The organism is Gammaproteobacteria bacterium (assembly GCA_029882975.1).
GTDB lineage: Bacteria > Pseudomonadota > Gammaproteobacteria > SZUA-152 > SZUA-152 > JAJDNG01.
The window spans coordinates 1-55,551 of the sequence record JAOUJW010000031.1 but is presented as its reverse complement, the minus strand read 5'-3'; the positions used below and the strand labels follow the sequence as shown (position 1 = coordinate 55,551).

At 49.0% G+C, this 55,551-nt stretch carries 52 protein-coding genes and 2 tRNA genes; 26 read left to right on the top strand and 28 right to left on the bottom strand.

Annotation, left to right across the window (positions count from 1 at the left end; all coding sequences use genetic code 11):
• Positions 1-451 precede the first annotated feature (451 nt).
• Positions 452-970, top strand: coding sequence for a methyl-accepting chemotaxis protein (locus tag OEY58_18590; GenBank protein MDH5327464.1), 519 nt, complete (start codon positions 452-454; stop codon positions 968-970).
• A 272-nt stretch (positions 971-1,242) separates the two neighbouring features.
• Positions 1,243-1,572 (top strand): hypothetical protein, encoded by a 330-nt coding sequence (locus tag OEY58_18585; GenBank protein ID MDH5327463.1) that lies wholly within the window; start codon positions 1,243-1,245, stop codon positions 1,570-1,572.
• Position 1,573: 1 nt separating this feature from the next.
• Here the strand turns inward: OEY58_18585 and OEY58_18580 are convergent, their stop codons facing one another.
• Entirely contained in the window at positions 1,574-2,227 is a 654-nt protein-coding gene (locus OEY58_18580) for a hypothetical protein (protein MDH5327462.1), read from the bottom strand.
• A gap of 400 nt (positions 2,228-2,627) precedes the next feature.
• Between OEY58_18580 and OEY58_18575 the strand changes: the two genes are divergently transcribed.
• On the top strand, positions 2,628-4,307 hold the full coding sequence (locus OEY58_18575; protein ID MDH5327461.1) for an AMP-binding protein: 1,680 nt from the start codon (positions 2,628-2,630) through the stop codon (positions 4,305-4,307).
• 33 nt (positions 4,308-4,340) lie between these two features.
• On the opposite strand, the gene OEY58_18570 is transcribed toward OEY58_18575, so the two are convergent.
• Together OEY58_18570 and OEY58_18565 are read right to left on the bottom strand one after the other, a co-directional pair.
• Positions 4,341-4,736 carry a flagellar basal body-associated FliL family protein gene (locus OEY58_18570; protein ID MDH5327460.1) on the bottom strand — a complete coding sequence of 132 codons (396 nt, stop codon included), beginning with the start codon at positions 4,734-4,736 and terminating at the stop codon, positions 4,341-4,343.
• A gap of 124 nt (positions 4,737-4,860) precedes the next feature.
• Positions 4,861-6,288: a DUF853 domain-containing protein gene (locus OEY58_18565; protein ID MDH5327459.1), complete on the bottom strand. Its 1,428-nt coding sequence runs from the start codon at positions 6,286-6,288 to the stop codon at positions 4,861-4,863.
• A gap of 148 nt (positions 6,289-6,436) precedes the next feature.
• On the opposite strand from OEY58_18565, the gene OEY58_18560 reads away from it, so the two are divergent.
• The 7 genes from OEY58_18560 to fusA all read left to right on the top strand — a co-directional run bounded on the left by OEY58_18560 (position 6,437) and on the right by fusA (position 13,671).
• On the top strand, positions 6,437-6,700 hold the full coding sequence (locus tag OEY58_18560; protein ID MDH5327458.1) for a hypothetical protein: 264 nt from the start codon (positions 6,437-6,439) through the stop codon (positions 6,698-6,700).
• 209 nt (positions 6,701-6,909) lie between these two features.
• Positions 6,910-6,983: transfer RNA gene (locus tag OEY58_18555), tRNA-Gly, on the top strand.
• 472 nt (positions 6,984-7,455) lie between these two features.
• Complete coding sequence (locus OEY58_18550) at positions 7,456-8,580, top strand: hypothetical protein (protein ID MDH5327457.1); 1,125 nt, start codon at positions 7,456-7,458, stop codon at positions 8,578-8,580.
• 11 nt (positions 8,581-8,591) lie between these two features.
• Positions 8,592-9,038 (top strand): substrate-binding domain-containing protein, encoded by a 447-nt coding sequence (locus OEY58_18545; protein MDH5327456.1) that lies wholly within the window; start codon positions 8,592-8,594, stop codon positions 9,036-9,038.
• A gap of 45 nt (positions 9,039-9,083) precedes the next feature.
• Entirely contained in the window at positions 9,084-10,853 is a 1,770-nt protein-coding gene (locus OEY58_18540) for a sel1 repeat family protein (GenBank protein MDH5327455.1), read from the top strand.
• A 142-nt stretch (positions 10,854-10,995) separates the two neighbouring features.
• Positions 10,996-11,202 carry a VCBS repeat-containing protein gene (locus OEY58_18535; GenBank protein ID MDH5327454.1) on the top strand — a complete coding sequence of 69 codons (207 nt, stop codon included), beginning with the start codon at positions 10,996-10,998 and terminating at the stop codon, positions 11,200-11,202.
• Positions 11,203-11,586: 384 nt separating this feature from the next.
• Complete coding sequence (gene fusA, locus OEY58_18530) at positions 11,587-13,671, top strand: elongation factor G (GenBank protein MDH5327453.1); 2,085 nt, start codon at positions 11,587-11,589, stop codon at positions 13,669-13,671.
• Positions 13,672-13,828: 157 nt separating this feature from the next.
• Here the strand turns inward: fusA and OEY58_18525 are convergent, their stop codons facing one another.
• Together OEY58_18525 and OEY58_18520 are read right to left on the bottom strand one after the other, a co-directional pair.
• Complete coding sequence (locus OEY58_18525; protein ID MDH5327452.1) at positions 13,829-14,362, bottom strand: hypothetical protein; 534 nt, start codon at positions 14,360-14,362, stop codon at positions 13,829-13,831.
• Positions 14,363-14,433: 71 nt separating this feature from the next.
• Positions 14,434-16,017, bottom strand: coding sequence for a hypothetical protein (locus OEY58_18520; GenBank protein MDH5327451.1), 1,584 nt, complete (start codon positions 16,015-16,017; stop codon positions 14,434-14,436).
• 210 nt (positions 16,018-16,227) lie between these two features.
• On the opposite strand from OEY58_18520, the gene OEY58_18515 reads away from it, so the two are divergent.
• Complete coding sequence (locus OEY58_18515) at positions 16,228-16,518, top strand: hypothetical protein (protein ID MDH5327450.1); 291 nt, start codon at positions 16,228-16,230, stop codon at positions 16,516-16,518.
• Positions 16,519-16,629: 111 nt separating this feature from the next.
• Positions 16,630-17,865 (top strand): hypothetical protein, encoded by a 1,236-nt coding sequence (locus OEY58_18510; protein MDH5327449.1) that lies wholly within the window; start codon positions 16,630-16,632, stop codon positions 17,863-17,865.
• 117 nt (positions 17,866-17,982) lie between these two features.
• Here the strand turns inward: OEY58_18510 and OEY58_18505 are convergent, their stop codons facing one another.
• From OEY58_18505 to OEY58_18470, 8 genes are all read right to left on the bottom strand, one after another.
• Entirely contained in the window at positions 17,983-18,750 is a 768-nt protein-coding gene (locus tag OEY58_18505) for a LamG domain-containing protein (GenBank protein MDH5327448.1), read from the bottom strand.
• A 165-nt stretch (positions 18,751-18,915) separates the two neighbouring features.
• Positions 18,916-19,539, bottom strand: a complete 624-nt coding sequence (locus tag OEY58_18500) for a hypothetical protein (GenBank protein MDH5327447.1) — start codon at positions 19,537-19,539, stop codon at positions 18,916-18,918.
• Positions 19,540-19,632: 93 nt separating this feature from the next.
• Positions 19,633-21,132, bottom strand: a complete 1,500-nt coding sequence (locus OEY58_18495) for an AAA family ATPase (GenBank protein MDH5327446.1) — start codon at positions 21,130-21,132, stop codon at positions 19,633-19,635.
• Between the two features lie 36 nt (positions 21,133-21,168).
• Positions 21,169-21,699: a PaaI family thioesterase gene (locus tag OEY58_18490; GenBank protein MDH5327445.1), complete on the bottom strand. Its 531-nt coding sequence runs from the start codon at positions 21,697-21,699 to the stop codon at positions 21,169-21,171.
• Positions 21,700-21,770: 71 nt separating this feature from the next.
• Positions 21,771-22,484, bottom strand: coding sequence for a Crp/Fnr family transcriptional regulator (locus OEY58_18485; GenBank protein ID MDH5327444.1), 714 nt, complete (start codon positions 22,482-22,484; stop codon positions 21,771-21,773).
• A 103-nt stretch (positions 22,485-22,587) separates the two neighbouring features.
• Positions 22,588-22,911 (bottom strand): hypothetical protein, encoded by a 324-nt coding sequence (locus OEY58_18480; protein MDH5327443.1) that lies wholly within the window; start codon positions 22,909-22,911, stop codon positions 22,588-22,590.
• Positions 22,912-23,076: 165 nt separating this feature from the next.
• Positions 23,077-23,865, bottom strand: coding sequence for an iron export ABC transporter permease subunit FetB (fetB, locus tag OEY58_18475; protein ID MDH5327442.1), 789 nt, complete (start codon positions 23,863-23,865; stop codon positions 23,077-23,079).
• Complete coding sequence (locus OEY58_18470; protein MDH5327441.1) at positions 23,862-24,437, bottom strand: ATP-binding cassette domain-containing protein; 576 nt, start codon at positions 24,435-24,437, stop codon at positions 23,862-23,864. Before OEY58_18470 ends, fetB begins: the two co-directional genes overlap by 4 nt.
• 161 nt (positions 24,438-24,598) lie before the next feature.
• On the opposite strand from OEY58_18470, the gene hemW reads away from it, so the two are divergent.
• Together hemW and OEY58_18460 are read left to right on the top strand one after the other, a co-directional pair.
• Positions 24,599-25,753: a radical SAM family heme chaperone HemW gene (gene hemW, locus OEY58_18465; GenBank protein MDH5327440.1), complete on the top strand. Its 1,155-nt coding sequence runs from the start codon at positions 24,599-24,601 to the stop codon at positions 25,751-25,753.
• 730 nt (positions 25,754-26,483) lie between these two features.
• The gene (locus OEY58_18460; protein MDH5327439.1) at positions 26,484-27,140 is read left to right on the top strand and encodes a YdcF family protein; all 657 of its coding nucleotides are present in this window, start codon (positions 26,484-26,486) and stop codon (positions 27,138-27,140) included.
• 37 nt (positions 27,141-27,177) lie between these two features.
• Here the strand turns inward: OEY58_18460 and OEY58_18455 are convergent.
• The 5 genes from OEY58_18455 to OEY58_18435 form a co-directional block, all read right to left on the bottom strand.
• Positions 27,178-27,253 (bottom strand) — tRNA-Thr (locus OEY58_18455).
• A gap of 188 nt (positions 27,254-27,441) precedes the next feature.
• Positions 27,442-27,885 (bottom strand): transcriptional repressor, encoded by a 444-nt coding sequence (locus OEY58_18450; protein ID MDH5327438.1) that lies wholly within the window; start codon positions 27,883-27,885, stop codon positions 27,442-27,444.
• 75 nt (positions 27,886-27,960) lie between these two features.
• Positions 27,961-29,034: a glycine oxidase ThiO gene (gene thiO, locus OEY58_18445; GenBank protein MDH5327437.1), complete on the bottom strand. Its 1,074-nt coding sequence runs from the start codon at positions 29,032-29,034 to the stop codon at positions 27,961-27,963.
• Positions 29,035-29,075: 41 nt separating this feature from the next.
• Positions 29,076-30,005, bottom strand: coding sequence for a PfkB family carbohydrate kinase (locus OEY58_18440; protein ID MDH5327436.1), 930 nt, complete (start codon positions 30,003-30,005; stop codon positions 29,076-29,078).
• An 8-nt stretch (positions 30,006-30,013) separates the two neighbouring features.
• Positions 30,014-30,319 carry a hypothetical protein gene (locus OEY58_18435; GenBank protein ID MDH5327435.1) on the bottom strand — a complete coding sequence of 102 codons (306 nt, stop codon included), beginning with the start codon at positions 30,317-30,319 and terminating at the stop codon, positions 30,014-30,016.
• A 222-nt stretch (positions 30,320-30,541) separates the two neighbouring features.
• Here OEY58_18435 and OEY58_18430 point away from each other — a divergent pair, with 222 nt between their 5' ends.
• The 3 genes from OEY58_18430 (at position 30,542) to OEY58_18420 (ending at position 32,568) form a co-directional block, all read left to right on the top strand.
• Positions 30,542-31,096 carry an ankyrin repeat domain-containing protein gene (locus tag OEY58_18430; protein MDH5327434.1) on the top strand — a complete coding sequence of 185 codons (555 nt, stop codon included), beginning with the start codon at positions 30,542-30,544 and terminating at the stop codon, positions 31,094-31,096.
• Positions 31,097-31,125: 29 nt separating this feature from the next.
• A complete protein-coding gene (locus OEY58_18425) occupies positions 31,126-31,746 on the top strand; it encodes a hypothetical protein (protein MDH5327433.1) in 621 nt (206 codons plus the stop codon).
• A gap of 96 nt (positions 31,747-31,842) precedes the next feature.
• On the top strand, positions 31,843-32,568 hold the full coding sequence (locus OEY58_18420) for a hypothetical protein (GenBank protein MDH5327432.1): 726 nt from the start codon (positions 31,843-31,845) through the stop codon (positions 32,566-32,568).
• Positions 32,569-32,644: 76 nt separating this feature from the next.
• On the opposite strand, the gene OEY58_18415 is transcribed toward OEY58_18420, so the two are convergent.
• The 8 genes from OEY58_18415 to OEY58_18380 all read right to left on the bottom strand — a co-directional run bounded on the left by OEY58_18415 (position 32,645) and on the right by OEY58_18380 (position 43,513).
• Positions 32,645-33,403 carry an ankyrin repeat domain-containing protein gene (locus tag OEY58_18415; protein ID MDH5327431.1) on the bottom strand — a complete coding sequence of 253 codons (759 nt, stop codon included), beginning with the start codon at positions 33,401-33,403 and terminating at the stop codon, positions 32,645-32,647.
• Between the two features lie 63 nt (positions 33,404-33,466).
• A complete protein-coding gene (gene rho / locus OEY58_18410) occupies positions 33,467-34,723 on the bottom strand; it encodes a transcription termination factor Rho (protein ID MDH5327430.1) in 1,257 nt (418 codons plus the stop codon).
• Positions 34,724-34,945: 222 nt separating this feature from the next.
• Entirely contained in the window at positions 34,946-35,272 is a 327-nt protein-coding gene (trxA, locus tag OEY58_18405) for a thioredoxin TrxA (protein MDH5327429.1), read from the bottom strand.
• Positions 35,273-35,691: 419 nt separating this feature from the next.
• Entirely contained in the window at positions 35,692-36,843 is a 1,152-nt protein-coding gene (locus OEY58_18400; protein MDH5327428.1) for a DUF484 family protein, read from the bottom strand.
• 221 nt (positions 36,844-37,064) lie between these two features.
• A complete protein-coding gene (locus OEY58_18395; GenBank protein MDH5327427.1) occupies positions 37,065-38,411 on the bottom strand; it encodes an HDOD domain-containing protein in 1,347 nt (448 codons plus the stop codon).
• A 247-nt stretch (positions 38,412-38,658) separates the two neighbouring features.
• The gene (locus OEY58_18390) at positions 38,659-41,679 is read right to left on the bottom strand and encodes a hypothetical protein (protein ID MDH5327426.1); all 3,021 of its coding nucleotides are present in this window, start codon (positions 41,677-41,679) and stop codon (positions 38,659-38,661) included.
• Positions 41,680-41,717: 38 nt separating this feature from the next.
• Positions 41,718-42,401, bottom strand: coding sequence for a hypothetical protein (locus OEY58_18385; protein MDH5327425.1), 684 nt, complete (start codon positions 42,399-42,401; stop codon positions 41,718-41,720).
• A gap of 71 nt (positions 42,402-42,472) precedes the next feature.
• Positions 42,473-43,513, bottom strand: a complete 1,041-nt coding sequence (locus tag OEY58_18380; GenBank protein MDH5327424.1) for an NADP(H)-dependent aldo-keto reductase — start codon at positions 43,511-43,513, stop codon at positions 42,473-42,475.
• 204 nt (positions 43,514-43,717) lie between these two features.
• Between OEY58_18380 and OEY58_18375 the strand changes: the two genes are divergently transcribed.
• The 7 genes from OEY58_18375 to OEY58_18345 all read left to right on the top strand — a co-directional run bounded on the left by OEY58_18375 (position 43,718) and on the right by OEY58_18345 (position 53,515).
• A complete protein-coding gene (locus OEY58_18375; GenBank protein ID MDH5327423.1) occupies positions 43,718-48,028 on the top strand; it encodes a hypothetical protein in 4,311 nt (1,436 codons plus the stop codon).
• A 90-nt stretch (positions 48,029-48,118) separates the two neighbouring features.
• Positions 48,119-49,063 carry an alcohol dehydrogenase catalytic domain-containing protein gene (locus OEY58_18370; protein MDH5327422.1) on the top strand — a complete coding sequence of 315 codons (945 nt, stop codon included), beginning with the start codon at positions 48,119-48,121 and terminating at the stop codon, positions 49,061-49,063.
• 9 nt (positions 49,064-49,072) lie between these two features.
• On the top strand, positions 49,073-49,462 hold the full coding sequence (gene pth2 / locus OEY58_18365; GenBank protein MDH5327421.1) for an aminoacyl-tRNA hydrolase: 390 nt from the start codon (positions 49,073-49,075) through the stop codon (positions 49,460-49,462).
• Between the two features lie 110 nt (positions 49,463-49,572).
• A complete protein-coding gene (locus OEY58_18360; GenBank protein MDH5327420.1) occupies positions 49,573-50,385 on the top strand; it encodes a c-type cytochrome in 813 nt (270 codons plus the stop codon).
• A gap of 12 nt (positions 50,386-50,397) precedes the next feature.
• Entirely contained in the window at positions 50,398-51,285 is an 888-nt protein-coding gene (locus OEY58_18355) for a 4Fe-4S dicluster domain-containing protein (protein ID MDH5327419.1), read from the top strand.
• Entirely contained in the window at positions 51,285-52,511 is a 1,227-nt protein-coding gene (gene nrfD, locus OEY58_18350) for a polysulfide reductase NrfD (protein MDH5327418.1), read from the top strand. The genes OEY58_18355 and nrfD overlap by 1 nt, the downstream gene beginning before the upstream one ends.
• Before the next feature lie 149 nt (positions 52,512-52,660).
• Positions 52,661-53,515, top strand: coding sequence for a hypothetical protein (locus tag OEY58_18345; protein ID MDH5327417.1), 855 nt, complete (start codon positions 52,661-52,663; stop codon positions 53,513-53,515).
• 70 nt (positions 53,516-53,585) lie between these two features.
• Here OEY58_18345 and OEY58_18340 read toward each other — a convergent pair whose 3' ends face one another.
• Positions 53,586-54,254: a hypothetical protein gene (locus OEY58_18340; GenBank protein ID MDH5327416.1), complete on the bottom strand. Its 669-nt coding sequence runs from the start codon at positions 54,252-54,254 to the stop codon at positions 53,586-53,588.
• Between the two features lie 238 nt (positions 54,255-54,492).
• On the opposite strand from OEY58_18340, the gene OEY58_18335 reads away from it, so the two are divergent.
• Together OEY58_18335 and OEY58_18330 are read left to right on the top strand one after the other, a co-directional pair.
• Positions 54,493-54,936, top strand: a complete 444-nt coding sequence (locus OEY58_18335) for a YtoQ family protein (protein MDH5327415.1) — start codon at positions 54,493-54,495, stop codon at positions 54,934-54,936.
• Positions 54,937-54,950: 14 nt separating this feature from the next.
• Positions 54,951-55,247 (top strand): DUF1330 domain-containing protein, encoded by a 297-nt coding sequence (locus OEY58_18330; protein MDH5327414.1) that lies wholly within the window; start codon positions 54,951-54,953, stop codon positions 55,245-55,247.
• An 89-nt stretch (positions 55,248-55,336) separates the two neighbouring features.
• Here the strand turns inward: OEY58_18330 and OEY58_18325 are convergent.
• Positions 55,337-55,551, bottom strand: a 215-nt coding sequence (locus tag OEY58_18325) for a hypothetical protein (protein MDH5327413.1), incomplete at its 5' end; no start/stop codon positions are given.

Sequence of the window (55,551 nt, the reverse complement as noted above, 5' to 3'; positions counted from 1 at the left end):
TTATCGCGACTGGCTGCCGGTGGCTTGTGCGGCTGTCTTAATTGTCCTGCATCATGTTTGTTTTTTCTTTTTACAGGCCGCGGGATTTCCTGTGTATGTGATGCCGGATGTTTCCCAGTTTGGGATGGTGTTGTTGCATGGGTTTTATGTGGCGTTTGAATCCGCTGTGCTGATTTACATCGGCAATAAAGGAGAGCGTGAGACTTTGCTGCAGGAAGCCATGATGCAGGAATTGCGCAATGTAAGTGCTCGTCAGGAAACAATACTGAACACTGCGGGTACACAGATTACTTTTTTATCAGAAGCGGCAGGCGGTATTCACGCCATGGCGGAACGATTGCACCAGGGTGCGGCAGATCAGGCCGCCAGCCTGGAACAAAGCAGTGCCTCCTTGGAGCAGATTGCAGCGGCTATTATAAATAATAACCACGGAGCGCAAACTACCAACAACATGTCTCGTGATGCCTCACAACAATCGCACCAGGCCGGCAAAGCGGTGAAAAATACCCTGGAAGCTATGATCCATATCACTGACAAAATCAGCTTGATTGAAGATATTGCTTATAAAACCAATTTGCTGGCTTTGAATGCAGCGATTGAGGCGGCGCGGGCCGGCGATCATGGTAAGGGCTTCGCGGTGGTGGCTGAGGAGGTTCGTAAGCTGGCAGAGCAGTCACAAGTTGCCGCGCAGAATATTCGAGCCCTTGCTTCCGATAGCGTGGATGTCGCGCGAAATGCCGCGATATTTCTGGAGCAATTGGTGGCGCAAATCGAAAAAACATCGCTGTTGGTTGGCGATATATCCGTGAGTTCACAGGAGCAGGCCGGTGGGGTGGAGCAAATCAATCTTGCGGTGGCCGCTTTACAAAAAGTGGCGCAAAGTAATTTTGAACTGTCCGGGAGCTTGGCAGGTACTGCCAAAGAAGTGGAATTGGCCGCCTATTCCATGCAAAAAGTACTGCAGAACTAGATGATCTCCCGTTTCTGCTGACCTGATAATTACAGCGAATCACTGTTGTTTTTTTTGGAGTTGCGATAGAGTAATCAAGATGGTATCTACAATTGCTAATTGTATGCGGTCGAAAGACGATTGTAGAACCAGCGCACATTTTGGGGAATATATCTGCGCTCCGTATTCTAAAAACTATATTTAGTTGTTACTATAAGATTCCTGCCGGTAGTATCTTTCTATTTTATTTTCCATCGCAATTTTACGGCAGCTGAATTGTTAGGGGGATGTGTATGCGTACTTGGATTTCTATTCTGGCTGTATTGGTGGTGTTAATAATAGCGGCATGTGGTGGCGAGGATGATCGTCCTCCATACAATCCAACCCAGTTTGAAATCGGTCAGGCATTGTATAACGATAATTGCGCTCAAAGCGGTTGTCACATTAGCGAAGATGATAATAGTGTCACTAACGGCTTTAGTGTTTTGTGTACTACAGCGGATGCGATCAAATTCGCAACGGAACCTGGCTCCGGTCTCAGTATGCCTACGTTTAACTTTGATGCCGACCAGGAAGCCGCTATCTCCAACTATTTATTCAACGTGCGCCCGCAGGATTGCTAAATCATAAACCCAAACAGGGGTTGGGACGTACATTGTTTAAATAATACGATACCGATTCCACTTGAGCCGCACTCAGCGATATGGTTGGCATTAGCGTAGGGTTAAAACCGTCGGTCCAGATTTTTATCAGCGATGCTGAACTGCAAAGAACCGATGAACCTCTGGAAGTGGCGTTTTCTTCATCCCGGTGACAGGTGCTGCCAACGCAATTGCCGGTGAATGTGTTACGTCCTTGGTTGTATAAGTTAGAGTTGGTTTGTACCCGTATAGTGATAGTTTCGCTGTCACTAAAACCGGCAGAGTTGGTGGCACTGAATTGGATTTGGTAGTCGTAGCTGATGGTCTCACTGTTGGTTGGCCAGGTAAAATTACCCGTGCCACTGTTGCTGCTAAAGCCGGCTCCTTCCAGATACGGGTCGGGACCGTTACCCACGGAACCGTCGCTGGTCAATACCAATGCGCGGTTAGCCGAGTCGCTGGCGCTGACACTGAAATTCAAAGTGTCTCCGGCAATGATGGTTTTAGTGCCGATGGCCTGCAATGTCGGTGCGTTGGGTCCGGCGGATTTCCCGGTTGAATTGGTGTCGTTACCTGGGTCACTGGTACATCCCACCAGCACCGCCAGGGTAAAGCTTACAGCAATCGCTTGCCTCATAAAGTGCCCCCTTAAATCAAACATTTCCGCGGTTATCGTTAGACCTCTGATTTTCTTCATGAATCAATCAGGGTGACTTTGATTTTTTTGTGATGGCTTGGTTTTGTCTGCGCTTCCGCTCCATCCGCAGACAAGAAAAACCGGTCTTACCTTGGAAAACAAAGCCATTGTACCTGCAAACCGGCAGTGTGGAAATTATCTCGTGGTGTGGGTTTGGGGCAGCTATAACGGCACCGAGCTCTGGACGGGAACTTGTTGATTTTTTTGAGCTATATTTAAGGGAACGGCTCAACGGGTTTAGCCGTGCTTTCCGTATGGGAAAGCCAATAATGCTATTCTTATGGTATGTAGAGGTAAATGTGTAGAGGCGTCTCCGTTTGACTAAATCGGGTGCATAATTATGGATACAAAACGACAACCGGCTTCTGACGAGCCCATATGGGTCAAGTCCTATCCACACGGCATACCTGCGGAAGTGGATATTCACGCGTACCAGTCCATTGTTGCGGTGCTGGAGCAAAGCTCGCAGCGTTTCAGTGAGAGTCCCGCTTTTTCCAATATGGGGCGTAGTATCAGTTACTCCGAACTGGGACGTTTGACTCAGGATTTCGCTGCTTATTTGCAGTCTCTGGGGCTAAAACGCGGCGACAAAGTGGCGATTATGATGCCCAATGTTTTGCAATACCCCATCGCCATTTTCGGTTGTTTGCGGGCCGGGGTGACAGTGACCAATATCAATCCTTTGTACACCCCAAGAGAATTGAAGCACCAGCTCAATGATTCGGGTGCCAAATGCATAATCATATTAGAGAATTTTTGTCATGTCCTGGCGCAAGTTATCCCGGACACAGCGGTTCAAACGGTTATTACCACACGTCTTGGGGATTTATTGGGTTTTCCCAAATCCGCTATTGTGAATTTTGTGGTCAAACACATTAAGAAAATGGTACCGGCTTTTCAATTGAGCGGCAGTATTTCTTTTAGTCGTGCTTTGGATGAAGGTGCGAGCCGGAATTTACAAGCGGTGGACTTGAGTGCTGAGGATATTGCGTTCATTCAATATACGGCCGGCACTACGGGAGAGTCCAAAGGGGTATTGCTCACTCACGGCAATATCGTGGCCAATTTACAGCAAATATCTGCCTGGTTGGGGCCGCATGTGGAGGAAGGCAAAGAGCTGATTGTGACTCCTTTACCCCTGTATCATATTTTTTCCCTGACAGCTAACTGCCTGTATTTTATGAAAATCGGCGCTAGAATTCATCTGATCACCAATCCCAGGGATTTCAAAGGGTTTGTCAAAGAGTTATCGGGATTGCCTTTTACGGCCATTACAGGGGTAAACACTTTGTTTAACGCCTTGCTGAATACACCGGGGTTTGCGCAGCTGGATTTTTCCAAGTTAAAAATCACTCTGGGTGGAGGTATGGCCGTGCAGCGCGCGGTAGCGGAACGCTGGAAAGAAGTGACCGGCGATGTGTTGGTGGAAGCTTATGGTTTGACCGAAACCTCGCCGGCTGTGTGTATCAATCCTATCGATATGGCGCAATACAACGGTAAAATCGGTTTGCCTATTCCCTCAACGGAGTGCTCCATACAGGATGATCAAGGGAATATGTTAGCGCCGGGTGAGCCGGGTGAGCTTTGTGTGCGGGGACCGCAAGTGATGCAAGGTTACCTGGGACGACCGGAACAGACGGCGAAAGTACTTAAGGATGACGGCTGGTTCCATACCGGCGATATGAGTACTATGGATGAAAATGGTTATGTGCAAATTCTGGAACGTAAGGATGACATGATCCTGGTTTCCGGTTTTAACGTTTATCCTAACGAAGTGGAAAGCGTTATTGTGGAACATCCGGGGGTACTGGAGGTTGCGGTTATCGGTGTGCCGGATGAAAAATCCGGAGAGGTGGTGAAGGCATTTGTGGTCAAGAAAGATCCCGCCTTAACAGAAAACCAAATTCGTGAACATTGCAAGCAGGGTTTGACCGCCTACAAGGTTCCCAAACAGGTGGAATTTATCGATTCTCTGCCCAAATCCAATGTGGGTAAAATATTACGGCGGCAACTGCGTTAACAGCTGCCGCCGTGTTTTGGGGTAGAACGGGAATTACTGAACGACAAAACCGGTAAAATAAATGTTTTCAATGAGATCTTTACCGGTTTCTTCCTGTAATGCAGTTTGTACCGCCGCCAGGGTTTGCTCGCGCAACTTTTCTTTCCCTTCCAGATTGCCAATGCTCTGTGGTGTTTGTTGGCTAAACAACATGATCATAATATGGCGGATTAAAGCCATGTGATGCTTAACTTCATCACCTACAGCGGGGTCAGTGAGTCTGGCCTCTGAGGTGATTTGTAGAAATCGAATACCGGAATGGTCTTTGATATTGACAACAAAGGGCGAGCCCAGAGGCAGGTATAAGGAATTGCCACCACCACCACCGGCGCCAAAACTCGGTGCGCAAATCAAGGTGAGCAGAGCAAACATCAGAAAACGCATTTTCATATTGGACCTCAAGATTGTTATCGCTTAGGGATATATCGAGTCCAATATGGCTATGTTTAGAGCAACACTGCAAACAATTAATTTACAAATGATCTGTCCTGGCTGTGAATTCACGTATCGTTATTTATTTCAGCAGGGATCCCAGCAGTCCTCGGACCAGTTGTCGGCCCAGAGAGCTGCCGATGGCCCGGGCCGCGCTCTTGGCCATGGCCTCAAACACGCTTTGGCGCGGACGGCCGCGGGGTCGAGTGGCTGTCGCTTGTCGCTCCGGATGAGTGGATTCGGCTCTTTGTTTGAGTCGTTCGTAGGCGGACTCCCGGTCTATCACGGCATCATAACGGCCTTTAAACGGTGACTTCTGTAACTGTTGTTGTCGCTGTTCCGCCGTTAATGGGCCGATTTGAGATTGGGGCGGGCAAATGAGGATGCGCTCTACTGGAGTGGGAGTACCCTTGGGGTCCAGCACGGACACCAGTGCTTCGCCTACACCCAACTCAGTGATTGCCGTTTCCGTATTCAGCTTGGGGTTGGTTCGGAAGGTTTGTGCTGCAGCACGAACGGCTTTTTGATCTTTGGGGGTAAATGCCCGTAACGCGTGCTGTACCCGATTACCCAATTGTCCCAGGATGTTTTCCGGTATATCCAACGGGCTTTGAGTGACAAAGTAGATGCCTACGCCCTTGGAGCGAATCAGTCGAACCACTTGCTCGATTTTATCACTCAGTTCTTTAGGTGCATCTTCAAATAATAAATGCGCTTCATCAAAAAAAAACACTAACTTGGGTTTGTCTGTATCACCGGCTTCCGGTAATTGTTCAAACATTTCCGCAATCAACCACAGCAGAAACATGGCATACAGTTTGGGTTGTTGCATGAGATCTGTGGCATCCAGGATGCTGATGACACCATTGCCGGAGAAATCCGTTTGCATGAGGTCGCGCAATTCCACTTGCGGTTCGCCAAAAAACTGTTCGGCGCCCTGTTGTTCCAGAGCAAGGAGTTTGCGTTGAATCGCGGCCACACTGCTGCTGCTCAAACTACCGTACTCAGACTTCAGTTCCTTGCTGTTTTCTATGACCCAGCTTAACAGCGCGCGTAAGTCCTTGCTGTCTAACAACAACAGGCCCTCATCATCCGCTATTTTAAAGATGACTTGCAGGATACCACTCTGGGTGTCATTCAATTGCAGTAGATTGGCCAATAAAGCCGGTCCCATGTCCGAAACTGTGGCCCGAATGGGATGCCCCTGCCGGTTGAATAAATCCCAAAAAACAACAGGGAAAGGGCGTTGACGGTAGTCCTTGAGGCCCAATTGCTCTACCCGTTGGGATATTTTCGCATGTGCCTGGCCAGGCAGAGCCATACCGGATAGGTCTCCTTTTACATCTGCCAGAAATACAGGTACGCCGGCTTGGGAAAACCCCTCCGCCAGGGTTTGTAATGTCACCGTTTTACCGGTGCCCGTGGCTCCGGCCACTAAGCCGTGGCGATTGGCCATGGGCAGTGCCAAAGAAACACTGGAACCGATTTGCGGGTTGGCGCCTAAGTAGATTGTTTCGCTCACAGGGGGCTCTTCCTTAATCCGTAGAATTTGGCGGAATATACCGTAAATCCACAGGCGTTCAAACGTCCCATTTGACATTATTTTTTGCTCAGGGCATATTCAAGTCTTGGGTTTTACAGAAGTGAGAGTAGGGGCAATGCAAAAAGTAATATTTCCAGTTATTTTTCTTTTAGTTACAAGTGTTCAAACCGTTTTTGCCGGGGAGGAAATCCAACTGGCTGCGGCAATCGGTGCCGGCGCCATCAATTCACCGCCTGTGGTTCAGACGGATGATGCTGTTGCCGGTCATGCCGGCAGTGCCGGGGCGGCCATGAGTACCACTACCATGGTGCTTGTCGGTGCGGTTACAGTAGGTGTTTTGGCTGCCGTCGCATCAGCGGATTCCGGTACATCCCACTAAATTTGTTCTTTTAATTGTTGCTCGCTGCCTTGGCTTTGTTCCAGGCCTTCCTGCGAGCAGCAATCCCTGTGGGCTGTGTAGTGGTTTGTGCTTCTATCGAAAGCTGGGGGTAAGATGGCGCGACACTGCTTTATTGATGCCGATTTTGATTTGGCAGCGCCGCGTATTTCCTTGATGGCTGTTTTTCAAGTAAACTCTGCGCGGTTCAAGCGGGTGTCGTATAATGGCATTACCTCAGCTTCCCAAGCTGATGACGAGGGTTCGATTCCCTTCACCCGCTCCAATTTCCACAAAACGTATTACCCGGGAATTCCCTCCAAGCGGTAAATCTTGTTTGCGGTTATCCAATAAACGTTGCGAATGGATTTCCACACCCCTGTTCCGGTCATGCTGAACGCTCTGTCTACGTAGGCATTAGGACTACAGAGAATGCGATGATTCCGGGACCTACGTAATCCGTTTTGGAGTTCCATAATAAGTAGGGGTTTATCGTTGCGACTGATCACACATTCTTGTGTTGTCAGGCCGATCTCATGCTTGACATACTTAGGTATATTCGTATTCTAGAATCCGTTTCGAAATGTTAATCATTAAATTTAGCTGTAAATAAATCGATGTATCAGTAGTAAGAAAACAGTTGTTGTAAGCCCGGCGTTTTTCCTCTCGGAGTTGTCGTCCTACTCCGGACGAGCCGCTTCATGATCTTGCTCTGGCTGTTTCTTTGCTTGGTATGCCGTAACGCCAGGAGAAACTGTATGCGAATAGCCAATGTTCTAAGCCTGGGTGCGTATAGCGCCGTGTTCTTTCTGCCTTTGTCCGTATGGGCAAACCAAAACCCGGATACTCAGGAATTAATCAGCGAGCTAAGAGAGGAAATATCCATACTTCAAGATCAACTTGAGGAAAATAATCTTGCTTCCGCTAATGAGATGAAAATCTCCGGCTACGCGGATATTGAGTACCACGATAATTCACAGGCAAATGCCAATCCCGGTTTTCGTTTGCACCACATGTCATTATTCTTTGAAAAAAATGTCACAGACCAATGGAAGTTTTTTTCCGAAATCGAATACGAAGACGCACCCTTTGTGGAGTTTAGCCGCGATGCGACTGACTCTCCATGTAAAGGGTGTTATGGGAAGATTTTTTTGGAGTCGGCAAATTTTACTTATTCACCCTATGCTCAGATGAATTTACGTGGCGGGCGTTTCTTTACGCCGGCCGGCATTTGGTCCGTCGATCACTATCCCTCCTTTACTCCGACGCAATTACGTCCGGAACATATTCGCGAGATCTTTCCGCAAGTGGTGGATGGTTTGTCTTTGTTTGGTACCGTTTCTTTGAGCGGCGCATTTATTAACTACGATGCCTATTATGGTAACGGTGAAGGTAACTCAGGAAAAAAAGATACCAACAGCGAAAAAGCGGTCGGGACCAAGATCTCTTTCTTGTTCCCGCAGTTCAAATATTTGGAATTCGGTTTAAGCAGCTATGAAGATACGATCCTTGTGGATGCGACTAACAGTATCCGTAAAAAAGCAGCAGGGGCGCATTTTAAGTTTAAAACCGGTGGATTTACTTTTCAGGGGGAATATGCAAAAGGGCAATACCTGCCAACTGCCGCAGCCGAATATTACCGAACCGGATACTATATGCAAACAATCTATGAGCTGCACAAATTGTCTCTAGGTTACCGCTACGATTTTTACCAGGAAGACAGTAATACGAAAGATGACATCATATTTAATTCCGTGTTTGTCAACTACCAGGTTAACCCGTCCATTGTTTTCAAATTAGAGCGCCACTCGGTGTCCGACGAGGTGGCGAATGAAAACTATGAGCATATTATCGGTAGTGTCGTTTTGTATTTGGGTAACTAGGGAGCAGACAAATGAATATGAATCAAAATGTATTAATATCTTTATTCGTTAGCGCATCCCTATGGGTTTCAGCGGTTCAGTCGGCGGAAGACGTTGTTGTCATCGTTAATGCCGACAACACTCAGTCTGTCAGCAAGCAACAGATTAAAAACATTTATGCCGATATCACGGCGGCTTGGAGTGATGGCGAACAAATCACCGTGTTCCATTTGCCGGTTGATGATGATGCTCGCGAAGTTTTCAGTCAGGCGATATTCGGTGAAAGTGCTGAAAAGCAGGCGGCCGCAGAGTTGAATCGAAAAATCACCAATACCATTAAGAATCCCAGTAAAACTAAAAGTGCCAACCTGGTGAAGAAGATGGTGAAACGTGACCCCAAAGCCATCGGCTATATTCCCAAGAGTTCTTTAGGGGCGTCGAAGGGGTTGCGGGTAGTGTTGACGTTGCAGTCCCCTTGATTGAGTGCAGGGAAATAGGGTATTGATCCGTGAAGGAGTTATCTAATGAGCAATGATAGAAAGGCTTTATCTTTGTGGGTTTTGGTTTTGTTTTATTGGTACTCTTCTCATGCGGCCGCCGATGAGGACTTGAAGGAGATAGCCGTCAAGTTTCAGGATGCGACTTCGTACTTTCTTTTGGGTCAGAAGTTTTCACTGGGTCAGGCTTATGACAAAGCTGTTCATTGGTACACCGAGGCGGCCAAACTCGGACATCTGCGATCAAAGCTGAAGTTGGGAGCCATATATTTCGAAGGTCTGGGGACTGGTTCGGACTACGATAGTGCACTGTATTGGTTACGCGACCCGGCGAATAACGGCTATAACGCGGCGCAATACATGTTAGGGATGATTTATGTGCAAGGGACGCAAAAAGTCCGACGAGATCCTGAAAAAGCATTTGGTTTGTTAAAGTCTGCGGCCGATGATTTTCATACGGACGCTTTATACCAAGTGGGAAAGATGTATGCTTTTGGAATTGGCGTCGAGAAAGACATTCAAAAAGCAAAAAAGTATTTATCACTGGCCGGTGAGCAGAAAGTTGCCTCCGCTTCTATGCTCCTGGCACAACTGCTCAAAGAGGAAGAAACTGAGCAAGCGGCCGGTAGCAAGAACCCCGGTAAAGACAGTAACAGTGCTCTTGGGAAATTTGTCGCTTTGCAGGCCTCGGCGTTAAAAGGGGACCGCCAAGCGCAGACGGCTTTGGCAAAACTGTTTTTGGAAGGTTCTGCGGCACATCCCAAAGATATCCATAAGGCCATAGATTGGTTTCAAGTGGCGGCGGAGAATGGTTGGGCAGAGGCTCAATATTCTCTAGGCAACATTTATCTGGAAGGCAAACTGGTTGCGCGCGATACGGTAAAAGCCGAAAAGTGGCTTTTTGAGGCGGCAAACAACGGTAGTAAAGCGGCGTTGCCGTTGGTGGCACAGCTTGAAGCCAAGCGTAAAAAACCCACACAAAAAGGATTTATGCAGGCGGCTAAGGATGGGGACAAGGAAGCCCAATTTAATCTGGGTTTGATGTATTTATACGGCAAAAACGGTTTACAAAAAAATAGAGCATCGGCGCTGAAATGGCTGAAGCAGGCAGCAGATCAAAATCACATCAAGGCCCAGTATCACACCGGGATGATTTATTACCAGCCGGAGTCTGAGGATAATGGCGCGGCGTATGATTGGCTGACCAAAGCTGCCAGTAACGGGCACGCGGATGCACAATATTTTCTTGGCAGTATTTATAATCAGCAAGGTCAATACAGTGAAGCCATAAAGTGGTTGGACAATGCGGCGGTTAACAATCATTCCGAGGCTTTGGATCTATTGGTGGAAATGTATCTTAAGGGCAAAATCCAAAACCCCAATGCCGAACGCCTGTTGGCCTGGTTGGAGAAATCCAGTTTAAACGGTTTTCGGGATGCTCAGTTTGCCCTGGGTACGCAGTACCTCAATCGGGAAGATGTTGCCAATAATACAAAATTGGCCTATGCCTGGATCGAAAAGGCGGCGAGGAAGGGGCACACTGTTGCCAAATATCATTTAGGCATGATGTTGAAATCCGGCCTCGGGGTGCGAAAGCACTACACCAAATCCGCACGCTGGCTAAAAGAGGCAGCAAAAGACGGTAATGCGGCAGCACAATTCGAGTTGGCACAGTTGTATCACAACGGTGTTGGTTTGCCTCGGTCCAAAGCGAAAGCCAAAAAATGGTATGGTGAGGCGGCGCGTCAAGGGCATACGCAAGCAAAAATCGTATTGGGACGGGACAGCCGTTTCTAGGTTCGTTCAAACAAGAGAAGTCAAGTAAATGGATGTAAATGATGGGTCAGGGGGGGGGTGCCGATTCGGGGCGGGACTTGGGTGCTACTAACAGCCAATCGGTTGCGGTAATCATTCCACTAGCGCCGTTGCGCTAGGTGATTTGGATGGCGATGGAGACCTGGATGTGGTGTCCGCAAACAGTGGCCAATGCGGCTTCTTGTATCGAAATGATGGTGGCAATTTTGTCGATTGGCAAAGTTTAAGTACTGCCAGTGGTCCTTCCATAGCCTTGGGTGATTTGGATGGTGATGTGGATGTGTTAATTGGAAGCTCAATCATGTCTAACTTGTTGTATTTAAATAAGTAAAACTATTTTTCAAGTTAAAGACACATAAAAACCCAGTGATATGTTTGTTTGCTCACCGTTGGCTTTTCATAAAGTTAACGGTGAGCTTTTGGCAAACATTTTGTATTCCTAGGTGCACAAATAACCCCACTTTGGGTTATAATGCCCGGTTTGGTGCACTTGTCTTCCATTAAGTGATCAACCTTCACTGAAGTTCGCTTCGATTGAATCGTGTGTTCTGCTTACCTTGCTTTTAAGAAGATTCCAAGGTAAGCGTGAATGCTGTTTAATGCGGATACGGTTTCGCAGGAATTCGTATTGCGCAGCCATCGAATTCGTGGTGAAGCAATCGGGGCGACAATTGGATTTTATTAACTTTAATTATTTAACTTTTAGAGTACTAACATGGCAGATCTAAACGTTTACAGAAATATCGGTATTTTCGCCCATGTGGATGCCGGTAAAACCACAACCACAGAACGAATTTTAAAGCTGACCGGAAAAATTCATAAAATCGGTGAAGTTCACGATGGTGCCGCTACCACGGACTTTATGGAACAGGAACAAGAGCGCGGTATCACCATCCAGTCTGCAGCGACCACTTGTGAGTGGAATGGGCATCGTTTAAACATTATTGACACTCCGGGACACGTGGACTTCACCATTGAAGTGTATCGTTCCCTGAAGGTATTGGATGGCGGCGTAGGCGTTTTCTGCGGCTCCGGTGGGGTAGAGCCCCAGTCTGAAACCAACTGGCGCTACGCTAATGAATCGGAAGTCGCCCGTATTATTTTTGTTAACAAGCTGGATCGCATGGGCGCGGATTTTTATCGTGTCGTCAAACAGGTGGAAGATGTTTTAGGTGCCAATCCGCTGGTGATGACCCTGCCCATCGGTATAGAAGAAGATTTTGTCGGTGTGGTCGATTTATTGACCCGTAAAGCCTGGGTATGGGACGGTTCCGGCGATCCTTTGAACTTCAAAGTTGAAGAGCCGCCTGCTGATATGGCGGACCTGATCGAAGAGTGGCGGGAAAAGCTCATTGAGACTGCCGTGGAGCAGGACGATGATCTCATGGAAAAATACCTGGAAGGTGAAGAGCCCGACGTGGACTCCCTCAAGCGCTGTATCCGCAAGGGGACCATTGCCCTGGATTTCTTCCCTACCTATTGTGGTTCCGCTTTCAAAAACAAAGGCGTGCAATTGGTACTGGATGCGGTTGTGGATTACTTACCCAACCCCATGGAAGTTAAACCGCAGCCGGAAGTGGATCTGGATGGCCAGGAAACCGGGAATGTTGCCATCGTTGACCCCGACAAACCCCTGCGGGCTTTGGCGTTCAAAATCATGGACGACCGTTTCGGTGCTTTGACCTTTATTCGTATCTATTCCGGCCGTTTGGAAAAAGGTACCACTGTTCTCAACACCTTCACAGGTAAAACCGAACGTATCGGTCGAATTGTGGAAATGCACGCGGACTCCCGTGAGGAGCTTACCGGTGCCCAGGCAGGTGATATCGTTGCGGTCATTGGCATGAAAAATGTGCAGACAGGCCACACCCTGTGTGATCCCAAAAACCCGGCCACACTGGAGCCTATGGTATTTCCGGATCCGGTTATTTCTATCGCGGTCGCGCCCAAGGATAAAGGCGGTTCGGAAAAAATGGGTATTGCCCTGGGTAAGATGATTGCGGAAGATCCCTCGTTTCGAGTTGAAACCGATGAGGACAGCGGCGAGACCATCCTCAAAGGCATGGGTGAGTTACACTTGGATATCAAAATCGACATTCTGCGCCGGACCCACGGTGTTGATGTGGAAGTGGGTAAGCCCCAGGTGGCATATCGCGAGACCATCACTCAGAGAACGGAAGATTCTTACACTCATAAGAAACAAACCGGTGGTTCCGGTCAATTTGCGAAAATTGATTATGTGGTGGAGCCCGGTGAACCCGGTAGCGGTTTTGCGTTTGAATCGAAGGTAACCGGGGGTAATATCCCACGTGAATTCTGGCCCGCAGTACAAAAGGGTTTTGAAATGAGCATGGACCGAGGTGTTCTGGCCGGTTATCCCTGTTTGGACTTCAAAGTATATTTGATGGACGGTGGTTTCCACCCGGTGGACTCCTCAGCTATTGCTTACGAACTGGCTGCCAGAGCCGGTTATCGCCAGACTATGCCTAAGGCCGGTCCGCAGTTAATGGAACCCATTATGAAAGTGGACGTGTACACGCCCGAAGATCATGTGGGTGACGTTATCGGTGATTTGAACCGTCGTCGTGGCATGATCAGGGCTCAGGAAGCGAATGTAACCGGCGTACGCATCAAGGCGGAAGCGCCCTTGAGTGAAATGTTTGGTTATATTGGTGATTTGCGTACCATGACTTCCGGTCGAGGTCAGTTCTCCATGGAATTTTCCCACTATATGGCCTGCCCCAAGAACGTGGCGGAAGAGGTCATTAAGGAAACCCGGGAGCGTAACGCCAAGAAATAGCGCGAGGTTTACGCGCACATTAAAAACCGGGTTAGCGGTGTTAACCCGGTTTTTTTATGCGCTTCTGTTTATCCCTCACCGCCGATTCACCAACGGGCAATTTTCTCCAATCAATTTCGGTCGAAAACCAGCTCTAACGGGAATATAGCCGATTGGTTCAGGGCAGTGTAATAAAATTATCGACGATGGCCTCTGTTCGTAGCGGGGTATGGGAGCGATTTTTTTCATATTCCAGGCTCTGTATCAGCCACTGTTCATTTTCATAGACAAAGTGAACCGTGACATCCCACAAGTCCACAAGGCCTCGGGGGTCCGGTTTGGTATTGAGGATGGCCAATAATTTCAGCACTGGACCTTGTTGTGTGCAGGTGACCCGCTGCCGGTACACAATGACAATGTCTTTGCCTATGTTGAGATTATCCCAATATTGGTTGAGGTAACGTTGCTTGTCACCTTTATTTAATCGCTGGTCTAATTTTTCGGTGTAATAACGGCTAAGGTCTTTGCTGAAAAAAGAGCTGATCTGTTCGAAACGATCCGCCGTATTGAGACTTTCACGGTAACTTTTAAATTGTTGGTACAAGGCTGGTGTGGTATCGCAGCGGGCGTGAGTCAGGGGTGGGAGACAAAACAGTGCAGCGTAGATAAGTGTCCAGTAAGGCAACGCCATGGGTTTGGGCCGTATGCTCAAGTTGCGGACCTTTTAGAATGGGGCTGGAGCCCTCTTTATGTGGTTACCCGCGCGTTCGCAGCGAGTCACCGTCAGGCGGTATGTCGTATAAGCTCTGATGCGTCGCTTAATTCATTCACCGTATTATATAGAAAAATCGCGTAGTGAACAGTGTTCATAATGAGTTTTTTCGGGTGTATATGAATCACTTTGTCCGGTAGTTTAATGCTGTAATTGCGATTTTCCCGGTAGTGTTTTTTGTTAATGATTAAATAGGGTTGGTGACACATGGCGGATCCCCGCGGCATCAGGATACCGCTGTACAGATCATCATTACCCGGTTTGTTTCTGTCCAAGTGATAACCGATTGGTGTGGCATGCTCAGACAAATACTCAATGTGGATGGATATATGCTGGTCGGCTAACAGTTCAGCCTTGTGGATCAAGGCAACCGTTTTAACCGTCAGTTTGGCTTCGCTTTGGGTTCGGCAGACAACAGCGACACAATCGCCCAAGGAGATGGGTTCATCGTCCAAACCGGTTTTTCTAATGAGTTCGCAACCGTGTGCGGTCACCTTGTTGACGGTCCACTGTTGCAGCTTTTCTCCGGCACTAACCGGTAAATGAGCCAATTCACTAATGAGTAAGCTTTGAATGGAAACCAGCCCGGTGGCAATGCGAACGCTTTGACCCACTTGTATGGGTTGGGATTCGGATTGCTGTACGGTTATTGCTGAATGGCGATTTTGTTCCAGTTGGGATAATAACTGTGGAAACAGCTGCAGTTCTGTTTCGATCATGAAGTTGTCATCGCCCTGGTTACTGTCAAGCCAATTCTGCAGTTCTTTTACGCAATCGTCTAAGACCAGATAGCGTGTGGACTCACTTTGGTCCGGTGCGGCGCAGGGTTTGACACAGCGGTCCTCATCCAAATGGAAACTGTAGTTATAATTGGCGTCTTTGACGAAGTCTCTCGTATACCGACAGGAAAGGCAAAAAGGCTGCAGGGAAAAAAACAGTGTTTGGATCTGTAAGGAATCCAGGGAATCCGGGTCGATCAGATCCATTAGCTGGATTAGGGCGTGAAACGAGGCTGCGGTCGGCGTTTTTGCATAACCTTTTACTGCGCGTATGGGCAGCGTATGGGCATCAAATTTTTCGGCATACGCCAGCAATTGGTTGATTTCCAGCAAGGCTTTTACCGGAGGGTTGGTGTGACAGCGCTTGGAAAACATGAGGCTGTGGCAGATGAGCTCCATGGAGCGGAATATACTGGTGAGGACATAGGTTTCTTTTTTCGGGTTGATGCCGTTTTCATGGGCGCTTTTAACAATTATCTTATAGCCGTGCCCCAGCTTCACATACAACCACATGATTTGTTTGGCCAAACTCATTCGTTCCATGGGAGTGACTTTTAATTGTTTTAGGCGCATTTCATCATAAGTTTGCAGAATAGCGTCGTAGGCTTCGTGATAGATCTCCAGCAGTGCGAAGCGATCGCGATCATTTAGCAGGAGCTCATTGAGGCCGCAAATGGCTTTGTCCAGCGCCGTCACTGTGGCGGCTATATTGGTGGTGGGCAGCTGTGAAATCCACAGCTTAATGTCCTTGCCGTTCAATATAACTTCCGAGTTTTGGGAAAGCCGTTGTTCTGGAGTTGTGAGTAGAATTGCCATTGCGGATGTTACACCTAAGCTGTAAATGTCACAGATAAGTTAAAAATCGTCCGCTGGGAATTTAACTTGAGAGCTGCATCACAAATTTGTTATGTCGATAAGCTTATGTTCAATAATGAAATGTATAGAAAATAACCAATTATGGGCATTGATTTTCCCGATTTAATTCCTTAGGCTCCAGCAACATAAGCTATAAAAAAGAACGGCACTGTGGACTATCGCAAATTGAAAATTCGGGGGTTGATGTTGTTGTTGGGTTTGTTTCTGGCAACCCAATACCTGCTGTTGTCCGTTTCCACCCACCATTTAGTCATGGGTAAATCCCTCAATTGCCAAATTTGCCTGGCCGTTGAGCACTGGGGCGATGCCTTGGTTCCACCCGCTTTACCTTCAGCCGCCGCTGCCTTGCAATGGCCTTTGGTACAAATTCAAATCTGCTCACGATCCATCTTTTCCCAACAGGGTTACAGCAGCAGAGCTCCTCCCGACCAGACGGTCTAGTAATCTCTTTTAAATCAATAAAATAGAATAGCATGGTATGTGTAGCCGTGACCCTTGGTCAACGGTTGCCGTTGTGCTTAGTTAAATCAATCTCAAGTAGGGGGTACTACAATGAAAAAAACAATCTTGTGCACAGCGATTTGTGCGGCATTCAGTTCCGGTATGGTGTTTGCTGCCGGTGGCCATGACCATGGTGGTCATGGTAGTGGCGGTATGGCCAAAAACCCGTCTATTTCCGTTGAATTGGAAGGACGTTATGCCAGCCAGGAAGACGCCCATTTTCATTTAGACGGATTTCAGGACGCGGGCGGTGAAGGGACCTTTGCCAATGGTTTTAGTACCGGCCACAGTGCTATTAACTTTGTTGGCAAAATGTCGCCCAATTTATCCGGTATGTTGCATATGGGTATCTCAGGCGGCGGCCATGAAGGTGGCGGCGTTCATGTGGAAGAAGCCTATGTGGATTCCAAAGCCCTGGGCAACGGTATCAATGTGCGCATGGGTCAATTTTATTCCGGAATCGGGATATTGAATTCCATGCACGGTCACATGCAGGACTTCGCTACTGCACCATTGGTATATCTGGGCCTGTTCGGTGGCCATTTGGAGGACACCGGTGTTCAAGCGACCTGGAGCCAGAACGTGGGTGTGAACGTGAAATTGGGTGTGGAAGCCACGACCGGTACGGGTTTTCCCGGCGGTACCAATGCTGACGAAACCAACACCGAAGGTTTGGCCGTATTTGCTAAAGTGGGTGGTAAAGTAGGTGCCAACGGTTCCTGGTCAGCCGGTGTGTCTATGTACTCTTCTGCGTTTGATGAACGTCACGGAGACGGCCACAGTGATGATGGATCCAGTTTGCATATTGAAAACGGTGAAACCGATGTCACCGGTTTTGATCTTGCCTACACTATGGCCCCTAATGGAATGGGCAAAACCGGAGAAATCAGCCTGAGATTCGAGTATTTTATCCGCGATGAGAATGGCGGATTACATTACGATGCTGATGGCGGTGGGGTCAATATGGTTATGGCCGACTATGATGGTGAACAAACCGGCTACTATCTGGATGCCATATACTCTTTCATGCCGAGTTGGCGTGTAGGTTTGCGTTGGGAAAGTCTGGAGGCGGACAATACACTAAGCAATGTAGTGGAAATGGGGACTGCGGTTGAGGACGACACCGGTATGCATGCCCATGAACCCTCCGAACGAATGACCTTGATGGTAGACGTGGATTCCTCACCCAGCAGCAAGGTGCGCTTGCAGTACATGTCGGATGAATCCGGCCACATGGGCGAAGACCGCATCTATATGCAGTACTTGGTCAGCTTAAGCGGTTCTTGATTCTCGATTATTCCCTCGAGATAAGTGAGCAAAGCCCGTGGCAACGGATGTTGTCACGGGTTTTGTTTTTTATGCGGTTTTCATTGAGAAATACCTGAGAACCCGGATATTGCTGAACTATTGAATCACGCTTGGACAGACATTGTAAATCCGGCAGCCCAAATTGAATTTCTCACGCACCTCTTCCGCGAGTAAAGCCCGGTTGTAAACCGCCACGCGGTTGATGTCGCCGTTCCAGCGGCGGTCTACGATTACGTTATTGGGATTGTTGACCTCGTTTGCCAGCATGAACTCAAAATCAAGGTTCCAGTGACCTGCAAATCGACCCGAAAAAATATCAGTTCTGCCTTTGATGAGTTCGCCGTTGATATAAAAGTTGGTGATTTCCGGTCGGGCATTGCCGTCATAACTAAAGACCACATGGGTCAAGTTCAGAGTGGCGGTGCCGGGAAGGCTCCATTCCGGTTTACCGTTGGCATCGTTGTCGCTGGTTTTAAGTCGTACTATATAGGCGCCGAAGTCTTGGCCCAGGGTAAAGTTTCGGGTGAGAGCTCCCTGTGACAGGGAAACAATACGTGACGGTCCGGTCTGTGTCAGATTCGCAGGCCTGATCCAGGCCTCGATGGTGAGTGCGTTAGTGGCCGCCACTGTACGGCTAATTTTGGTGGCCGGTACTTTGGTTCGTAGAATGGAATCGCCGCTGATGGTAGCGCCGTGATTTGTGGCGGTAACGGTCCCGCTGGGTGTTAAATCCAACGCAGGGTCGAGAGGGCTGCTGTCAAGAAAAACCGTACCGTCCGAACCCGATAAATCATATAGGGCCACCGGTTCGTGATAGAACGGAATATCCTTATCCAGTTCCTCTACGGCAGAATTGCACGACATCAACAAAGCGAATGATAACAATATAAAAAAATGGTAAGGCATACGGGGCTCAACAGAGGGTTGGAAAAGCCCGCATTATACGGCTTACACAGTGTAGATGTTAGTTAAAGCGAAATTTATTATAAGATCGCCTGACCATATAAGAATTAGCAAACATGAGTACGATTACAACAAGTAAACCAGCAAAGCCGTAAAAAGTACGGCCCATAAAGTGACGATGGTGACCAGGCGAGTACGCAGTTTTTTAACGGATTTGTCCAGGGAGAGGTGTAATTTTCGGGTTTGTTTCTCGTAGTCGATACTGATGTTATCTATGCCCAGATCGAACATATTTTGGTGTTGATAGCGAAATACCAGTTTTTCCAGGTATGAGTCATCGGTATCTTCACAATTGAGCCATTTATCAGCCTGCTTTTTCCCCTGATTTACTATACTTTCGATGAGGTAGTAGCGCTTGGCGTACTCTTCTACAGACAAGACTAAGTGCAGGGCAGTACGGGTGTTGAGTTTAAGGGAGTTTTTGATCAAGCTGATGAGTTTGATTTGACCTCTTTGGAAACTGATTTTTGATTGCTTGCGCAGTTGTGCCTCGGCCCCGAAAAAAAACGCGCTCACCGCCAACACAATAAACGAGTTGTCCGCATACAAATGGCAATCCAGGCGACCTAACTGCGTCTGAGCAAATGACGCCAGAATATTAGTCTCCTCACCATTGTTCGAAGAAATGGAGGTGCCAGGTAGTCCCATAGTATCAATGATTTGTGTAGCGATACTGATGCATATCGGCATCCAGGCCTTGGGAGTTAACTTTCTTGGAACACATGACCGTGACCAAGTTATCCGAACGGTTTTATTGATTGTTTAATCAATCACCTGGGTGGTTCAAGCGGGTACAGTGCGCGACTTTGCCCAGCGGCGTAAATCCTGAATTTTTTCGGACATAACCACGGAAAGAGGATGGGTATTTTTCAATTCGTGGATAATGTCTTGGGTTTGCATGGGACTGCGTCGGGTATGCGCGGCATAGGTCGCAGCGACAATGGCTTGTTCAATTTCAGCACCGGAGAATCCCTGAGCATTAGCGGCCAGCATGGCCAGATCGTAACGAGCAGGATCTTGGTTGCGTTTGCGCAAATGAATGGCAAAAATGTCCTGCCGAATTTCCCCTTGGGGTAGATCCACAAAGAATATTTCATCCAGGCGGCCTTTGCGCACCAGTTCCGGAGGTAGGGAGGAGATATCGTTGGCTGTGGCGACGATAAACACAGCTTTGTCGTTTTCCGCCATCCAGGTGAGTAAAGTGCCCAGGACACGTCGGGAAGTACCGCTGTCGTAATCTCCCGAGGCAATACCTTTTTCAATTTCATCCATCCACAAGACACAAGGAGCCATGTGCTCGGCGGTTTTGAGGGATTCCCGAATGTTTTTTTCAGTTTCCCCAAAGTACTTATTATACAAAGCGCCGAAGTCCATTCTGAGCAAGGGTACATTCCAGGTGCCGGCCACCGCTTTGGCGGCCAGGCTTTTGCCTCCCCCCTGAACACCCAGCAGCATGATTCCTTTGGGTACATCCAGCCGGCTCTCACCACGGTTCAAAAAAGCGTGTTTTCGGTTTTTAATCCACTGGATCAGGTTGTTGAATCCGCCCACCTCAGCAAACTCCGTCGTATCATGTTCAAAGGACAGTATTCCCCCCTGACTTAATAATTCGTATTTGGCCTGCATGACAATCGGGAGGTCGGACTGAGTGATGGCGCCGTCATGATAAATGGCATTGCGGATCAGTCGCCGGGCATCGCTGGTGGTGAGTCCCATAAGATTTTGGGTTAGCATGGAAATGGCTTTCGGGTCTGCTTTCAGAGTTTTGGCTTTGGTTTTATAAGCCCATATTTTGGCTTCATCTGAAATCAGTTGACGGATTTTTTTTTCGTCCGGTAGGGATAGGGTAAATCCGGCGCAGAGTCTCTGGATCTCGTCGGGAGTTTCAATGCTGTGACTGAGTAGAACGAGGGTGTTTTTACTCAACGTGGCATCCAGTGCAATTTCTTTGATCAAGCGCACCAGGGTGGGTTCGCTTAAATAGGGGTGAAAATCCAGTAACACCACCACACAGTTGGTGAGCGACTGTTTCACATGCTTAAGCATGGGTTCCGGTTCTTTAGGAGCGTAGTGAATACCGTTTTCGTCGATATAGTTGGTTTGTTTTGTGTCCGCGCCGAAGAGGTTGAGTCCTTCAGTGACGCTCCAGCAATACAGCGTCAAACGTATACTTCCCACGACTTTACCGAGCAGGTTCTTGGCTCTTTTCTCTTCGTGAGTTTCTATGGTGATGATAGGGAAATGGGATTGCAGTAATGCTTTTAAGTCATGTTCATCATTCATTTACAAAGGTTCAACTCCTGGTTTGGTACTGCTGCTCTAAGCGATATCGGTTTGCGCTTGTGTCTTTGTATAGGCATCCCAATATTCCGGCAGAGGATTGCCGTCGGTGATTTCCAGGTATTTTTCCGCGGTTAGGGGGAGTAGGCTGGTTTCAGCCGTACTGACCGGTTTCCCTGAGCTGTCTTTGGCTTCAGTATAAATAATCACCGTTTCCCAATCTTTTCCCGCTTCCAGTACCCTTCCTGACATCAGTAACGGTTGATCAATAAAAGCAGGGCTCAAGTAGCTAACATTGCAGGATTGGGTCATCCAAATGGCTCTATAATGGGGTAACAATGTTTTCGCCGTCCATGTGGCAAGACAGTCCATAGCGGTGAAAATAGCGCCGCTGTGAGTCAGCCCCGGCAAGCCTTCCATGTACTCCCTGGCGTTAAACTCGGCCAGCAAACTCTTCGGGTTTGCCGGGTCTTTGATGATCTCAATTTTAAGGCCATTAATATTGTCATGGCCACACCCGTAACAGGTGTTGTGGGGGAACAAAGATTTGTTCAAAATTTCATTGGCCATGGATAGTTCCGTTAACAGGTTGTGCCCAGCTTGGCGTTCTTAAGACTATAGTATAGATTTTCGAATTTGACTCAGTGAGCCAGGACAGGAAGTATTTTAGACTCCAGCTCCGTGGGTTTCAGTACAGTGAGCGAGTGTTTTTCCCGGCTGATAATGCCGTCTTTACACCAATGCTGCAATTGGGCCTTGGCCACTGCAGTAGGTATTTCCGCAATTTGGGCCAGTTCCACGTCACCAAAGGGAATGTCCACTCGCAAACCGAACCGGGTTTGTTGGCCATATGCGCGGGCGATGTTGCTCAAAGTGACGGCCAATCTTTGTTCAATTTTGCCGGCCATGGTGTCCTGCAGCAGATCGCTGCCGGCGCGTAGGCGCTTGGACAATGTGCCCAAAAGTTGAATCGCCACTTGAGGATGGCGCATTAAGTAGGAAATAAAGTCTTCCTTGTGGATCACCAAAAAATGACAGGATTCACGGGTGGTCACCGTGGCGCTACGGATTTGGGTGTCAAATAAGGCGATTTCCCCAAATGCATCGCCGGCCGCCAGCTTACCCACAATGATCTGTTCATTGTCCGCCAGCGTCAGGCTCACGTCGACCGAGCCCGAGGTGATAATAAACATATCCGAACCGGGGTCGCCTTGGGCGACCACCACTTTGTGAGCTGCCAATTTCCGTTCTGAGGTCTGTTGCAGTAACTCATCCAAAGCCGATTCGCTGAGCGACCCAAACAGCGGGATGGCTCCGAGGAACATTCGCTTATCAAGCAACGGGGGATTGCTCATATTTTGCACCATTTTGTACCGGAGGCTAATACAAGTTTAGTCCTCTTTGAGCGGTTTTACCGTCAAACCGGGGCAATGGTGTATACGTAGCAACGGTTGTTTTCTATGCCGGGTTTTCATCATTGGCTACCCGGGTCAGTTCGACCAGTTGCCACTTGTGCAGCATTTTTCGGGTAAAGTTGGTGACGTGCTCATAGAGCAATTCACTGTCGTGCAGACTGTTTTGCAGTCCGGAGAGAAATTCGCAGCAATCTTCTTCGCTCAGTTTGTTTTCAATGTCACCCAGTTGATCAAACAGTTGGGTGGCTTGAGCCAGGTCCCAGTTTTGTTCGAAGGCAACAAAACGAAATCCGTCTGTGGCCAGATTCATGGCAATATCGTCCTTGCTGATACCGTGGTGTCCAAATTGGTAATGAGTTCGTGTCATGCCCTGTACCTCTTGTGTTGAGCTGTGCAAATTGTGCATTGCGAGATTATCATTATTATTGGCGAGGTTCTTAACCCCTTGCCCGGCATTGGCCTGGCGTTTAGTGCTGTATTATTTGTAACACGGTGACGGGGGAAAAATAAGGTAAATATTACCAAATGAGTTTCAGCGACGAAGCTTATCCAATCGCAAACGGTGGCGCTCGTCGAATAAGTGGCGACTGGCGATACTGACCGCGCACAAGGTTCCAAAACCCGTGCCGGCTGTGATGAGAAACAAAATCAGTATTTGATATTTGACAGCTTCCACCGGCGGGCTTCCCGCCAGGATTTGTCCGGTCATCATGCCGGGGAGACTGACCAGTCCGGCGGTGGCCATGGCGTTGATGGTGGGCATCAGGCCGGCGCGTAAACTGTCAGACTTAATGTGATGGATGGCCGTTTGGCTGTTTTGGCCCAGCATGAGTCGTTGTTCGATGATGTTTTTTTGGCGATAAGCATCACTGCTTAAGCGGTCCAGGCTTAGGGCAATTCCCGTCATGGTGTTGCCTAAGAGCATGCCCAGCAAGGGTATGGCGTACTGGGGTGAGTACCAGGGTTGATTTTCGATGATCACTGTCAGTGCCAGTAAGGTAACAGTAAAAGAGGAGATGAACATAGAGCCACTACTGAGCCCGTAGCCCCACCAGCCTTTGAAGGGGTATTTTTGACGTGCCAGGACTTCCCTGCTGGCGGCAGCCAGCATGACGCAGGCGATCAGGGTTAACAACCAAATATTGGGTGTTTCAAACAGTACCTTAAGTATCAGGCCAACCAATAAGAGCTGTACCAGGGTGCGTAAGGAGGCGACGATGAGTTGCCCGGTCAGGCCCAGGCGGTAATGCCAACTCAATGTTGCCAATAAGGCGATTAAAGCGGCGGCTATCAACAAGTCGTAGAAGGAAAGGTGGATCATAGCGTTTGCGGCAACAAGTGTCGTTGCTGGAATACGAAGCATTGTTGGGCGACCCGGCTCGCCTGTTCCGCGTCATGACTGACCCAGACGGCGACTGCTTGGCGCTGCTTCAGGTAAGACAATACCAGGGTCTCCATTTGTTGCGTGTTACTTTGGTCCAGATTAGCGCTAGGTTCGTCCAGTAACAAGACTTCCGGCTCATGGGCTAATAGTCGCACCAAAGCCAGTCGTTGTTGCTCGCCGCTGGAGAGGCGCTCAATGTTCCAACTAAGCACATCGCTGCTGAATCCCAGAGCTTCCAAGTGGGGCAGATGTTTTCTCTCCAAATGTTCCCCCACGGTGTCGTACCACCATACGGGGGTGGCGGGCATCAAGCCTACTTTGCAGCGCCATTGTGGAGCCGTTAGAGATAAGTGTTCCGCACCATTGAGGTATATACGACCTTGGTGCGGGTCCAGGTCAGCCAGGCAACGCAGCAAGAGTGATTTGCCGGACCCTGAGGCCCCTCGAATACTCATGCACTGTCCAGCGACTAGAGAAAACCCAATGGGCCCCCATTGTAAGAAGTGCAAGTCTTCAACAGTAAATGTGCTCAATACTTTTCGTGCTCAGACCGCGTTTAAAGATAATAGTAGCTAAAGAAGTCGAAAACTGAATCATAGTATAATGTCCGCTGCCTTGATAGCTTGGGTTTTTATTTGCGTTTATAGCCGGTCTTTGATTACATAGTCTGATGTTTCAGTTTTCCACATTACCCCCTTTATCGTTGTACATACATTTTCCCTGGTGTGTGCAAAAGTGTCCCTATTGTGACTTTAATTCCCATGCGCTGGGCGACGGTGTTCCTGAACAGGCCTATGTAGAGGCTTTGTTGCGGGATCTGGATCAGGATTTACCGCTGGTTTGGGGTCGCAAAGTAAACAGTATCTTTATGGGAGGCGGTACCCCCAGTTTGTTTTCAGCGCAGGCTCTGGAAGCATTGCTATCGGGTATCAGGGCCCGGGTGGCTTTACACAGTAATTTGGAAGTCACCTTGGAGGCCAATCCGGGTACGGTGGAGCAGGAGCGCTTTTCCGCCTATCGTGCCATAGGAATAAATCGCCTTTCCATTGGTGTGCAGAGTCTTAGCGATACTCATTTACAGAGCCTGGGTCGCATCCATAATAGTGCTGAAGCACGGCGTGCCGTGGAAGCGGCAGGCCGGGCCGGATTTGAAAATCTGAATTTGGATTTGATGTACGGCTTACCGCAGCAATCGGTGCAGCAGGCATTACAGGATTTGCAATACGCAATCGATTTGGCCCCGACACATCTGTCCTGGTATCAGCTGACCTTGGAACCCAATACCCGATTTTATCATGATCCGCCATCTTTACCTGGGGATGATGTGCTGTGGCAAATGCAAGAGTCCGGTGTGGCTTTATTACAGCACAACAATTTCGAGCAATACGAAGTATCTGCCTATGCGAGGGAAGGAAAGCTGTGTCGCCATAATCTCAATTATTGGACCTTTGGTGATTACTTGGGAATCGGTGCGGGCGCCCACGCCAAAATCAGTATGGGTGCTGCACAGAGCATTAAACGCTTATCCAAATCTCGCGCACCAAAGCAGTATATGGATAATGCCGGCACCCCCGAGTGTGTCACGCAAAGACAACTGGCTTCGGAAGATGTGGTGTTGGAGTTTATGATGAATGCATTACGTTTACGGCAAGGGTTTTCCATAGAGACATTCACGGCACATACGGGCCTGGATTTTTCCCTATGTGAAGCGGTATTGTCCCAAGCGCAGAGCAGGGGCTTAATTGAAACCAAGGAGCAACACATACGCACCACAGAAACCGGGCAACGTTTTCTCAACGACCTGCTGCAAATGTTCATGCCTTAAATTGCAGGCGTTTAAGTTTTTGTAGATACCATCTTACTCACATCGTTACAAGCCCCAAAACAACTGAGCATCGTTGTATTTTTGGGTAAGCCAACTAGAATGGGGCCATGGGTGTCCCCCAACCGCGGAACGCCGTGAATACGTCCATGTAGGTTCGGCAGTCATTACAATCCCACAATTTAACGTCGTCCCTCGACCACCAATTCCCGACATGGTCTACCTCCTGCATCCATGCAGTCGTTCAGGACTTGAGTTTTATTTCGTCCATACTCCGGTGGCTTCAGCCGCCGGGATGGATGAAAAAAGGATTCAGCCCTGAAGGGGCTGGGTAAAAGAAAGAGTTTTGTAGGGCAGTCTTTTCATGCCCACGCGGACGAAACTGTTTCGCATTGCCATCACTTTTCTAACAACGGTTCATGCTGCGAGATGGGCCTGTCGGATTACGTTGCACTAATCCAACCTACAAACGTGCCAGTAGTCGTATCTGTAGGGTGGAGGTTTTTTTGAGAAAGAGTTGTGTCACGCGGCGAACCGTTGTTTCCACTTCTGCAGGCGATCAACAACTGCAATTGACAATAAAGTTAAATCCATTGAAATGCTAATAAATTCCTGCTAATTATAGGTTGGGATTGTGACGGACTTTGGATAAATGCCGTTCAGCCCGGTTTAACCTTGCCGGTTCGACCCACGGGGTTGAGCAGTTTTAATCATATAACACAGTTGGCATTTTATGCGAAAAATTAGAACTTTCAGCTATTTCTTAATAATATCCGTTTTGTTTTTATCCCTGGCATTTGTGTTGTTCAACACGTTTCGTATTTTTCAGTTTTCCCAGGAATCGGCGAACGAATCGGCGGACGCCGCGATTGTGCTTGGCGGAGCAGTGCTCCAGGATCAACCCTCCGTGGAATACGAGCAGAGAATTAAACATAGCATCAGCCTGTATCAAGCCGGTAAAGTAAAACAGTTGATTTTTACCGGAAAACCCGGAGACGATAGTAATTTGGCGGCATCCCAAGTCGCTAAGTTATATGCACTGACCGAAGGGGTGCCCAGCGAAGCCGTGTTAGGCGATGAGTCCAGTGCGGCTGTGGGGGAATCCCTTAAAAACGCCAGAAAAATAATGGATCAGCACGGTATGGGCTCTGCACTGGTAGTCGGCGATGCCATACAAATGAAGCGAATTATTGTGATGGCTAAAGACTTGGGGATTCAGGCTTATTCCTCGCCCACGCCCAACAGTCGACGCTCACCATTAATGAGCCAATCCAAGGCCTTGGCAGCGGAGACGGTCGGTTTGATTAATTACTACCTGCAGCAGTTGGAAACCTCGGGGTACAAATCCTTGGGTGGGAAAGATGGGAAAACTCAGGCATCGGGTGGCTGAGGGATAAAGAGCTATCAGGAGCGGCGCATGAAGTGAGTGGTGCCGGAAAGAGGATTCGAACCTCCGACCTGCGCATTACGAATGCGTTGCTCTACCGACTGAGCTATTCCGGCATTTTCTTGTGCAAACGGAAGCCTCCGCCGCCAAAACTTGAGAGCGCGAGTATAAGAGATCAAGCGTGATGAAACAACCGTTTCCGGTTTGCAGCTGCTCACTGCAAATGGACGGTTTCACGCTTTGTTGAGTTCACACCCTAAGTGGGAAACAGCTGGAAAGCCCAAGCTGAAACTCAAACCAACAATCAGGCTATTTCAGTCTCTGATTCCCGGCTGATGCGAACAATCACATCCACACCATGAATAGTTGCTTCATTAGGTGGATTGGGTAAACCTTTTATTTCCAATTCATCCGAGATGTCCAGCAAGGTTCCATTGGTGACATCATAAAAATGGTGATGGGGCCGGGTATTGGAGTCATAAAACACTTTGGTCGCGTCGACGATGACTTCGCGAATCAAACCTTTGCGGGCAAATAAACCCAGTGTATTGTACACGGTCGCCTTGGAAACGATATTTTGGTCCGCATTCACTTTTTCCAGGACCAAGTCAGCGGACATGTGCTGGGCTTTGGTTAGGAGTACCAAGCCGATTTCCACACGCTGATGGGTTGGAGTGATGCCATGGTCGTTGAGCAGTTTTACAACATGGCGTTTATGGTTCGTTGTGTTGGGTGCTTCTTGCAACATGGTTCCTACTATTATCCTTTTTAATGGGCCTATAAAAATACAACGGGTGAATGTTAGAACAATGGTGTAATTTAATCAACAATAGGGCTTCGGGTCCAGAATTGTTTGTTGTTTAAGCATTAAGTTGGTTAATAATTGAGCAGATGCGGGTGCTGTCACGACTCCATTTCGGAAATGACCGGCGTTGATGAACAAACCCTTTAGTGTAGGGTGTTCACAAATCCGGGGGATATTGTCCGGCGTACCGGGGCGCAAGCCCGCCCAATGATGTTCTACAGGAAAATCCTGTAGCGCTGGAATCAAATGATGCGCAAAATCGAGTAAGTTGTCTTGAGCTGTGTCCGTGGTGGATTTATTAAATCCCACGTGCTCCAGAGTGCTGCCGATTAATACCCGGCCGTCCAAACGGGGTATGAGATATTTATCGGCAAATAACACAATGCGTTGGACCAATCCCGGTTCGGTTTTCAGTAATACCATCTGTCCCTTCACCGGAGTGATTTGCAGATGATCTTCTTGTTCCGGCCAAAACCGACTGCTCCAGGCGCCGCAGGTGACGGCGACTGCGGCGGCACGAAAATCCGCTTGTTCGGTTTTGACACCGCACACAGCCTGGTTTTCCACTATTAAATCCGTGACCTCGGAGTTTTCCTGGATTTGTACCCCGTGGCGAATCAAGTGTTCACGCAACGCGGCCACAAAGCGGGGATTGCGTACTTGGCCCACTTGGGGCATCCACAGGGCTTGGTTTGGGATTGGGCCCAGTTTGGGTTCCAGGTGCCGGATCTGGTCAGAATCAATTAATGACAGCTCAGCGTGTGTTTGTTGAGCCCAGTTCATGGCTTGGTCGATCTGGGGTTCACTCAGCACCAGCATACCGCTTCGATGCAGTTCCGGGTCTAAACCCGTTGATTGATATAGGGTATTAACCAGTTCCGGATAGACTTGTTGGCTCCACTGTACCAATTCGGTTACAGCTTCCGGGTAACGCCAGGGATACAGTGGGGACAATATGCCGCCGCCGGCCCAGGAGGATTCTTTACCCACAATGGCACGTTCCAACAGACAAACGCTGGCGCCGGCCTGATTGAGGTAATAGGCGGTTAGCAAGCCGTTGATGCCACCGCCGATAACGATATGGTCAAACATTGTTCACTGTAATTGCTGCCAGCCCTTTAAAGTCTCTGGGTTTATGAGTTCGTTTTCCCAATTTCCATGCTCGCAAGTGGATTTTGCGTCAGGTTCTCAAATCCTTCCTGATGGCATTTGGCACCTGCCAATTGGTTGGCAAACGCCAAGCTTTGTTTCAGGTTCCCACCCGCCAATATAGCGTGAATCAGGCCCGCGTTAAAGGTATCCCCGGCACCAATACTGTCCACAACTCGGTCCAGTTCCAGGGCCGGGCAAAAAATAGGTGCTTCTCCGCTTTTTTGGGCGAAGGCGCCGCGTTCGCCCCAGGTCACGCTGCAAATCTGTGTGTGACCGGCCTGGTTCAACGCAGGCCATTGCGCTAAAAAAGTCTCGGGGGAATCAAATCCATGGGCCTGCACGAACTGTCTGGAGCACATGAGTACATGGGCATAGGGTACCAGAGTTTCTATGTCGTCCCTGGCTTTCTCTAATTCTAGGGAAATCCTTAAATGGGGTTGTCGCCTGGCGTGTTGCAACATCAGTCGGGTCTGTTCCACATGGCGCCCTTCGAAGTGTAGCCAGTCAATGTTGTCCAGGTCATGGGAGCGGAAGTCAGCAAAACTGTATTCATCCAGGTCACGGTAGTGGACAATGGTGCGTGAACCGTTGTGTCGGTTCAATGTAATGTATGAGGTGGGGGCGTGCCCATTGCTCACTCGACGGCAGCGATGGCTGTCTATACGATAACGCTTTAAGTCCTCTGCAATAGGGGTGCTGCTGGCGTTTTCCGCCAGACATCCGGCCCATTCACAGGGATGTCCCAGCTGGCTCAATACACACAATGTGTTGGTGGCATTGCCGCCGCGACGTAGGGTTTGAGACAGGGCTCGCACTTCGCTGTCCTCCTCCGGGAACCCGTCGGTGCTATTGATGATGTCCACTGCGGCGATGCCCACCGCCAGGATCGTGCCGGGATGTGAACGAGTCATGATACCGATTATTGCTGGTTTTGCTCGGGTTTGCGTTTCATGGCGGATAGGGGCAGATAGAGACTGAAATAATCCAGTATCAGCCAAATTACCAACAGTACCACAATGTACCAGGCATTTTTACTTTCATAGGCTACCACGCCAAACAAAAGTACGTCCCAAACATACAGCATGGTATAAAACACCAGCAGGTATGGGAAGCTGCAGGAAGTGCCGCCGCATTTTGGGCAGCTGATCAGGGCCCATTTGGCCGCCTTGTATTTGTCCCACCAGGAAAGTGTGGGTTCTTTGCAATGAGGGCAAGGGAGTAACATGAAATTCTTTATCGTTTTAGTAGATTTTTTTAAGTTTTACGGGGTGTTATGTTACAGGAACCGGCCCCCCTGTGGCTATGGTTTGTTTTTGCCTGTTACAATAGCTGCCGAAACCCGGTTGATTGGGTAGGATGTTGTGTTTGAGACCCGCTTGCCGTGGTTGGCGTAACGGGTGATTTTCGGTAACTTTTTAAGCATAAAGACATTTTGGCGTATTAAGGTATGACATTGGTTCAACGTTTTTCAATTCAATCGCTCGTGGCAGCAGCCCTGCTTTTTCTGTTGTCAGCATGTGATAACAATACACCACTGATGGTGCAAGTTATTGATGGTGAACTACCGGAGGTCAAGCGACTGTTGGAGCAGGGGGCGGATGTGAATGCCCGTAACAGCTATCAATGGACAGCGTTGTCTCACGCCGCACGCAAGGGTAATGCGGAGATCTGCCGGCTATTGGTAGATCATGGCGCGCAGGTGGATGTTCAGGATGCCTCCGGCTGGAGTCCATTGATGCGGGCTGCGGCCAAGGGGCATGAGGCCGTGTTGGATGTGCTGCTCAAAGCCAATGCCAATACCGAGTTACGGGACAAGAGTGGCTGGACGGCCTTGCTGTGGGCGGTGAATCAGGAGCAGGTGGTGGCAGTGCAGCGATTGTTGGCGGCCGGAGTGGATGTTAACGTAAAAGCCAACGATGGTCGTTCCCCCGTCATGGTGGCACAGGCCGAGGGCTACGCTGAAATTGTACGTCTGCTCAGGGAAGCAGGGGCAAAATACTAAGGACTTTTTGGTTCAGAGCATGGGGCGCGATGAAGAGTAAAATAGCGGTGATTTTGTGTTTGGCGGCAGCTGCGGTGTTGGCGGCCTGTACGACGTATGTTTCCGGAACCCGCAGTGCCAATTATGTGGTTGATAGCGGAGTGGGTGGGGGCAAGCGCTGGGACGATAACCGGGAATTTGCAGCACGGGTAAAGACAGAGAAGCTGGCGGAAGATGGTATTCATGACCCTGCCAATGACGCGATTCATGTGTTGCAGGAGCCCTCAGATGCGTTGGCGGCGTTTCCGCAGGATCGCCGTGGTGGTGTGAACTGGGTTCGAGCACTGGATTTAGGCATTATTACGCCTAGAGCGGATTTATCCGGCAAGGATGAAATGCTCACCATGGACATGGATATATTATTCAAAGATACCGGGAAAATGCCTTGGGTGAGGTTCCCTCATTTGGCTCATACCAAATGGTTGGCATGCGAGAATTGCCATCCCAAAATTTTTATTCCGCAAAAAGGGGCCAACAATCCTTCTATGGATGGTATTTTGGCGGGTGAGCATTGTGGTCGTTGTCATGACAAAGTAGCGTTTGCGTTGTGGATTTGTGAGCGTTGCCACAGCGTACCGCATGAAAACTCACCGAAAAAATGGTGGCGCTGAACCGGTGAAATGGGCGTCGGTTTGGTAATGAATTAAGGGGTGTTGCAGCGGGGGTATGCAACATGAAGTGCAATCTAGAATAAGAAGTAACGGATTATGACGTATCTACTATTAAAACGAAAAACGCTTGTTCGGGTGTTAACCGTAATGCTACCGGTGTTGGTTCTGGTTGCTTCAATGCAGCAATACAGTGATGCCGCTGCTGCTGAGAGCGGAGCGACTAACGGAAAATCTTCAAAAGTAAGCAGTCAAGAAGCTCAGGCTATTCTGGAAAAAGCCTTAAGGGATTTCGAGCAAAGCCAAAAGAAGACTCTTCCAAAGCCGGAAAAAGAGCCCTTGAAAAAGCTTAGCATACCCAAGGTGGGTGCCAGTGAATCACCGCGTAATGACGGTATTCATGATCACTACAATAATGCCCTCGTCACTTTACAGGATCCGACTCGGGCCATGGCCAATTTTCCACGAGACCGTCGTCACCAGGTGGATTGGGTTGCGGCTCTGGAAATGGGCTTGATAGAACCGCGTGCTGATCTGAAAGGTGAAAGAAATATGCTCACCATGGATATGGACATCATCATGAAAAACACCCAATACATGCCCTGGGTAAAGTTTCCGCACCGTCAGCACACGGAGTGGCTGGCTTGTGAGAACTGTCATCCGGCGATTTTTCTACCTCGTGAGCATGCCAATTCGATCAGTATGAACAAGGTACTGCGAGGAAAGTTTTGTGGGGTGTGTCATGACAAAGTGGCATTTGCCATTTTTATCTGTGAGCGTTGTCATAGTGTGCCCCATGAAGGTTCAGGTCCCAAATGGTGGTAGATGACATCCTGCTCGCATTCTAAACAAAGATTTGTTTGGTGTGGGGCTGAGGGTTTGCCCACGGATAAAAGCCGGTCTATTTTTTATTACCCGCTTTTTTATAGGAAAACTGTTTTTTTAGCAGCGCCGATACCTTTTCGCTGTTTTTATCCTTGGCGATGTCCATGGCGCTGTATCCGTCTGCATCTCGCAAGGCCGGGTCTGCGCCATTTTCCAGCAAGATTTGAGCGGTCTGCTCTTTATCAAAAGCGGCGGTGGCCATTAAGGCGGTGCGATCTTTGATGCCCCTGGCGTTGGGGTCCACGCCGTGTTTCAGCAGGTTTTTTACGATTTCCACATGACCCAATCCGGCGGCCACCAGTAATAATTCTTTGCCGTGCTCTCCCATGTCCTTGGGGGTGTGTTTTAACAAGGCTGCTACTGTGCCGCTGTGACCGAAGAACACCGCGTTACCCAGCGCCGAACCGCCGCTGGAATCGCGTTGCAGGGTGTCAGATCCCAATTCGGCTAAATAGCTTGCTGTTTTTTCCCGACCTGCCGTTGCTGCAACAATCAGAGCGGTGGTGCCGAAACTGTCCGTAGTCTGAAAATTGGCATCGCGACCAATTAAGAGTTTTACGGTGCCCAGGTGGTTATTGGATGCAGCCAGCATTAACGCGGTTTTGCCTTGCGTGGTTTGTTCGTTAACGTTTGCCCCGGCGTCCAGAATGCGACGCACGGCTTTTTCGTCACCGTCGCGTGACGCGTTCATTAGCTCGGTGTAGCGCTCACCGCTGCAAGCGGTGAGCGCTGACATCAGAGCGGATATGATGAAGAACCATTGGAATTTTTGCATAGTATTACGTTGGTTTGCTTAAACTCACAATGTGAATCGGATGTTTATGATAAGCAGTGCGTGTTACTTTTTCATGGAATCAAAAAATTCCGAGTTGGTTTTGGTGTCCTTGAGTTTGTCCAGCAGAAACTCTATGGCACCCAGTTCTTCCATGGGATGGATGAGTTTACGTAATATCCACATCATTTGCAGCTCGTCCGGGTCCGTGATCAATTCTTCTCTGCGGGTGCCGGAGCGGTTAATGTTAATGGCGGGATAGATGCGTTTTTCGGAGATTTTCCGGTCCAGGTGTATTTCCATATTGCCCGTGCCTTTGAACTCTTCGAAGATAACATCGTCCATACGTGAGCCGGTATCCACCAGCGCCGTAGCAATAATTGTCAGGCTGCCACCTTCTTCGATATTTCGTGCCGCACCAAAAAACCGTTTGGGTCTTTGCAGTGCATTGGCGTCCACACCACCGGTCAGTACTTTGCCGGAGCTGGGTACTACGGTGTTGTAAGCGCGTGCCAATCGAGTGATGGAGTCCAATAAAATGACCACATCTTTTTTGTGTTCCACCAGGCGCTTGGCTTTTTCAATGACCATTTCTGCAACCTGAACGTGGCGGCTGGCCGGTTCGTCGAAGGTGCTGGATACAACTTCGCCTCGTACCGAACGAGACATCTCAGTAACCTCTTCCGGGCGTTCGTCGATGAGTAGGACAATTAAATAACATTCAGGATGATTGGTGGTGATGGACTGGGCGATATTTTGCAGCATCATGGTTTTGCCGGACTTGGGGGGTGACACTATCAGTCCCCGCTGACCTTTGCCGACAGGGGCGCATAGATCGATGACCCTGGCGGTCAAGTCTTCTGTGCTGCCATTACCCAGTTCTATTTGTAAGCGCTCATTGGGAAACAAGGGAGTCAGGCTTTCAAAAGGAACCTTGGTCTTGGCGTTTTCCGGCGGTTCGAAATTAATTTCGTTGACTTTTAGCAAGGCAAAATAGCGTTCCCCGTCTTTGGGGGGGCGAATCTTGCCGGCTACCGTATCGCCGGTACGTAAACTGAAACGTCGAATTTGGCTGGGAGAAACGTAAATATCGTCCGGGCCGGCCAGATAGGAGCTGTCAGCAGATCGTAGAAAGCCGAATCCATCTTGTAGAATTTCCAGAACGCCGCCTCCATAAATATCTTCACCGCTTTTGGCGTGGGCTTTTAAGATGGCAAATATAATGTCCTGTTTGCGTGAGCGGGAAGTGCCTTCCACGCCCGTTTCGCGAGCAAGCTCATTCAGTTCTGATGCAGTTTTTTGTTTCAGTTCACTAAGGTTCATACTGTTACGCTTTATATATGGTGGGTTTACTCTTGAGTTAACAAATAGAGATGTTTCAGCCGCAAAGCGGACTGAAATGTCTTAACAACAAATCTTATTATTTAAGTTAAAGGAGGATTGCCGAAGTATTGGCGAAATCTGGTTTATACTCTCTTTATTAGCCGGTAACGCTATCATTTTATAGCGACGGCGTAAAGCTTTTTTACGCCGTCGAATAAAATTCTATATATTACTGTCAATAAATGCGGTTAATTGAGATTTTGAAACAGCGCCTACTTTAGTGGCCTCTACATTGCCTCCTTTAAACAACATTAACGTGGGTATGCCGCGAATTCCGTATTTGGGTGGGGTCGCTGGATTTTCATCGATATTGAGCTTAGCTATTTTAACTTTCTCAGCATACTCTTGAGCGATTTCATCCAAAATGGGTGCAATCATCTTGCAAGGTCCGCACCAATCCGCCCAATAGTCCACGAGTACGGGTCCATCAGAATTTACAACTTCTTCCTCAAAGGTATCATCAGTGAGGTGAACAATGTTTTCGCTCACGCGTTACGCCTCCAATAAATATCTGAAATTAACAGGTTGATCCGGTTCGGCTAACATTCATTTCAGCCCATTCACACAATGATTTCAAGTTAAACTAACTCGATGTAGGTCAATTTGTTTGAAATGTTGATTTGCCATGCCACTCCGACCCGTTTGGTAATGTAGAGCCTAAAAACCTTCCGCTTGACTGTAACATAGTGAATTTAATTGATTCTACCCACTTTTGACTAACAGTGAACGGTTTAATTGTTTCAATGTTGTAACTCTCAAATTGGATCTGGTTATTTATTGTTCATCGATTTGTTTCGGTTTTTACTCGATCCCTTTCGTGACGGTGTTCTCGTTCTTATGTCAGGGCTCAGGCAAAATGCATATATGGGATTGAATAAAACCGTTTTCAAGGGATGATATGTCAGATGTTAGGCGGTTCCTCCGGTAATTTGACTGTTTTCCGTGTCCATATTACACAGTTCCACGCCATCGGCAACAACCACACAGTTTCTTCCCCGGTGTTTTGCCGCATACAGTGCGGCATCTGCACGTGAGACCAGAGATTGGGTTAATGTGTCCACGTCAGTAGGGATGGTTTTGGAGCTGAGCTCGGAAATTCCGATGGAAATGGTCAGTTGTAATGTTTCACTACGGTCTTTGAGCTTGATTTCGTGGTTTTCAATTCGAAAACGGATTCGCTCAGCAATTTCCATTGCCGTGGCGGCCGTGCTGTTGGTCAGGATGGCGGCAAATTCCTCGCCGCCATAGCGACACAAGACATCACTGTTACGCAATTGTTCTCGGATTAACATCGCAATTTCACGTAGGGCCAGATCACCAACCTGATGCCCGTGGACGTCGTTGACTTGTTTAAAATAATCCACATCAAGAAATAAACAGGCAATAGGTTCCAGCGTGCGTAGGCTTCGGGCAATTTCCTCGCCAATGCGCTGATCGAAGAAGCGGCGGTTGTTGATGCCGGTGAGACTGTCGGTTAGGCCAACCCGTTTCAAGCGTTCGTGGTTGGCTGTGTTTTCCAGACAAATGGCGACAATGGTGGATAAACGCTGTAGAAAATCCGTGGCTGACTCTTCGGAGAAGCGCTCTCGTGCGATGCTGCCCAAATTCAGCGACCCCACAATGTCGTAGTAGCGCATTAAGGGCAGCATGGCGATACTGCGCAGTTTGGGGATGTTCTTGGAAAACAGGCCCCGGTGCGCATCCTTGTCGTATTCCAATAGTTTGGGTTGATTCGAGGTGCCAAACATTTCATCAAGAGAATCGCGCTCGCGGATAAATATAAGATTGGTCATCTCCGCAACCCGGGTACCTTCATCTTCCAGCATGCGATGGATTTCATACTGTGGGTCATACAAGGTTAAGGATACGGCGTCCAGGGCGAAGGCGGTTCGGTAGTTGTAAAGTATATTTTGAATCAAAGCAGAAAGAGATCGTGTGCCGATCAGGCGCAGTTCCTGAGCCTGAAAACGCTGCATTTTTTGCTCGTTTTCGCGAGCCTGGTGTAAAAAAGCGGCCAATTGCGCTTTGAGGGCCTGAACTTCGTCTTTGCTGTCAGTCATTGTAAACCTGTCGTCGGTACCATTTTGGCGGGCATGGATTTTGGGGCGACTTGTCGCTTCAGTTCAGTATAGAATATTTTTTTGGGAAGCTCTGATTAATTTCATTATGGTACGGTGGGCTTCGCAGTGGCGATTGTTGCGGTGGGATATCGCAATATTTTGCTTGTGCTCTTTTGGTCGGGGCCAGTCGGGACGCAGTCCCGACGGAGTTTACGCAAGGATCAAGCGGCCAGTTTACGTGCGAAAAGATCCAGTTCGGTACTACCCTGAAATGTTTTCTCTACCACATCCAGTACCTGCGAGTAACTTAAGCCCAGTTTTCTAAGGCTGTGCTGCGGTAGGTCGGTAGCGGCAGCATCGCCCAATCCGTGACGTTTCAGCAGCGCATCCACGATATAGAGTAAGGCCGGATAGTGTTCGTAGTCGCCTTCGTAATTGGGATTGTGGTGCTCCAAAGCACTGACAACAGCGGCTCGGGGCATGTTCCAGTGTTGTAGCAGCTGTGCTCCCAGTTGGGCGTGATTGCTTTGCAGCAATTGATTTTCATGTTCCAGTAAATTTGTGTTTGGGTACAAAGCCAGCGCCTGGCTGAGTTGGTCCAGTTTTTGTGGATACCACTGACCTTGTAGCAAGGTGCCGGCATTGTGCAAAATGCCGCATAAAAAGGCCATACCTGGTTGAATCCGGGTGTGAGGTGCTACGGCGTATGCCAAGCCCTGGGCCAGGGTGGCGCTGTATGTGGCATGGCGCCAATAGGCTTGGCGTCCCAGTGGGCCAAGGGTATTGGGGCGCAGGCTGCGGCAGGCAGCAATACCCAGGGCAATATTGCTTGCCAACTCGTATCCCAAAACCCTGGAAATGGCTTGGCGAACAGAGATTATGGTTTCGCGTACGCCATAAAACCGCGAGTCGGCGTAATGGACAATCTGTTTGGCCAAATGGGGGTCTTTTTCCACCAGCTTGGCCAGTTCTTCGGGGTTGCTGTTCCCTTGATTGAGCAATAGGATTTGGTTTGCGATGGTGGGTAGGGGAGGGAGGCGATTTTGTTCCTCTGTGTCATCGCGGTCTGTGCTATCGCTGTCAGTTTGCATCGGTGCAGCAATAGGATAAAAGGTATTTCCGTACCAGGCATTGTTGTGCAGCCACTGGAAATCATCGGTGGAGATACACAACAGCTCACCTTGATTGCCAGAGACAAAATGAATCTGGTCCAGATGTAGCAGACTGTCATCTACAATACACTCCAGACCATAGGCTTCTCCCAGCGGTGGAATTAAGTGGGGGCTGCAATCAGCAAACAAGGCGGTATAGTCTTCTTGTTTTGCCGGTACCAGTCGCCGTTTCAAGCGACGGTTGATGCTGTCCACTTTAAGCTGGTCTGGTGCGGGAGCCACCGCCATGACTAAACCGCGGTAGTCTTTCAGGATGACGGCTTTAGCAATGTTTTGGGCGCGCAAGCCTTGTGTGCCATTGCGAAACAATTGTGCCGGGTTGCCTTGGAACGGTCTGGATTGGTAACGAATGTCCTGTTTTTCCAGGTAACGTCGTATGGTTATGGAAGTCGACATGCCTTTCCCTCAAGTGTTCAAGTCTCTTCAGTGGGATCAGCCACTGTGAGCCAAATGGGTTCCACAGGGTACTGCTGCCATCACTTCTATTACGCTGCGTGTAAGGATATAAACGCCCCACCCGTTTTTACGGGTAGAACTCTAAGTATAGTGGGTTTGCTTTATTTTTAACCAAAAGAAAGCCAAAGGATTGTAGGAATTGTGTTAAATATACCGATTTTGTGTTGGATTTAATAAAGCCGGCGGATCATGGTTCCACCACATTTTTGAGCTTTTTCTGTTGCATGATTTTTTTGAAGTCTTCCATAGAAAACTTAGGTTTGGTGGGTTTTTTAAGTTTTATATTGAATGTGATGGCGTAATGTTGTAACCGGCCTTGCTGGTTCAGGCTGACAAACTGGTACTGTCCTAAAGGCAGAGAAGCGGGAATGATGGCTTTTGCTGCGCTGGATGTTAGGGAATTTGGCTGTGTGCCGTGCGGACTAAAAAACACCGCAGGTAGCAGGTTGACAGAGTGGATATTGCGTTCGCCTGCAAAAAAGGCTGCGTCCTGATGGATGGCGAAATCCGTAATGCGGCTGGTGGCGGGATAAACGGCGGTAAGCTGGGGGGCTTGTTCCAGATCAAACTGAAATACGCCATGTTCCTGGGTGGCAACATAGAGACTGTCTTTTTGCAGCTGTATTTGCAGGACTTTCCCTTGTAAGGCAATGAACCCCTGTGGTTCAATTCCTTTTTTATCCATGCTCAACAAATGGATACCCCGATCGGTTTCTGCCACGGCCAGTTTATTTTGGTCTATGCTCAAAGCCCCTGCTGTCTGTTCCAGTGTGTGGTCCGCCAGTGGTTGCCCGTCATTGGAATAAAGCAGAATTCGGTTTTTGGTGCTGAGTACCAAACCGGATGGGCCTAAGGCAAAGTCATTGGGCTTTTCGGGAAATACCCGCTTGGCTTGTTTCGGGTTTGCGGTATCCAGCAGCCATAGGCCTTGCTCGTTGTCCAGCGCGGCCAGTTGCCGCTTATGGCCGCAGAGGCGGATAATGTTGTTGACTGTCGCGAACTGAATGGGGCTTTCCCGTTTTATGTGAAACGGGTCGCTGATGTCCACACGTAGGATGTCTTGTGTGCCGGCGGCCAGGTAGGCGGTGGTTTTATCGGTCCACACATCCACGATAGGGGTGTCAAAGTCCACACCTGTTTGCCATATGGGGTTGAGTGGGTTGCGGATATCAAACGCCTGCATTCCACCTTCGGTATTGGCTGTGTACAGATGATTGCCTTGAATGGATAAGCGTTGGATATTTCCGTGGCCGTGATATCGCCCCACTAATTTAGGTGCTAACGGCGTGGAAACATCAATAACTTTGACGCCGCCCCACCAGTCCCATAGATACACGTGATCGCTGTTATGGGCCAGATCCAGGCCCCAAGCGGAGCCGTCCGTGTCCAGATAGGCCGCGATGTGCGCTTGGCTCGGATCGGATATGTCCACAATTTGCAGGCCCGATTCCCAACCGGCGATGTAGGCATAGCGGTCTTTGACACTGATACTGCGTGCATTGCCCGGGATTGACGTATGACCCAGTACTTGAGGAGAGGTAGGATTGCGGATATCTAAAATGTACAGCCCTTTATCGAAAAAGACGACATAGGCTTTATTGTCCCGAATCAGTACATCCTCAGCATAGCCTTTGGGGTTAAACTGGCCAATTTGTACCGGTTTGGCGGCTTGGCTGACATCGAAAATAAGCAGGCCGGAGCTGTCGTCTGCCACATAGGCTATATGGCCGCTTACATCAATTGCCCAGGATTTGCCGGGGGTATCGTAGCTGCCGGAGATCTTTGGATTGAGTTTGTCGCTGACATCAATAATGTGGAAGCCACCCCGATGGTCTGCCAGGTAAATTGAATGCCCAACCATTTTCATGGTGTAAGCCAGGCCGGTGGATAAAATCTCAGATATTTTTTTAGGCTGCTCGGGGTCACTTACATCCAGTATCTGTAGGCCATGATCGTCGTCGCCCACGTAAGCAATATTGTCTTTTACCACGACGCCTTTGGATGATCCCGGTGTGTGGAAATTGGATAAATGCCGGGGTTTGCTTGGATCGCTCATATCGTAAATATGCAAACCGGAAAACCAATCCGCTACATAGGCCAGTTTGTCTTGCACAAATGCACGGCGGCTACCGCCAAGATTAATGCCTTCGTTGGATATTTGTATGGATGCTTTGCGAGAAAAGTCCACTCGTTCGATACCGGATGGGCCGGCAATAAATGCGTCAGATCCCACCAGAGCGACGGCGTCAATTCGATCTTGGGGTTGGTAAAAGCTGCCGGTAATGGGGAGTTCCGGGTTGTCCATGTTCAAGCTGGCCAGACGTTGTTGTTTGTTATTTATCAGTGTCAGTTGTTCCGAATGAAGTACATTGGTGACATGTCCCAGCTTGTTGTGACTTCCAGACCAGCGGATATGGTTGGGTTCTCCGGCATTGAGCACCACCAAGCCGCCGGGACCATTGGCAACCAGGACCAACGGTAATGCCAATTGCAGTTGCCGGCCGGTAAAGTTGCTGGGAAAACGGGATAGGATCTGCGGTTTCGTGGGAGTGTGCAGATCTATAATGTGCAGCAGCGTTTTGTCTCCGGTAAGGTACAGTTTGGAATCGTGCATGCGGATATCGCTGATGGCATATGTCGTTTTGATGCGGCTGCGCCGTTTCATGTTCGACAAATCGATCACGTGTATTTCCTGTCTTTTGCTGACGACGGCAGCATGGTCTTGGCTCAGGGCGATGCTGGAAACATCAGTTTTGATGGGAAAGGTTTTAATGGTTTTTAATGATCTGTCCAGTAGGAGCAGGCCCTTGCCCTTCAAACCCACGGCGGTTTTGTTTCCGAATATCGCTGTCGCGGTAATGTCCTTACCAAAATGACGCTGATGCAGTTTTTTTAATTCCGTATTGAAAATGAGTAAGTCCCGCTTACCGCTGACAGCGGCTATGCGTTCAGCCCCTGAAACTAAACTCGTCACGTTTTTTGGAGTGGCTAAAAACTCTTTTTGAATCGGACCGGCGGGGCGTAGTGCCAGTTGGGAGTCTTTGCTCCATTGTCCCTCTACGGTTATTGAGCCCGGTTTGCTAAAGGCAAGGTCGACGGGGTGTACGCGCTGGATTTGATCTGTGGGGTCGGCAGCTGAGTAAGTGCTGCAACTGAGTAAGGATAGAGTGATGGCGATTCTAAACATCAAAGACTTTGTAGACATCATGTGTGAAACTTTAATGGTAAGAGTTTGGTTTAAGGGTCTTATTTTATTTCCGGATTTTTCAGCAAGTATGGTGATTGGGGGTACAGTCCTTCCGGAAAAGCCGGTTCCAGTGAGCCGGCCTTTGGTGTGATCGGTACGCTTTCGATCTGTTCGATGGGTTCCTTTCTCGCCGGACCACGCGCAGTCACATTAGTGGTTTGTATCAATGTTAGGGCTTGTTCCAGCTCCATGGGTTTGGGGTCATAGAAGATACCTCTGAATTCTTCATCGATGCGTTGTAAATGAATAAAGTAGGTGCGACCGGAGATAAAGGTATAGCGTCTTTTCCGGCTGACTTTTATGGGGATAGCTTTGTTGATAAAGCGGGTTTCTGAGTGAGTGCTGATTTCACCTTGTCCGGGTTTTATTTTTATCAGCGTGTAACTGCCTTCCTCGATGGTCAATAGAGCTTGTTTATTGTATTCCACTTTCAGGGGTTTGTCGGCTACGCCCTTGGGTTTGACCGGCATGGGGCGAATGAAATAAACACTGGCGGTCAGGGTGTCCGGAGTGACTTCGGCAATGGCTGGGTGGGTTTTGTTGATCTCAATGGTGCCACAGGCGCTTACCAAAAGTGTGACAGCTACCCCGAACATTACTCTAAAAATGGCTGCAAAACCTGCCCCATCAACCAATCCGGACCGGTGTGTGGGTTTCGGGTAAAGGGTGTGCGTGTTAGTCATATTCTAAATCCAATGGTTATAGCGGGTGGATGCCATGGCGCGTTTATTGTACTTGGTTTGGACCTGGCCCGTCAGGGGGCCGGGTTGGGATTGGCTCGATGAACTTGTTCAATCTTTTCCAGTACCTCGTCGCTCAGCTTAAGATCAATGCTGGCGATATTAGCTTGCAGTTGCTCCATGTTGGTTGCGCCAATTATATTGCTATAAACAAAACTGCGCGAGTTCACGTAGGCCAGGGCCATTTGCGCCGGGTCCAATCCAGCCTGGTTTGCAATGTTCACATAGTTCGCTACTGCTTGCTCGGTGTTGTTGCTGCTGTAGCGGTCAAAACGATCGAACAGCGTCAGGCGAGCCCCAGGCGGGCGGGCGCCATTGAGGTACTTGCCGCTGAGGACACCAAAACCCAAGGGAGAGTAGGCCAGTAAGCCCACGTCCTCGCGGTGGGCCACTTCGGATAAGCCGATTTCGAAAGTGCGATTCACCAGGCTGTAGGGGTTTTGGATACTGACGGGACGGGGCAATCCCATTTTTTCCGCCAGGGCTGTGAAGGTCATAGTGCCCCAGGGAGTTTCGTTGGATAGGCCGTAGTGGCGAATTTTGCCGCTCTTCACCAGTTCCGCCATCACCGTCAAGGTTTCTTCAATGGGTACGGAGTTGTCATCGGTGCTGTGCTCATAGCCCAGGCGCCCAAAAAAATTGGTCTTTCGATCGGGCCAGTGCAGTTGGTACAGGTCGATGTAATCCGTTTGTAAACGTTGTAGGCTGGCGTTTAATGCCGATTCGATGTTGTCCTTATCAAAGCAATTTTTGCCTTCCCGCAAATAAGGTAACCAGTCGGCGCGTCCCGCTGCCTTGGTAGCAAGAATCAATTGGTCACGATTGTTACGCGCTTTTATCCAGCGGCCCATGAACTGTTCCGTCAGACTGTAGGTTTCCTGTTTGGGTGGTACAGGATACATCTCCGCAGTATCCATGAAGTTGACGCCCTGTTCCACGGCATAGTCCAGTTGTTGTTGCGCTTCGGTTTCTGAATTCTGTTCTCCCCAAGTCATGGTGCCAAGACAGATTGCGCTGATTTTCAGTTCGGTGCGTCCTAATTTTCTGTATTCCATGAAGTTCCTGCGGTATTGGTGTGGTTCGAAAGGCATCCACTATATATGGTCTGCGGCGGATTGCCAAATTGGACGTAAAATTGGCGCTCCGGATTTTCAGTTGTCAGAAAGTCGCCGCAGTTTGCTGCATTTTTCAGGGGGTTTATGAAAATAGCGGCTTAGTGTACATTTAGGCTTCATATAAAAAATAAGAGTAAATTGCTGATGGAAAAAGCGATCAGGGGGGAGGGGGGATTCCTTGCGGCCAAACCCATTCAAAGGAATCCTAAGTTATTTTTAACGGTTGCAATGTGTGTTTTTCTGAGTGCTCTGCTAAGTGCGTGCGGGGAAAAATGGGAGGCAGCACCCAAGCAAGAGGAAAAAGCACAGGCGGACCCGTTGACCATCACAGACGCCTTTGGGGCGGTTACCTTGACGTTTAATGATACAGTGGATTTGTCCAGTTTCAGGCCGGAGAATCTTAGCTTACGATTTCATCGGCTCGATCAAACGGTCCGAGTGGCGAGTTACTCTTATGATGCCAATAAACACCGTCTCTCGGTCGTTCCGTCGCTGCCGTTGTGGCATGGTGAGCAGTATCGATTGTCTGTTCGAGGCTTGCGCTCCCATACCAATGAAAATTTGGATGATGTAGAAAAAATTATCAGAGTGAACAGTCTGCCGCCATTCGCAACGCCTTCGGTACCGCAAGGCCCCTATGCGCGACAACAGTTTCTACACGACCGACGCGCTATTCGCACTCTATATTACACAGGTTCCGGCGCTGATGGTGTTTGGGGTACGGATGATGATGTGCTGCGACAGTATTCGGATACGGTCTACGAAAAAGCGGCTCCGGGCGTGTTCAACAATTCCGGATTGGGAGCGCAAGTGGAGACCGTGTTTGTGTCCGGCATGGGCGTGGATCAACTCTGGTTCAATGATGATGATGTGATTGCGGGATATGTTCGACATCAAAACGAAGCGGTGAACGAAGTCGGGCGCGGGGCTGTTTACTATAATGGCTTTGGCGTTGATGGTCTTTGGTTTAACGCTGATGACAGTGTCTCTTTTTATGAACAAAAACTTTACGATAGCCGGTTTCGCGAACGTCGATCGGCAGATATCATTGCTGCCGGTGAGGATGGGCTTTGGTTCACACAGGATGATATTCCGCAACAGTATACTGAGATTCGACGGCAGCTTAGGGGCGGGGTGGAGTCGCTGGTTCGCATCGAGTTTGTTCGGCCGGGTGCGGACGGTCAGTGGTTTAACCAGGATGACAAGCCGCGGTTGTATACTGTAGAAGAGGCTAACGGCCCGGGATTTAGTTTTCGTGTGGCTTACTATCGCGACCCGGGACCGGATGGTGAGTGGCTGAATGGGGACGATGTGCCCGATAGCTATACCCTGCGACCTTTATCCGGTTCTATTCAAACCGTTCATTATAATCAACCGGGGCGTGATGGTGTTTGGTTCACCGATGATGACATCCCATTAAGTTACACGCAGGAATTCAGCCCCGCTGCCGGGGTGCGAACGGTCAGCTTCAATGCCGCGGGGGCTGACGGTGTGTGGTTTACCCAGGACGATTCACCCTTTTCCTATAGCGTTGTGCGCGATTCTGAAGATGGCTTGATCCACTACAATGGCACATTCAATAGTCCCGGAGCGGATGGGGTATGGTACAACCGGGACGATGGTGCGCTTTACTATTTCTTGCGGGTCATGGATCAAAACGGCCGTGTTTCCCGTGAGAGTCAATTCGGTGCAGATAGTGCCGGACCTGATGCTCTGCATATGACCGAAGATGACATGCCCATAAGTTACTCCAGCGTTAATTGGGAAGTGGACGGTAGTAGTTTGCAGGTTTCTTTTAGTGGTCCCGGTACAGATGGTATTTGGTATAACGATGATGACGCGGTAACGCGTTATGTACGACAGTATACAGAAAATTCCGCAGGCGGCAGCACCGGTTTTTCCATAACGTATTCCGACTATTGGACTGCCGTTGGTAATGATGGTGTCTGGTTTAGTGAAGATGATGTGGTGTCCCATTATGTGAAAACAGAGCGCAGCATCAGCGGCGGCTCACGCGCGACTACGTACATCGATCCCGGTACGGACGGCAACTGGTTGACAGCGGATGATACGCCCGCGGAGTACAGAGCAGCGGATTTTGTTCGCAATGGCGTGTTGATTGCCTCTGCGGTGTTTGTCGGTCCTGGTGCCGATGGCGTCTGGTTTAGTGAGGATGATCGTTGCGAGAATTATTCCAGCAGTGTGCAAGTCAGTGATGTGGAGAAACGTCAGGTATCTTACCGGCACCAAGGTGTAGACGGTTTATGCTTTACGACGGATGATGTTGTAGGAGAATATACTCAAACTATCAGTGAAGTGACGGGTGAGTTATCGCGCCAGATCCGATTTGGCCAAGCGGGTGAGGATGGTATTTGGTTTACGTCGGATGATATTCCGGACTATTACCGCAGTTATGGATTTCAACGCAATGGTTTGGAGATCAGCGAAGCCCGGTTTATCCACCCCGGCATGGACGGTTTGTGGTTTAGTGAGGACGACGTTCCTATTTCTTACGTCGAGCAGCGCCGCAATGCTTCAGGAAATGTGCAGCTGAGCACCAATGTAGTCAGTGCCGGTGTGGATAGTCAGTGGTTTACGATAGATGATGTTCCCTCTCAATATACTCGGTACCGGTTTGATGCAAGTACTTTTACTGTTGATCATGCCCAGTTTAACGGGCCGGGACCGGATCAGGTATGGTACAACTCGGATGACGAGCCTGTGCAATATTCCATCAGCAATCAAGTGATCAATGGTGTCAACGTAAGTTCGGCGATTTTGATTGGTCCTGGGGTCGATAGTATCTGGTTTACTCCGGATGACGAAGTTCGGGGCAGCTACCGGGTTTTTGTTTCCAGTGGAAACGGGTTTAGGTTTCGCAATATTGATTACGGGTCACCCGGGGCGGATGCGGTGTGGTTTACCTCAGATGACGAACCCCAATCTTACTCGCAGGAAAGTGTGGATAACAGTGGCAATTACGTAAGGCGCGGTCGTTACATCGCCAGTGGCTCGGATGGAGTCTGGTTCAATGACGATGACATACCTGAGAGTTATGTCACACAGCAGCGCAATGCTCAAAATTTGTTGTCCGTGGAAACCACCTACGTGGCGCCGGGTGCTGACAGCCAGTGGTATACGAGTGATGATGTTCCCAGTCAATACAAGTCCTATATCTACTATAGTGATGACAGTTTGGATAAAGTTGTCACCTATGTTGCTTCGGGCGATGATGCTGTTTGGTTTTCAGCAGATGATGTGATTTGGGAATATACGGGTCGATTGATCGATACCCAAGGGAATGAGACTCGTCGGGCTCATTTTGTGGCGCCTGGTGTTGACGGAGTTTGGTTAAACGGAGATGACGTTCCGGCTTCTTATGTGGACTATCGGCGCGACGGCGGGGGCAATCTGCTGATAGAAGCGACGATAATTAACCCCGGTGCTGACGCTCAATGGTTTACACAGGATGATATTCCCCGTCGATATACCCGATACGGTTTTGTTGCCGGAGATTTTACTGTGCAGAGAGCGGATTTTAGTGGTCCCGGACCGGATTTGTTGTGGTACACCATGGATGACGATGTGGTGTATTACCGAATTCGCAATACACTGGTTAATGGTTTGAACGTGGTCTCGGCAACGCTCAACGGTAAGGGGGCCGATAATACCTGGTTTACCCTGGATGATCAGGTGCAAGGGTCGTATTTCGTGTTTACGGCTAATGGTCCCGGATTCAGATCGCGCGAAGTTCACTATGCCGCTTCCGGTGCGGATAATTTATGGTTTACCGCCGATGATATTCCTTCGTTCTACACGCAGCAGTTTGTCGACGACAGCGGTAATTTGCTCAGAAGCGGGCGCTATGTAGACAGTGGTGTTGATGGTATCTGGTTTACCGGCGATGATGTGCCCGAGACCTATACGGTGCAAGTGCGCAATGCTCAGAACTTGTTGTCCACGGAAATCACATATGTGGGAGTGGGGGAGGATAACCAATGGTATACCAGTGATGATGTTCCCAGCGCCTATGTTGCATATACCTATCATGCCGATAACAGTTTAGATAGAAGGGTTTCCTATACGGGAGCCGGCCCCGACGGCGTATGGTTTACAGCAGATGATGTAGTGCGGGACTACATTGGGCGGTTTTTGGATGCCCAAAATCGAGAATTGCGCACGGTCTATTTTGTGGATTCCGGTGCAGATGGCGTTTGGTTCACTTTAGACGATGGATTGGGGCGTTACATTGAACGCATCTACGATGTATTGGGGCAGTTGTGGCGCTTGGTTACTATTGTTGGTCCGGGTGATAATCAGACTTGGTTCAATAGCGACGATGTCATAGATAGCTATGTAGAATTCATACACACTGGAAATAGCGTCACTAGTGTACAATTTAACGATCCGGGGCCGGACGGCGTCTGGTTTACAATGGATGATCGATTTTTGTAGCGAAGGGATTGCTTTTTATGTGTGGCGTTCATTACGGTTTCCCGGTGGATTGGGAAGAATGCAAACGAAAAGGTAGCGCCGTTGAATAGTGTGTGGTTTGAAGATCGGCAAGTAATCCTGAAACACTCAGAACGCCCGGTACCGGCCTCGGGACAAGCTTTGATTAAGGTGTTGTTGGCCGGAATTTGTGGTACGGACTTACACCTGCTTCACGGTTATTACGATTTCCGTGGTACACCGGGACATGAGTTCGTGGGTGAGGTGATCGCTGCGCCGGACGATCCTGTCTGGGTGGGTAAGCGCGTGGTGGCTGACATTAACATCGCTTGCGGTCGGTGCCGTTTTTGCCTCAGGAATCATCCTCATCACTGCGAACACAGACAGGCTTTGGGGATTTCCCAGGCAGGGGGTGCTTTTGCGGAGTACCTGGTGTTGCCATTGGTGAACCTGTATGCCGTGCCGGACAATGTGAGCAATGAAAAGGCTGTTTTTGCCGAACCGTTGGCCGCGGCAGCCCACGTGTTGGGCGCTATGGATCTCCAGGCCGACTCTAAAGTGTTATTACTGGGAGCGGGTAAGCTGGGCTTGTTGATTGCGCAAGTGTTGGCGTCCGCCGGTTACCATTTGGACGTTGTGGCCCGGTATGAAAAACAATGCCTGCTGTTGCAACAGTTCGGCGTAACCCCTGTGCAGGAGCATGAATTAAGTCCCCAATCCTACGCATTTGTGGTCGAGGCAACCGGCTCTGCCTCCGGTTTTTCCACGGCTTTGCAATGCGTAGAGGCGCAAGGCTGCGTTGTATTAAAGAGCACCTTTCATGGCCGTTTGCAGCTGGAGGCGTCCCGCCTGGTGGTTGATGAACTCCGTATTGTAGGTTCCCGTTGTGGTTCAATCGCGCAAGCGTTGGACTTGTTGAGTCTCGGAGTCGTAGATCCGAGACCTTTGATTGATGAGATTTTTCCATTGGTTCAGGCCGCAAAGGCGTTTGAAACAGCGGCGCAAAAGGGTGTCTTAAAAGTATTGTTGCGCGTGTAGGGGGTATTCGTGACAAGAATTAAGCAGGTGATTCTTATTCGCAAAGATTTGAGAATGCGTCGGGGCAAGGAAATTGCCCAGGGCTCACACGCCAGCATGGCATTTATATGTCGTCGTATCCGCCCGGCGCAAGCAGAGCCACAAGTTACTTTGCTGCTGTCGAAGGTGGAGTTGGACTGGATTGAAGCCGGTATGGCTAAAGTCTGTCTTCAAGTCCAGTCCGAGCAGGAGTTGTTACAGTTTCATCAGGCCGCTTTGACTGCAGGCCTCACCAGTGAAATCATTCGGGATAGTGGTCGCACCGAGTTCAACGGTGTACCCACGCTTACCGCCTGTGCCATCGGACCGGACGCGGCAGACAAAATCGACCCTATTACCTCCGTTCTCAAACTCTACTAATCAAGCCCCATTGCGTGGGGTGCCGAGTTAAACCTCCTCCGAGTTGACCTGGATCATATTTGTCGCCTTGCGTTGCCGTACAATGGGCGAAAAAGCGGGAGGAAGCTGCGATGCAAGAACAAGGGTCAACGCCTCGATACGCGATTCGTCTGGTGGCTGTGGTGGTGATTGCGGCATTGGTCTTTTTCCTCGGGTTGCGTTTGTTTGTGCCCGAAGGCTCTAAACTCACCGGGTCTTACGATGCCCAAAGTTTACCCTATATTGCGGCTGCACCTTTAGCATACGCTTCCAATTCCCAGTCTTGTGGTAGCGTCAACTGCCACAGCACAGTCTATGAGACATGGGCTAAGGGTGCCCACGGAGCGCGTCAAGAGCAGTCCAAATGCGAAGTTTGCCACGGACCTCAGGGCGATCATCCCAAACAAACTAAAAAGTTACCTAAGGTGCGCGGTGACGGTGATGTGGTCGAGTTGTGCCTGGTGTGCCACGCCCGCTTGAAAGCCCGGCAAAACACCGGTCAACCCCAAATCGTAGCGCAAGAGCATCCGGCTCCACATGAGGGGGTGTTAAAGTGTACCCAGTGCCATAACCCCCACTCACCTGGCATTGGCGCCGGTACCGTCTCTCAACAGGGAGAAACGCCTGAGGTGCAGGCGCCAGCGGCTGATAAAAACGGGGCTAAAAAGACCGACGCCGGTGCTGATGCCGCCGCCCTGGCAGCCCCCTGTTTTTCCTGTCATGGCGCTAACGGGCGTGGTGGCTTTGCACCGCCAATCGCTGCACAGTCTGCGGCAACATTAAGCGACAGGCTGAATCAGTTTCGTTCCGGTGAATTGAAGGGAACCTTGATGAACCCAATTGCTGCAAAACTCAGCGATCAAGAAATTACGGCTTTGGCGAAGTATTTGGCAGGATTGCCCTAATGGGAGGCACATATGAGCAAGCGTACAATTCCCTTGAGTCAGACGGAGCAGGGGCGGCGCAGATTTATTAAACAGGTTTTGGGGAGCTCCTTGTTGCTGGTAACCGTGCCGTCTTTGGCGTCGCGTCGCGGTGCGGACACCGTATTAATGGAGCAACACAAACAGGAGTTTCTGGAAAAATACAGTCCCAATGGATTTGATCCTTTTGCCCATCGATGGTCCTACGGTATTGATGCCTATAAATGCATTGGTTGCAATCAATGCATGACGGCCTGCAAACTGGAAAACGGTCTGCCGGGCCACCCCTCCATCAACAACCGCTGGATAGAACGCTATACCAAGCTGGAGGGAGACTCTACAGTGTATGTGGATGCCGCCACGGATCCTGCTAATATTGCCGTGTCCGATCCGGATAACTATATCTATCGTTTTGACGACCGTTACGAAAACGCCGATGTGGAATACAGTTTTTTCGTCCCGAAAATGTGTAACCACTGCAATGTACCCGCTTGTACTCAGGTGTGCCCAAAGAGCGCGACGTTTCAAACCCCCGATGGTGCCGTGTTAGTGGATGAGGATCGTTGCATAGGCTGCTTATACTGCAAGCAAGCCTGCCCTTACGGTGCTCGCTATTTGCGTCCCATTCCTGCGCGACCCGACGGGGTGACGCGGGTGGCGGGTAAATGCACTTGGTGTTGGCATCGTTTGACTCAAGGTTTGCAACCCGCCTGTGTCAGCGTGTGCCCGAGAAACGCTCTCATCTTCGGTGATTTAAATGATCCCAATAGCGATATCAGTTTGTGGATCAAACAACACGGTCGGGAGATTTTGGTGCTGAAGGCGGAGATGGGAACCCATCCGGCGGTGAAATATATTGGAATTAATGAGGAGGTGCGATAATGGAAGCCATTCATGTAACCTCGTTCACCGGTTATGTTTACCCCAATGAAACCGTTGTTGCCTGGACCATACTCATCGCGGTTTATCCTTACTTAACTGGATTGGTGGCCGGTGCATCCAGTGTCTCGGTGCTGTATACCGGCTCCGGTTTGAAGGAATATAAGCCTGTCTCTCGCTTGGCTTTGTTAGCCGCTTTTGGTTTTATGTTGACGGTGCCCATTGTGCTGCTGAGTCATTTGGGGCATCCGGAACGGGCTTTGGGGGCCATGATAACTCCCAACTTCAAGTCAGCGTTTTCCATGTTTGGCTACTTCGCCATGTTGTATAGTTTTATTCTGTTTTTGGAAATCTGGTTCGAGTTTCGAGTTTACAATGTGTTACAGGCGCGGAGTTCCACCGGAATTAAGCGGTTGTTCTACCGCACCCTGACTTTATTTGATGACAATATCAGCCCCGAATCACAGGCCTTTGATCATAAATGGATGCGCCGTATTGTCATATTCAGCATCCTGGGTGCTCACGGTTTGCATGGGTATGTGGGTTTTGTGTTTTCTTCATTAAAGTCGCGGGAGTGGTGGTCTTCGGAGTTAACCATAGTTATTTTTGTTATCTCAGCCATTGTTTCCGGTTTGGCGGCGGTGATGCTCATGTATTTGGTGGTATCGACCTATCGCAAACAAAAGGCGGATGAGGTTTGTCTGCGAGGCTTGGCATTTTATCTGATGATTTTTGCTATTTTTACTTTGTTTTTGGAGGGAGTGGAGTTTGTCAGTCTCATCTACAAAGCCAAAGAAGGAATTGGTCTGATTCTTGAGTACGTCACCGGCCCTATGTTTTACCGATTCTTCATCGTGCAGTTTCTGGTGGGAGCCGTGGTGCCCATTCTTATTTTGTTTAGTGTGTGGCGTTTCCAGCTCAGCGGCAGAAAACTTTATCTGGCCACTGCTACCGCATCCGTACTGGCTTTAGCGCAAGTATTCATGATGCGCTATAACGTGGTTATCGGCGGCCAGGAAATCTCCAAAACCATGCGCGGTTATCTGGACTATGAGGTGCCGCTAGGCGGTATTGAAGGCTCAGTGGCTGCAATTGGCGCTATTATCTTCTCCTTGTGTCTGACTTTTGTATTCGTCAAAGTGTTCACTATCGATTTTGAAGACGAATCGGTGGTGCAGGATCGGCATACGATGGAGACAAGTGGCAATAGCGGGGTAATTCCTTCTTAGTGGTTGGTAACAACGATTGATAGTGGCTCGGTTCCGAAAAAAGTACTAGAAACCATCCGGAGTGGCGAAAGTGAATATTTATACTACACTCAGTGTTGAATTGAGGCGTAGTGTATCTAACGACTTTATATCACTTGAAGGAGCGAGTCATGAAACTAAGTCCACTTACGGGGTTGGTGGTTTCGGGATTAATGGTTTTTTCCCATGCGGCAGTTTATGCGGAACAAACGGAGGTCGGCCTGGGGTATTTTAGCTTTAGCCGCGATTCGGGCGATTCAACGGCAATATATGTACAAGGCCGTTATTTTTTGGAGCCCGTCAGTAGGGGTGATAGTCCATGGTATGAGGCGGATTTTCTGTCCCACAAAAGCTCTGTGATGGGAGCTATAGGTCAAGTAACCTTGAGTAGTGGGCCTAGCGAAGATGATGGTCCCATGATGTTAGTGAGTTACCGTCATGTAGTTCCGGGATCGCTGGTAACCATTGGCTTGGAATATAAGAGTTTGGAATTAGAAGAAAGCGGGGTGACACTTGAGACTTCCGGGTTTGAGTTAAGTGGGGGCAAATACCTGAAGCCGACAATGTGGGTTGGCGCTTCGTATGAGTCTTTGACCACATCCTTGACAGGCTTCAACGACACGGATGCTACAGAATTTGGGTTGCATTATAAGAATATTCTGACGGTACAGGGTACAAAGTCAGTCAATGTGGAAGCCATGCTTGCGTCTTTATCCTTAGAGAGCGGCACAACGAAAGATAGCAACACGATAATTGAAGTTGGCGGGGATTATTACATAGATCAAAAGACCGGTATTGGTGGTAGTTTTAATATAAACAGTGGCGATAATCTCAGTAGTGAAGGAAACACTATTGAGGTTCGCGCCACTATGTATTTTACTCCCAAAATTCACGGAGAGTTGCGTTATGAGTCTTTTTCGGCCAGCGATACTACGGCGGGCGAGAACGAGTCAGGATTTGAGTTAGTGGTGGTCTCAGAATTCTAGTTTTGTCCGCCTTTGTCCCGAAATCCACGTTGCTGGATTTCGGGGCAAGTCTGCCCATTACACAAAAGACTTAGCTACTGTTTTGTTCCGGTGCCAGTTTCAGCCAGTTATCCACAACTTTATCAATGGCCTGACGAATATTGTCATTAATCAAATCGAAGTCGATTTTATAAATAACCGGTGGATGCACCCAGGAGTGTACAATTCGGCTTTTATGGTTCACTCCATCAATGGTGGCGTTCAGGTACACCACGTAAACATTTGCTCTTCGTTGCGGCGCTTCCGAGAAATAATATTCTCCGGTTTCGGACCCTTTGCAGCCAATGAGTCTAGGTTTCGGACTCAGCGCTCCCACAGCGGCGTTGAGAAGTAAGTCCGACGGAGATAGGGCCAAGCCGATGGATCTTTGGATCGCCTGACTATTAACGAAAAAAGCCAAACGCATCACTTCGATTTGTTTTCCGGTTAAACGCTCTCCCGCGACTTTATTCAAATACTGTCCCACATAATCCAGCATTTTCGGTTTCACTTCGTCATGTTCTAAGGGGTTGATGCCAAAGTGGCAGGAAAAGGTATTGCCGTGATGTTTCCAACTGGAGAGTTCTTTTGGTTCTTTTCTGTGATCCACTATTTCAAAGGGTAGTGGTTGGACCATATTGTCCGTGCTTATAACATGAATACGTGGAGCGCAACCGAAGCACAGCGGAATAAACAACAAAGCAACAAATAGTTTGTTCATGAAAAACTCTCCCTGAGGACTTTTCGTCTCTTTTGATAGGTCTATTTTATTGGCATAAATTATCCAATTTTCCGTGAAAGTGGCAATAAGCTCGAAGCGCTAGTAATAAAGTGCTAATAGGCGGATTGAATATCCTCGATATGTCCGGGTGTTACGCTATAGTTCCGAAACCAAGCTCTCGTTTAAAGGCGATACAAGGGGTATAATTTTCCCATGGAGTCAAATAATGGAGACAACAATGATCTTAAATGTATATCTTTCCGGTGAAATTCATACGGATTGGCGTCAGCGTTTAAAAGACGGCTGCAGTGAGCTTAAATTACCGGTGGAATTTACCTCGCCGGTGACAGATCATGAAGCCAGCGATGCGGCTGGAGATTTTCTCGGCCCGGAGGAAAACGGTTTCTGGCGTGACCATAAATCTGCTAAGGTTAATGCCATCCGAACCAAAACTTTAATTCAAGACTGCGATGTGGCCGTGGTGCGGTTTGGTGATAAATACAAACAGTGGAATGCCGCCTTCGATGCCGGCTATTGTGCCGCTTTGGGTATACCGTATATCACCCTGCATGACGAGGATATCATTCACCCGCTTAAGGAAGTAGACGCCGTCGCCATGGCCTGGGCAACAACGCCGGAGCAGGTGGTGGAAATATTGAAGTATGTTCTTATGGACAAATAGGGCGGGATGAAGATATGAACGCCTATTTAATCCTTGATATATCGATTCACGATCTGCTTCGATTCAGAAAATACATAAAGAAAATACCGGCGTTCATACAGAAGCATAGCGGTCGATATGTGGTCCAGGGAGTGGAGCCCATCGTAAAGGAGGGCGATTGGCACCCGCAAAGAGTGGTGGTCATTGAATTTCCAAGCCGCGACCAGGCAGAAAACTTTTTAAGCGACCCGGACGCGCAGGCCTTGTTTCAGTTACGTCACGAAACTACAACGAGTAAGCTGATCTTGGTCGATGGTTGTCTGGAGCAATGATAAATCGTTGAGTGTCGCAGGAAGTATTCGAAAGGTAGGGCTGTCGCTTTGTTTCGCATTACCACAGATTGTAGGGTGGGCACGGTTTTTTAAGCGAGAGTTGTGCCCACGCGGGCGAAAGCTGAGGCTGCCGCCTTGTTTCGTATTACCATCTTTTTTCCAGCTACGGTTGTTACTGCAAGATGGACCTGTCGGAGAGTTATGATCATTTCTGGTGTATGAGCACCTAGAAAGGGTGGCGTGCCCTTTGTTGTATAATTGTTTTCGCTGAAAAACAAACGACAAAGGAAGCACACCACATGAG

Bases quoted from the DNA above. Each gene is read 5' to 3' on its own strand.
- OEY58_18510 (MDH5327449.1), top strand. From the start codon at position 16,630: ATGAAAAAAACAATCTTGTGCACAGCGATTTGTGCGGCATTCAGTTCC.
- OEY58_18590 (MDH5327464.1), top strand. From the start codon at position 452: ATGTCTCGTGATGCCTCACAACAATCGCACCAGGCCGGCAAAGCGGTG.
- OEY58_18385 (MDH5327425.1), bottom strand. From the start codon at position 42,401: ATGACTAACACGCACACCCTTTACCCGAAACCCACACACCGGTCCGGA.
- OEY58_18335 (MDH5327415.1), top strand. From the start codon at position 54,493: ATGATCTTAAATGTATATCTTTCCGGTGAAATTCATACGGATTGGCGT.
- OEY58_18570 (MDH5327460.1), bottom strand. From the start codon at position 4,736: ATGAAAATGCGTTTTCTGATGTTTGCTCTGCTCACCTTGATTTGCGCA.
- rho (MDH5327430.1), bottom strand. From the start codon at position 34,723: ATGAACCTTAGTGAACTGAAACAAAAAACTGCATCAGAACTGAATGAG.
- OEY58_18415 (MDH5327431.1), bottom strand. From the start codon at position 33,403: ATGCAAAAATTCCAATGGTTCTTCATCATATCCGCTCTGATGTCAGCG.
- OEY58_18495 (MDH5327446.1), bottom strand. From the start codon at position 21,132: ATGAATGATGAACATGACTTAAAAGCATTACTGCAATCCCATTTCCCT.
- OEY58_18490 (MDH5327445.1), bottom strand. From the start codon at position 21,699: ATGGCCAATGAAATTTTGAACAAATCTTTGTTCCCCCACAACACCTGT.
- OEY58_18330 (MDH5327414.1), top strand. From the start codon at position 54,951: ATGAACGCCTATTTAATCCTTGATATATCGATTCACGATCTGCTTCGA.
- OEY58_18425 (MDH5327433.1), top strand. From the start codon at position 31,126: ATGAAGAGTAAAATAGCGGTGATTTTGTGTTTGGCGGCAGCTGCGGTG.
- OEY58_18460 (MDH5327439.1), top strand. From the start codon at position 26,484: ATGCGAAAAATTAGAACTTTCAGCTATTTCTTAATAATATCCGTTTTG.
- OEY58_18440 (MDH5327436.1), bottom strand. From the start codon at position 30,005: ATGACTCGTTCACATCCCGGCACGATCCTGGCGGTGGGCATCGCCGCA.
- OEY58_18520 (MDH5327451.1), bottom strand. From the start codon at position 16,017: ATGGCAATTCTACTCACAACTCCAGAACAACGGCTTTCCCAAAACTCG.
- fetB (MDH5327442.1), bottom strand. From the start codon at position 23,865: ATGATCCACCTTTCCTTCTACGACTTGTTGATAGCCGCCGCTTTAATC.
- OEY58_18450 (MDH5327438.1), bottom strand. From the start codon at position 27,885: ATGTTGCAAGAAGCACCCAACACAACGAACCATAAACGCCATGTTGTA.
- OEY58_18380 (MDH5327424.1), bottom strand. From the start codon at position 43,513: ATGGAATACAGAAAATTAGGACGCACCGAACTGAAAATCAGCGCAATC.
- thiO (MDH5327437.1), bottom strand. From the start codon at position 29,034: ATGTTTGACCATATCGTTATCGGCGGTGGCATCAACGGCTTGCTAACC.
- OEY58_18360 (MDH5327420.1), top strand. From the start codon at position 49,573: ATGCAAGAACAAGGGTCAACGCCTCGATACGCGATTCGTCTGGTGGCT.
- OEY58_18540 (MDH5327455.1), top strand. From the start codon at position 9,084: ATGAGCAATGATAGAAAGGCTTTATCTTTGTGGGTTTTGGTTTTGTTT.
- OEY58_18500 (MDH5327447.1), bottom strand. From the start codon at position 19,539: ATGCCGATATGCATCAGTATCGCTACACAAATCATTGATACTATGGGA.
- OEY58_18580 (MDH5327462.1), bottom strand. From the start codon at position 2,227: ATGAGGCAAGCGATTGCTGTAAGCTTTACCCTGGCGGTGCTGGTGGGA.
- OEY58_18560 (MDH5327458.1), top strand. From the start codon at position 6,437: ATGCAAAAAGTAATATTTCCAGTTATTTTTCTTTTAGTTACAAGTGTT.
- OEY58_18430 (MDH5327434.1), top strand. From the start codon at position 30,542: ATGACATTGGTTCAACGTTTTTCAATTCAATCGCTCGTGGCAGCAGCC.
- OEY58_18575 (MDH5327461.1), top strand. From the start codon at position 2,628: ATGGATACAAAACGACAACCGGCTTCTGACGAGCCCATATGGGTCAAG.
- OEY58_18395 (MDH5327427.1), bottom strand. From the start codon at position 38,411: ATGTCGACTTCCATAACCATACGACGTTACCTGGAAAAACAGGACATT.
- OEY58_18545 (MDH5327456.1), top strand. From the start codon at position 8,592: ATGAATATGAATCAAAATGTATTAATATCTTTATTCGTTAGCGCATCC.
- hemW (MDH5327440.1), top strand. From the start codon at position 24,599: ATGTTTCAGTTTTCCACATTACCCCCTTTATCGTTGTACATACATTTT.
- OEY58_18485 (MDH5327444.1), bottom strand. From the start codon at position 22,484: ATGAGCAATCCCCCGTTGCTTGATAAGCGAATGTTCCTCGGAGCCATC.
- OEY58_18420 (MDH5327432.1), top strand. From the start codon at position 31,843: ATGACGTATCTACTATTAAAACGAAAAACGCTTGTTCGGGTGTTAACC.
- OEY58_18355 (MDH5327419.1), top strand. From the start codon at position 50,398: ATGAGCAAGCGTACAATTCCCTTGAGTCAGACGGAGCAGGGGCGGCGC.
- OEY58_18390 (MDH5327426.1), bottom strand. From the start codon at position 41,679: ATGATGTCTACAAAGTCTTTGATGTTTAGAATCGCCATCACTCTATCC.
- OEY58_18400 (MDH5327428.1), bottom strand. From the start codon at position 36,843: ATGACTGACAGCAAAGACGAAGTTCAGGCCCTCAAAGCGCAATTGGCC.
- OEY58_18550 (MDH5327457.1), top strand. From the start codon at position 7,456: ATGCGAATAGCCAATGTTCTAAGCCTGGGTGCGTATAGCGCCGTGTTC.
- OEY58_18340 (MDH5327416.1), bottom strand. From the start codon at position 54,254: ATGAACAAACTATTTGTTGCTTTGTTGTTTATTCCGCTGTGCTTCGGT.
- nrfD (MDH5327418.1), top strand. From the start codon at position 51,285: ATGGAAGCCATTCATGTAACCTCGTTCACCGGTTATGTTTACCCCAAT.
- OEY58_18480 (MDH5327443.1), bottom strand. From the start codon at position 22,911: ATGACACGAACTCATTACCAATTTGGACACCACGGTATCAGCAAGGAC.
- OEY58_18345 (MDH5327417.1), top strand. From the start codon at position 52,661: ATGAAACTAAGTCCACTTACGGGGTTGGTGGTTTCGGGATTAATGGTT.
- OEY58_18435 (MDH5327435.1), bottom strand. From the start codon at position 30,319: ATGTTACTCCCTTGCCCTCATTGCAAAGAACCCACACTTTCCTGGTGG.
- OEY58_18585 (MDH5327463.1), top strand. From the start codon at position 1,243: ATGCGTACTTGGATTTCTATTCTGGCTGTATTGGTGGTGTTAATAATA.
- OEY58_18505 (MDH5327448.1), bottom strand. From the start codon at position 18,750: ATGTCGTGCAATTCTGCCGTAGAGGAACTGGATAAGGATATTCCGTTC.
- OEY58_18375 (MDH5327423.1), top strand. From the start codon at position 43,718: ATGGAAAAAGCGATCAGGGGGGAGGGGGGATTCCTTGCGGCCAAACCC.
- fusA (MDH5327453.1), top strand. From the start codon at position 11,587: ATGGCAGATCTAAACGTTTACAGAAATATCGGTATTTTCGCCCATGTG.